General features: G+C 41.3%; 41 protein-coding genes and 1 pseudogene (1 of these 42 only partly in view). 30 read left to right on the top strand and 12 right to left on the bottom strand.

The genetic code is table 11. The features are described 5' to 3' along the window. Positions 1-2,107 (top strand): amino acid adenylation domain-containing protein (locus J8M01_RS05185; protein WP_211057242.1); only part of this gene is annotated, 2,107 nt, incomplete at its 5' end. A 61-nt stretch (positions 2,108-2,168) separates the two neighbouring features. On the opposite strand, the gene J8M01_RS05180 is transcribed toward J8M01_RS05185, so the two are convergent. Then, positions 2,169-3,476, bottom strand: coding sequence for an ATP-binding protein (locus J8M01_RS05180; RefSeq protein ID WP_211057249.1), 1,308 nt, complete (start codon positions 3,474-3,476; stop codon positions 2,169-2,171). A gap of 63 nt (positions 3,477-3,539) precedes the next feature. Continuing rightward, on the bottom strand, positions 3,540-4,943 hold the full coding sequence (locus J8M01_RS05175) for a sigma-54 dependent transcriptional regulator (RefSeq protein WP_211057241.1): 1,404 nt from the start codon (positions 4,941-4,943) through the stop codon (positions 3,540-3,542). A gap of 248 nt (positions 4,944-5,191) precedes the next feature. On the opposite strand from J8M01_RS05175, the gene J8M01_RS05170 reads away from it, so the two are divergent. The 6 genes from J8M01_RS05170 to glmS all read left to right on the top strand — a co-directional run bounded on the left by J8M01_RS05170 (position 5,192) and on the right by glmS (position 13,064). Next, entirely contained in the window at positions 5,192-6,451 is a 1,260-nt protein-coding gene (locus J8M01_RS05170) for an HlyD family efflux transporter periplasmic adaptor subunit (RefSeq protein WP_192509217.1), read from the top strand. A gap of 35 nt (positions 6,452-6,486) precedes the next feature. Then, positions 6,487-7,188 (top strand): ABC transporter ATP-binding protein, encoded by a 702-nt coding sequence (locus tag J8M01_RS05165; protein WP_211057240.1) that lies wholly within the window; start codon positions 6,487-6,489, stop codon positions 7,186-7,188. 82 nt (positions 7,189-7,270) lie between these two features. After that, positions 7,271-9,682, top strand: a complete 2,412-nt coding sequence (locus J8M01_RS05160; RefSeq protein ID WP_211057239.1) for an ABC transporter permease — start codon at positions 7,271-7,273, stop codon at positions 9,680-9,682. Between the two features lie 133 nt (positions 9,683-9,815). Further along, positions 9,816-10,112, top strand: a complete 297-nt coding sequence (locus tag J8M01_RS05155; RefSeq protein ID WP_211049377.1) for a DUF6482 family protein — start codon at positions 9,816-9,818, stop codon at positions 10,110-10,112. 288 nt (positions 10,113-10,400) lie between these two features. Then, the gene (locus J8M01_RS05150) at positions 10,401-11,168 is read left to right on the top strand and encodes a DeoR family transcriptional regulator (RefSeq protein ID WP_211057238.1); all 768 of its coding nucleotides are present in this window, start codon (positions 10,401-10,403) and stop codon (positions 11,166-11,168) included. A gap of 75 nt (positions 11,169-11,243) precedes the next feature. Further along, on the top strand, positions 11,244-13,064 hold the full coding sequence (gene glmS / locus J8M01_RS05145) for a glutamine--fructose-6-phosphate transaminase (isomerizing) (RefSeq protein ID WP_192509124.1): 1,821 nt from the start codon (positions 11,244-11,246) through the stop codon (positions 13,062-13,064). A 183-nt stretch (positions 13,065-13,247) separates the two neighbouring features. On the opposite strand, the gene J8M01_RS05140 is transcribed toward glmS, so the two are convergent. After that, positions 13,248-13,463, bottom strand: a complete 216-nt coding sequence (locus tag J8M01_RS05140; RefSeq protein ID WP_211057237.1) for a hypothetical protein — start codon at positions 13,461-13,463, stop codon at positions 13,248-13,250. A 250-nt stretch (positions 13,464-13,713) separates the two neighbouring features. Here J8M01_RS05140 and J8M01_RS05135 point away from each other — a divergent pair, with 250 nt between their 5' ends. The 15 genes from J8M01_RS05135 to J8M01_RS05065 all read left to right on the top strand — a co-directional run bounded on the left by J8M01_RS05135 (position 13,714) and on the right by J8M01_RS05065 (position 37,043). After that, a complete protein-coding gene (locus J8M01_RS05135) occupies positions 13,714-14,541 on the top strand; it encodes a TnsA endonuclease C-terminal domain-containing protein (RefSeq protein ID WP_211057236.1) in 828 nt (275 codons plus the stop codon). Further along, on the top strand, positions 14,525-16,612 hold the full coding sequence (locus J8M01_RS05130; RefSeq protein ID WP_211057235.1) for a Mu transposase C-terminal domain-containing protein: 2,088 nt from the start codon (positions 14,525-14,527) through the stop codon (positions 16,610-16,612). The genes J8M01_RS05135 and J8M01_RS05130 overlap by 17 nt, the downstream gene beginning before the upstream one ends. Then, complete coding sequence (locus tag J8M01_RS05125) at positions 16,609-18,279, top strand: AAA family ATPase (RefSeq protein ID WP_211057234.1); 1,671 nt, start codon at positions 16,609-16,611, stop codon at positions 18,277-18,279. The genes J8M01_RS05130 and J8M01_RS05125 overlap by 4 nt, the downstream gene beginning before the upstream one ends. Position 18,280: 1 nt before the next feature. Next, positions 18,281-19,798, top strand: coding sequence for a TnsD family Tn7-like transposition protein (locus tag J8M01_RS05120; protein WP_211057233.1), 1,518 nt, complete (start codon positions 18,281-18,283; stop codon positions 19,796-19,798). Next, a complete protein-coding gene (locus tag J8M01_RS05115; protein WP_211057232.1) occupies positions 19,785-21,404 on the top strand; it encodes a Tn7-like element transposition protein TnsE in 1,620 nt (539 codons plus the stop codon). Before J8M01_RS05120 ends, J8M01_RS05115 begins: the two co-directional genes overlap by 14 nt. A 224-nt stretch (positions 21,405-21,628) precedes the next feature. Next, a complete protein-coding gene (locus J8M01_RS05110; protein ID WP_211057231.1) occupies positions 21,629-22,900 on the top strand; it encodes a DNA methyltransferase in 1,272 nt (423 codons plus the stop codon). A gap of 1 nt (position 22,901) precedes the next feature. Then, the gene (locus J8M01_RS05105; RefSeq protein WP_211057230.1) at positions 22,902-25,454 is read left to right on the top strand and encodes a sensor histidine kinase; all 2,553 of its coding nucleotides are present in this window, start codon (positions 22,902-22,904) and stop codon (positions 25,452-25,454) included. Continuing rightward, complete coding sequence (locus tag J8M01_RS05100) at positions 25,454-27,241, top strand: hypothetical protein (RefSeq protein ID WP_211057229.1); 1,788 nt, start codon at positions 25,454-25,456, stop codon at positions 27,239-27,241. The genes J8M01_RS05105 and J8M01_RS05100 overlap by 1 nt, the downstream gene beginning before the upstream one ends. Before the next feature lie 296 nt (positions 27,242-27,537). Beyond that, positions 27,538-27,690 carry a hypothetical protein gene (locus tag J8M01_RS05095; protein WP_211057228.1) on the top strand — a complete coding sequence of 51 codons (153 nt, stop codon included), beginning with the start codon at positions 27,538-27,540 and terminating at the stop codon, positions 27,688-27,690. A 417-nt stretch (positions 27,691-28,107) separates the two neighbouring features. Next, positions 28,108-29,496 carry a gamma-mobile-trio recombinase GmtY gene (gene gmtY, locus J8M01_RS05090; RefSeq protein WP_211057227.1) on the top strand — a complete coding sequence of 463 codons (1,389 nt, stop codon included), beginning with the start codon at positions 28,108-28,110 and terminating at the stop codon, positions 29,494-29,496. After that, on the top strand, positions 29,489-32,065 hold the full coding sequence (locus J8M01_RS05085) for an integrase family protein (RefSeq protein WP_211057226.1): 2,577 nt from the start codon (positions 29,489-29,491) through the stop codon (positions 32,063-32,065). The genes gmtY and J8M01_RS05085 overlap by 8 nt, the downstream gene beginning before the upstream one ends. 2 nt (positions 32,066-32,067) lie before the next feature. Then, a complete protein-coding gene (gmtX, locus tag J8M01_RS05080; RefSeq protein WP_211057225.1) occupies positions 32,068-32,712 on the top strand; it encodes a gamma-mobile-trio protein GmtX in 645 nt (214 codons plus the stop codon). 113 nt (positions 32,713-32,825) lie between these two features. After that, the gene (locus tag J8M01_RS05075; protein WP_211057224.1) at positions 32,826-33,395 is read left to right on the top strand and encodes a recombinase family protein; all 570 of its coding nucleotides are present in this window, start codon (positions 32,826-32,828) and stop codon (positions 33,393-33,395) included. An 88-nt stretch (positions 33,396-33,483) separates the two neighbouring features. Beyond that, complete coding sequence (locus tag J8M01_RS05070) at positions 33,484-34,473, top strand: AAA family ATPase (RefSeq protein WP_211057223.1); 990 nt, start codon at positions 33,484-33,486, stop codon at positions 34,471-34,473. 29 nt (positions 34,474-34,502) lie between these two features. Continuing rightward, entirely contained in the window at positions 34,503-37,043 is a 2,541-nt protein-coding gene (locus J8M01_RS05065; protein ID WP_348772716.1) for a S8 family peptidase, read from the top strand. A gap of 120 nt (positions 37,044-37,163) precedes the next feature. Here J8M01_RS05065 and J8M01_RS05060 read toward each other — a convergent pair whose 3' ends face one another. The 4 genes and pseudogenes from J8M01_RS05060 to J8M01_RS05050 all read right to left on the bottom strand — a co-directional run bounded on the left by J8M01_RS05060 (position 37,164) and on the right by J8M01_RS05050 (position 39,775). Continuing rightward, positions 37,164-38,459, bottom strand: a complete 1,296-nt coding sequence (locus tag J8M01_RS05060) for a DUF5623 domain-containing protein (protein WP_211057222.1) — start codon at positions 38,457-38,459, stop codon at positions 37,164-37,166. A 534-nt stretch (positions 38,460-38,993) separates the two neighbouring features. Further along, positions 38,994-39,374, bottom strand: a pseudogene (locus tag J8M01_RS05055) (IS3 family transposase); the annotation flags it as partial. Positions 39,375-39,508: 134 nt separating this feature from the next. Next, positions 39,509-39,634 carry a hypothetical protein gene (locus J8M01_RS24165; RefSeq protein WP_282100508.1) on the bottom strand — a complete coding sequence of 42 codons (126 nt, stop codon included), beginning with the start codon at positions 39,632-39,634 and terminating at the stop codon, positions 39,509-39,511. A 6-nt stretch (positions 39,635-39,640) separates the two neighbouring features. Beyond that, on the bottom strand, positions 39,641-39,775 hold the full coding sequence (locus J8M01_RS05050; RefSeq protein ID WP_211057220.1) for a transposase: 135 nt from the start codon (positions 39,773-39,775) through the stop codon (positions 39,641-39,643). Between the two features lie 468 nt (positions 39,776-40,243). Here J8M01_RS05050 and J8M01_RS05045 point away from each other — a divergent pair, with 468 nt between their 5' ends. From J8M01_RS05045 to J8M01_RS05030, 4 genes are all read left to right on the top strand, one after another. Then, positions 40,244-41,545, top strand: coding sequence for a DEAD/DEAH box helicase (locus J8M01_RS05045; protein WP_211057219.1), 1,302 nt, complete (start codon positions 40,244-40,246; stop codon positions 41,543-41,545). Between the two features lie 507 nt (positions 41,546-42,052). Further along, positions 42,053-43,084, top strand: coding sequence for a hypothetical protein (locus tag J8M01_RS05040; RefSeq protein WP_211057218.1), 1,032 nt, complete (start codon positions 42,053-42,055; stop codon positions 43,082-43,084). A 440-nt stretch (positions 43,085-43,524) separates the two neighbouring features. After that, positions 43,525-44,367, top strand: coding sequence for a hypothetical protein (locus tag J8M01_RS05035; protein WP_211057217.1), 843 nt, complete (start codon positions 43,525-43,527; stop codon positions 44,365-44,367). 35 nt (positions 44,368-44,402) lie between these two features. Next, complete coding sequence (locus J8M01_RS05030; RefSeq protein WP_211057216.1) at positions 44,403-44,891, top strand: hypothetical protein; 489 nt, start codon at positions 44,403-44,405, stop codon at positions 44,889-44,891. A gap of 221 nt (positions 44,892-45,112) precedes the next feature. Here J8M01_RS05030 and J8M01_RS05025 read toward each other — a convergent pair whose 3' ends face one another. Beyond that, entirely contained in the window at positions 45,113-45,361 is a 249-nt protein-coding gene (locus tag J8M01_RS05025) for a DUF3297 family protein (protein WP_192509103.1), read from the bottom strand. A 522-nt stretch (positions 45,362-45,883) separates the two neighbouring features. After that, positions 45,884-46,726 carry a hypothetical protein gene (locus J8M01_RS05020; RefSeq protein WP_211057215.1) on the bottom strand — a complete coding sequence of 281 codons (843 nt, stop codon included), beginning with the start codon at positions 46,724-46,726 and terminating at the stop codon, positions 45,884-45,886. Between the two features lie 262 nt (positions 46,727-46,988). On the opposite strand from J8M01_RS05020, the gene J8M01_RS05015 reads away from it, so the two are divergent. The 3 genes from J8M01_RS05015 to J8M01_RS05005 all read left to right on the top strand — a co-directional run bounded on the left by J8M01_RS05015 (position 46,989) and on the right by J8M01_RS05005 (position 49,884). Beyond that, positions 46,989-48,680, top strand: coding sequence for a methyl-accepting chemotaxis protein (locus J8M01_RS05015; RefSeq protein ID WP_211057214.1), 1,692 nt, complete (start codon positions 46,989-46,991; stop codon positions 48,678-48,680). Between the two features lie 445 nt (positions 48,681-49,125). After that, positions 49,126-49,362, top strand: coding sequence for a hypothetical protein (locus J8M01_RS05010; RefSeq protein ID WP_211057213.1), 237 nt, complete (start codon positions 49,126-49,128; stop codon positions 49,360-49,362). A 3-nt stretch (positions 49,363-49,365) separates the two neighbouring features. Beyond that, entirely contained in the window at positions 49,366-49,884 is a 519-nt protein-coding gene (locus J8M01_RS05005) for a transporter substrate-binding domain-containing protein (protein ID WP_282100507.1), read from the top strand. A 40-nt stretch (positions 49,885-49,924) separates the two neighbouring features. Here the strand turns inward: J8M01_RS05005 and J8M01_RS05000 are convergent, their stop codons facing one another. From J8M01_RS05000 to J8M01_RS04990, 3 genes are all read right to left on the bottom strand, one after another. Next, on the bottom strand, positions 49,925-50,329 hold the full coding sequence (locus J8M01_RS05000; RefSeq protein ID WP_211057211.1) for a YbaN family protein: 405 nt from the start codon (positions 50,327-50,329) through the stop codon (positions 49,925-49,927). Positions 50,330-50,396: 67 nt separating this feature from the next. Beyond that, on the bottom strand, positions 50,397-50,936 hold the full coding sequence (locus J8M01_RS04995) for a carboxymuconolactone decarboxylase family protein (RefSeq protein WP_211057210.1): 540 nt from the start codon (positions 50,934-50,936) through the stop codon (positions 50,397-50,399). 161 nt (positions 50,937-51,097) lie between these two features. Beyond that, entirely contained in the window at positions 51,098-52,327 is a 1,230-nt protein-coding gene (locus J8M01_RS04990; protein WP_211057209.1) for a porin, read from the bottom strand. A gap of 385 nt (positions 52,328-52,712) precedes the next feature. On the opposite strand from J8M01_RS04990, the gene J8M01_RS04985 reads away from it, so the two are divergent. Beyond that, a protein-coding gene (locus tag J8M01_RS04985) for a D-hexose-6-phosphate mutarotase (protein WP_211057208.1) crosses the window boundary here: on the top strand, positions 52,713-53,085 show its beginning. The gene runs 479 nt beyond the window's last position; the window shows 373 of its 852 coding nt (coding positions 1-373); the start codon lies at positions 52,713-52,715; its stop codon lies off the right edge, out of view.

Below are 53,085 nucleotides of genomic sequence, written 5' to 3'. Positions count from 1 at the left end.
TGATAATTTAGATAAGGGAGCGTTGGGGCTATCGTCCAGTAATTTGGCGTATGTGATTTATACGTCGGGTTCAACAGGTAAGCCCAAAGGAGTGATGATCGAGCATCGTGCTTTAGCTAACTACCAAGAGCATATTCGCGAAACTTATCATGTCGATGATAATGATGCTGTGTTGCAGTTTTCAAATATTTGCTTTGATATCTTTGTTGAAGAGTTCTTTGGTACATTGTGTCAGGGAGCCCGATTAGTTATCAGTAATGACGAGTGCAGACAAGGATTACAAGAATTTATCAGTTTTTGCACGCAGAATACAGTCTCTGTAGTTAGTTTACCCACGGCATTTTGGGCGCAATTATTGGTTGATAAAGGGGTCTTTACAAACACATCTATAAGGTTAGTCATTGTTGGGGGTGAGGCATTAACACCATCCACAGTATCTCACCATTATCAAAAGCTGGGTCGTCATGTTCAACTCATGAATACATATGGCCCAACAGAGGCAACGATTACAGCGTCAACGTATTGTACGTCTGAAGCAGATGCAAAATGTAGCACGGTCTCTATCGGGCAACCAAATATTAACAATCAATTACTTATACTTGATTTGAATACTGAGCTTGTCCCTTTTGGTGCTGTTGGGGAGTTATATATTGGGGGGGATGGGTTGGCTCGAGGTTATTTAAATCGCGCAGAACTGACAACAGAGCAGTTTATTGAAAACCCCTATTTTAATGCTAATGATCCACATAGTTCACAACGAATATATCGCACGGGAGATTTGGTAAGGTATTTAGTCGACGGTACGTTAGAGTTCATTGGTCGTGCGGATGATCAAGTCAAAATTCGTGGATTTAGGGTTGAACTTGGTGAAGTCGAAGCACAATTAGTGCAGCAGCAACAAATTGAGTCAGCCCTAGTGATGACGAAAATGGTGGCCGGTGGTAAACAATTAGTCGCCTATATTCAGCCCTCGGAGCGACTTGAAACACAAGAACACATGTTATTTATGAAGCAAGTAAAGAGCGCTTTAACTGAGCAATTGCCAGAATATATGGTACCCAGTGTCTTGATGGTGGTGCATGAATGGCCGTTGACGCCAAACGGCAAGGTAGATAAACGGGCGCTGCCAACCCCCAAAGGTGCCACGCTACAAGGTGATTATGTTGCCCCACAAACACAGATCGAACTAGGGCTGGTTGAGATTTGGTCTGAATTATTAGGCATTGAAGCGGTGGGTATTAGCACCACGGCAAACTTTTTTGAAATAGGGGGTCACTCGTTATTAATGTTGCGTCTGTGCGCGCAAATGAAGCAGCGTTTTGGGGTTGAGATTTCACTTAATGATCTCTTTAGTACTGTGACCATTGAGGCTATGGCGCGATTATGTGATGGTAAATCATTGCAAGCTGACGGTGCATTAGTCCGAGCGATGTCGGACATTCAAGTGCACCGTAGATCGGTATTTTTAATACCCGGTGTTGCAAGCACTGAACATGATTTTGCTTGGTTAGCCTCGACGCTTGCATCGCATAATATTAATGTATATGGCTGTCCACATCGAGGCTTGCTCGATGGCTTACAGCCATTTAAAAGCCTCACTGAAAATGCAGAGCAGCTTGCTGAAGCGATTGCGGCAACCGTTAAGCCAAATATGGTGATTCAATTGGTAGGTCATTCATTTGGTGGAGTTCTGGCTTTAGAAGCGGCCAATATACTTCGTGGTAATGGTTTTCAAGTAGAGCTTACCTTTGTTGATGTTTATTTTGAGCAATCAATACAAATGGTTAAATCATACCATGTAACCCCAGTAGAGAATGAGTGTCATATAAAAGATGACCCTATTGATAGTGAGTTGTTAGATCGCGTTAATTTGTTGGCTCAAAGGCAAACAAATTGGTTTGATAATTATGTCCCGACTGTGGCGAGCGGTGTGGTATTAAGAGGTGCTTATGCTGGCGCATCACCTTATTGTTTACAAGCGTATAATGACTATATGGCACAACATAGTGCGAACAACATTGAATCAATCACGATAGATACTGATCACAAAGGGATATTGAAACAGGAGGAATTATCTCGCTTTATTGTAATAGGTTGTAATAAGTAACTAAATTTGCGTGCTCATTGAATCTAATGAGCACGCACGTTCTTTAATTGTGCCTTGCTCGTTAACCAAAAATACAGCGAAAGCAGGCGCCCCTTTCCCGTGTAACATAAACTAAATCCCCACCATGGTTGACCATAATCTGTCTTGATAAACTAAGGCCGATACCTGAACCTTGTTGTTTAGTTGTGAAAAATGGCACGAATATCATCTCTCTAACATGCTCGGCGACACCTAAACCAGAATCAGTAATTTCAACATATACTTGTTGAGCACTGTTTTGGTCCAAAGTGACCGTGATCAAACGCTCTTCACTTGAGGTTGATGAATTTTTTTCGGCAATTTTTATGGCCTCAATGGCATTTTTAAACAAATTGATCAGCACTTGTTCTATTTGCCCAAGGTCTAACATGATCAATTGCGACGTTTTGATACTAATTGAGCAAGTAATGTGATGTTGAGTAAGCTGACTATTGTGTAGTGAGACTATTTGCTCTAATAGCGGTTGTAGTTGTAATGGTGCAAGTGTTGGGCTGGGTAAACTACTCACATTTCTAAAGCGTTCAATAAACTCACCTAAGTGCTTGGTTCTCGATGCCAATGTATTTAGCGCCAAACTGAGATCTTGTTTATCTTCTTGGTCCGTAAATGTCAGTGAGTCTGGTATCAAGCTATGGCAGGTTTGAGCAATTGACGATAATGGGGTGATTGAGTTTGCTACTTCATGAGTTAGTACTTGCGTTAATCGCTTATAGGCTTGTTGCTCTTTTAGAAGCAACGCATCATGTATTGAGTGTAACGTAATAATCTTACGTATTTGTCCTTGTATTTCAGCAACACTTACTTGTATAGACAAGGTGTCTTGTTGCTCACCTTGTTGCCATTGTGCACTGCTACGAAGGCGTTTATTCGTTGCTAAAACAAGTTGGCCAAGATGTTGGAGTTGCGACAAATGGTTGGCCGATATACCCAATAGTTTAGCCGATGCTGGGTTAGATTCTATGATATTTCCCTGATCGTCACAGACCAAAACAGCTAAATCAACATGCACCAAAAGTGCTTGTAAAAACTGTGCTTGTTGTTCTGCACTAAAACGAGCGGATTGCATTTGTTTTTTAACTTTTTCAAAGTGTTGCCTCATAGGATCTTGCACGCCTAGCCCGAGTGTACTGTCACCATTTGCGAGTGCCTTTATTACATGACTTAAGCGTTTATTGTGCTTTTGAAATAATGAGAATATATATCCATTTAAAGATACGGCAACGAGTAAAATAAGTACCCATGTTGCAGAAAACCCATATTGTATATACAAGTAAGTTAACGCACTAGCACAGATGCATAGACCTGCAAGGTTTAGGGCTAAGATAAGCATGGAGTTGGAAGTTGTGTTGATCACGCTGAGAGTTCCTTTGGATGTGCCTTATTGAGAATGCGTTTATAAATCATACTTTTCTAAACGGCGATACATAGCACCGCGCGTTAAGCCTAATGCTTTTGCGGCATGACTGACGTTACCTTGATAGTGCTTTAATGCGGCATGAACTGCGCGTCGCTCTAAAATTTCTAAATCAAATGTATCGTATTCTGTAGTGGACTGCGATGTGTTTGCTTGAGGGCTTTCTAACGTCGGAGTTTGGCCCACGACAGTCCCTATATCTAGCGTATCCGCATCACTTAAAATTACGGCGCGCTCAATTGCATGCGCTAGTTCACGTACATTTCCCGGCCAAGGATACTGACAAAGTGCATCCATATCTGAAGCGTTAATGCTGAGTTCGCGTTTATATTTTTGCGCATAGTGTTTTAAATAATAATTTACCAGTAGAGGTATATCGTCTATGCGTTCTCTTAAAGGGGGGATCCGGATTTCTATCGTATTGATTCTATATAATAAATCTTGGCGAAATCTCTCTTCATTAACGGCATCAGTGAGATTATCATTGGTTGCACAGATCAAACGAATATCGACATCGATGGGCTTTGTACCACCGACCGGCGTCACTTGCCTATTTTGCAGGGCTGCTAAGAGTGTTGCTTGCTGCGCCAGAGGCAGGTTCCCCAGTTCATCTAAAAATAAGCTACCGCCATGGGCAAGCTCAAATCGACCAACTTTGTCTGTTTTGGCATCCGTAAATGCGCCTTTTTTATGACCAAATAATTCGCTCTCAAAAATATTGCCGGAAATAGCCCCCATATCGAGACTAATTAATGGATTTTCGTGACGTAAACTGGCTTGATGGATTGCTTGTGCTGCAAGTTCTTTTCCGGTGCCGCTCTCGCCACAAATCAATATATTTGCATCGGTTTGGGCGGCTTTTTGTATGGTAGAAAACACCTGTTGCATCGCGGCACTTTGGCCTAAAAAATCAAATGTGGCGCTTTTCTTACTTTGGCTCAGCGCTTGATTTAACCCTTGTGTTTGTCGTGTGAGTTTGTCTACTTTTTGCTTATCTTGTGCATGTGCGAATGCGGCAGCGACGGCGCCTAGCAACTGCTCGTTTTGCCAAGGCTTAGCGATAAAATCAGATGCGCCCGTTTTTATTGCGTCTACAGCAAGTTGAATATCGCTATAAGCTGTCATTAAAAGAACAACAATGCGAGGGTCTTGTGCGATGATTTTTTTTAGCCAATAAAACCCCTCTTTGCCACTGATTGCATCTTGGGTAAAGTTCATGTCTAGCAGAATAACTTCAATTGTGTGTGACTTGATAATGCCTTCAATGTCGAATGGGTTATCTGTTGTTTTTACAACTTGATAATGTTGTTTCAAAAGGAGTCGCGCTGCAATCAAAATATCCGGATTATCGTCAACAACTAAAATAGAGCCCGCTTGCTTCATGAATGATCCTGTTTTGTGTTTTTATGTGAGCTTAGCGTCATACTACTTGGTTTAAGTATGGGATGTCCATTTTTGGGCACTGGTGAATTGTCGTAGTGTTCTATTATCGGACACCTAATGAAGGATATTAAAATTTATTTCTGTAACTTATTGATATAATGCTTCTTTTATTTTGGCATGAAATTTGGATTACCTACTGCATATGCCGTTATCAGCGGTCAGTAACAAATATCAGCAGGAATTGAATGATGGATAAAAAAATAGAACGCTCAGGATTACAAAAGCATTTTAAAAAAGGGGCAATCGTTGCAGCCGTACTCAGTGTGACTGCTGTGGCTTATGGGTTTAGTCAAACGGGGTCTGAAGGGCGCAGTCAAAAAGTATCAAAGCAAAGTATTACGGTGAGTACTGTGCGCCAAGGCGCGTTTAAAGATGCATTAAGTTTAAGAGGTCAGGTGGTACCAAAAACAACTGTTTATCTTGATACGATAGCTGGAGGCCAAGTCGAGGAGCGATTGGTGGAGCAAGGTGAATTTGTGCAAAAAGGACAACCCTTGGTTCGTTTAAGCAATACGAATTTGCAATTAGATGTGATGGGTCGTGAAGCTCAGGTGACAGAGCAATTGAATTTTTTACGTAATACGCAAATGAATATGGAAACAAATCGATTGAATTTGCGTCGAGATATTCTTGAAATTGATTTGCAGATAAGTCACCTAGAGCGTCGATATAAACAGTCTAACTCCCTTGTTTCACAAGGTGTATTAGCCAAGGATGAACTCTCTGAGATCAAGGATGACCTCTCTTATTACAAGGCGCGTAAAGAACTGACGCTAGAGAGACAAAAGCAAGAAAACTCGATACGTGAAGTGCAAGTCGCACAGTTGGAGGACAGTGCTAAAATGCTGCAAAAAAACCTCCAGTTTGCGAGGAATAACCTAAACAATTTGTTGGTAAAGTCACCAGTCACAGGGTACTTAAGTGAGCTAGATGTCGAGATTGGCGAGTCAAAAAGCAGAGGCGCTCGCCTTGGTCAGGTCGATATTCCTAATGAATATAAGCTTGTGGTACGTTTAGATGAGTTTTACTTAAATCAAGTTCAACGAGATATGCCAGTGATGGTTCAGATTGACAACAAGATAGTAGAGGCTGGAGTGAGTAAAATAGACAGTCGTGTACAGCAATCACAGTTTCAAATTGAAGTAGATTTGCCAACTGGCACTGACAGTATCAAACGAGGTCAGAGCATCGAGGTTGAATTAATGTTAGGCGGCAATAAACAAGATGCCTTGTTACTTAATCGCGGTGCATTTTTTACCAGTACCGGCGGCAATTGGGCCTATGTATTTACCGAATCGGGTGATTCAGCTGTGCGACGCGACATTCGTATAGGTAAAAAAAATCAAGATTACTTTGAAGTGCTGGCCGGTTTAGAGGCAGGCGATAAGGTGATCACATCAAGCTACGGTAGTTTTGATAAAGCTGAACATCTGAACGTACAACAATAAAAATAGTGTAAGTGAACCGAATTAAGGACAGAAATATGATTACGTTAAATAATTTAAGCCGCGTTTTTAGAACGCAAGATGTTGAAACAACAGCACTCAATAGTATTAATTTAACGGTTGAAGAGGGCGACTTCTTAGCCATAATGGGGCCGTCAGGTTGCGGTAAATCAACGCTATTGTCTATTTTAGGCATGCTAGATTCTCCAACTGGAGGCCGCTTTGAGTTTGCGGGAACAGATATCGCCGGTTATAGCGAAAAACAATTAGCCGAACTACGTAAAGCGTCAATTGGATTTATCTTTCAAAGCTTTAACCTTATTGATGAATTGACCGTCTATGAGAATGTGGAGCTGCCTTTACAATATCAAAATATTTCTAAAGCGGAGAGAAAGCAAAGAGTCGAAGCTATTTTACAGCGCGTCGCGATTGACCATCGTGCAGACCATCTGCCACAACAACTTTCTGGCGGACAGCAACAACGTGTAGCGGTGGCACGTGCCTTGGTTATTAATCCTAAACTGATCCTTGCCGATGAGCCGACGGGTAACTTAGATTCGAAAAATGGCGAAGAAGTGATGACGATGCTGCGTGAATTGAACCGTGAAGGTACAACTGTGATTGTGGTGACTCACTCAGAAAAAGAAGGCACCTACGCAGACCGTTTAGTGCGTTTACTTGATGGTCAAGTGATACTCGATAAAGCGAATGAAGTTGTCACTGTATCAGGGGCTGCGTAGCAGTATATACGTTTTAGTATATATGAGTCTGTTGCCATTGCTTAGTAAGTCAAAGGCGCAGTATGAAGAAGGAAATTGAAAAATGATATTTAACTATTTTAAAACCGCGCTTCGGTCCATCAAGCAAGATACTCAACACTTTATGTTGAACTTACTGGGCTTTAGTATTGGTTTAGCGGCTGCCATTATGGTCGCATTGTTCGCGGCCTATGAATTATCATATGATAGTCAGCATCCAAATGCAGATCGCGTCTACCGCGTTCATACTGATTATCGCCCTTGGGGTCTACAGATGATAGCTGCGTCTGATTCAGATTTGGCGCTGGAAATGCTTAGTCACACGCAAGTGGAAGATGCGTTAATTTTAACAGATGCACATAGTCTCAGTTACTTTGCTGAACCAATGATCCTCGATGTAACGATTAAAGGTGAAACTGCTCGGTTGAGTAATGTGTTAGTTGCATCATCAAATTTACTGGATTTTATTAACTTAGAAGTACTTTTTGGTGATTTAAATAAAGCGCTAACGAGACCGGGTCAATTGGCGATTAGCCAAGCTGAATCGATTCGTTTATTTGGTAATGAGAACTCGGTAGGGCAAACCTTGTCATATGAACAAGGGCGATATGAAATTGCCGCTGTATTTGCTGACTTACCTGACAACACGCACTTTGTATTTGATACATTGGCTGCTATTCCAACGGTATTAAATAGCCCGATCCGTGGTTATGTATATTTACGTTTAGCTGAAGATGCCGATCCGGATTTAATCGTTGCTGATATGGTAGAAAATATGCGTGAAAAATCGACCGGCCGCCATAAACAACTTGGTTTGACTCTGAATAAACTTCAGGATCTACATTTCAATAGCAGTGGTCCATTTGAGATGAAGCAAGGTGGTTCATCATTGGTGATGCAAGTGTGTATTGCATTAACCGTTTTATTGTTGCTGATTGCCAGCGTGAACTTTATTAATTTAAATATCGCAGGTGCAGCAAAGCGCGCCAAAGAGGTTGGGGTAAGAAAAGCGCTTGGAGCGAGTAAACCACAACTTATTTCTCAATTTTTAACTGAATCCATGTTTGTCGTGATGATTGCAGCCCTTATTGCACTGGTGTTAGTTGAACTAATGATCCCGTCAGCAAATCAATTACTTGAGCGCAGCTTATCGTTAAGCTTCTCACCACTATTTTTAGTATTAGTGGCGGTTGTTGTGATATTAATTGGTCTGTTATCAGGCTTGTACCCAGCACTATTCATTTCGTCATTTAGCGCTAAGCGCGTATTGAGCGGTGACTTGCAACGAGGAAAAACAGCCATTTGGGTTCGCAAACTCACACTCGGGCTACAAGGTGGGTTATCTGTTGCCTTGATTGTCGCTGCTATCGTGGTATACAAACAAATGGCATTGATCGGTGATTTACCCGTTGGCTACAGCAAAACAGATAGAGTGATTATTAAAAACCTACCAACTGAAGCGATTTATCAAGCGAATGATAATCGTCTTATGAGCCAATTAAAAGCGTTAAATGGTGTTGAACAAGTTACACAGTCAAATACACTGTTAACACATGATATGACCTCAGAGTTATTTTTAGTTTGGCCTAATGGTGAGCGACTTAGAGGCACTCAACCATCAATTTCAACCGGGTTCCATGCAGCTGAGACTTTAGGCTTCGAACTTGTTGCCGGGCGAGATTTCTCACCACAATATGCGAGCGATTGGATGGCAACCGACGAGCAAGGCATTAGTTCATTCTCTGTTTTATTGTCTGAAAGTTTAGCTAAACAAGCGGGCTATGCTAATCCTGCAGAGCTGGTTGGACAAACACTGGCAACGCAAAGTGGCAGAGGCAAAGCAAAAGTCGTAGGTATCATCAAGGATGTGAAAATTGGCTCAGCACGACAGCAGCAGCTACCTGTTTCCGTTAATGTTGCAAGCGCTCAAGATCCATTGGCATCTATTGTGATTAAAGTAAGCCCAGGGGCTAACAAAGCGCGAATCATGGAAGAGGCGCAAAGAATTGTAATTAGAGAGTTGGCAATCACAGAGGTTGATATTAGCTTAATCGAAGATGACTACAAACGGGCACATATTAATGAACATCGGATGCAGCAGCTCGTGGTGATTTTTAGCGGCCTTGCGGTTATCTTGACTTGTATGGGTATTTTAGGGCTGGCATCTTTTGCGACGATACGTCGTCAAAAAGAAGTGGCAGTACGCAAAGTACTGGGCGCTTCTCGAATTAGCATCGTGAACTTACTGTCGAAAGAGTTTTTAGCCATTGTAGGCATTGGTGGTCTTATTGCGATTCCCTTGGTGTATTGGTTAATGGGAGACTGGTTAAATAACTTTAATGAACGGATTGACCAAGCAATTTGGATATATGGAGTTGCTACACTGAGTGTTGTTGCGATTACCTGGTTGACCGTTGCGAGCCTTGCATTCAAAGCGGCAAATACGCGTCCTTCGTTGATTTTACGATACGAATAAGCGTACTGACTTCCTACTAGAGGGCGCTTCGGCGCCTTTTTTCTTGCTTCAGGAAAATAAATTGAGCAAAAAGTGAGCGCTTTGTCACTTAGGCACGTTTTATTAACAGGTGAACAAAATAATTGGGTGATATATGCAAAGTAGGCAGTTAAAAAACCATTTTAAGCTACAGGATTTAAACGCGGTTATATTAAGCTATGCAGATTCTAATCACTATTTGGCGGGGGGACTTGATGGTAACGGCGAATATCACTTGTCGTCCGATAAAAAAGGCAACACCCTTACTTTCAATTCACTCAGAGAGGCGGAAGTACACCTTGTTGAGTTGGGGGCTACCAAGGCGACATTAGAAATGGAAACCGCGTATGATGAAATGGTGGGTACCGCAACAGCAGAGCACTGTAAAATTGAACTTGCTTTGTCACATTAAGGTGGATAACGGAATGAGTCATTGTGTTGTGTTGTCATGGTTATGGAAGAAACCGCGTATGATGAAATAGCGGGTAGTGCAACGGCAGGGTACTGTAAAATTGAACTTGCTTTGCCACATTAAGGTGGATGATGGAACGAGTCATTATGGTGTGTTGTCATGGTTATGGAAGAAAAAATGTGCTGTATGATGATGAAAAGAGCGGTAACCAAAAAGCAGGTATTGTAATTTACTAAGTTTCGTTTAAAATGCACCTAAATTTCGAACCGAAACTTAGGTGGTGTACTTATGACCAAACGAAACACCCAGCAGCGCCGCCACACCATACTGAACTTGGTAAATAGCCAAGGCGAGATCAGTGTGGAGGCACTCGCCTTGGAGTTTGAAACATCTGAGGTTACGATTCGAAAGGACTTAACTGCACTTGAAAAAAGCGGATTGTTATTACGCCGTTATGGTGGTGCAATTGCATTGCCACAAGAAATTGTTGCAAAAAGCAACGACAAACAGGATTCCCTTCGCAAATTGGCAATCGCCAAAGCTGCGGCCAATCTTATTAAAGACCATAACCGGATTATTATCGATAGCGGACGTACGACGGCGGCCATGATCCCAGAGCTAGGCAATAAGCGAGGGCTTGTGGTGATGACTAATGCAATTAATGTGGCTAAGCGTTTGCTTTCTTTAGAAAATGAACCAACCTTATTGATGACTGGTGGTACATGGGATCCGCACTCGGAATCATTTCAAGGGCAGGTGGCCGAGCAAGTATTACGTTCATATGATTTTGACCAACTCTTTATTGGTGCCGATGGCATTGATGTTGAAAGAGGTACCACAACATTCAACGAGCTAGTGGGCTTAAGCCAAGTGATGGCAGAGGCGGCACGTGAAGTGGTGGTGATGGTTGAGTCTGACAAAATCGGCCGAAGAATACCAAATTTAGAACTACCTTGGGATCAAGTCACCACTTTAATCACCGACAACAACTTGGCGGAAAAAGACTGCCAAGTGATTAAGGCGTGTGGCGTGCAACTGATCTGTGTCGAGGTGTAAATCATGCGCTGTCATACATTAACATTGGCAGTGCATTTAACATCACACTAGCGTGCAAAATTAAATGGAGAGAGTATGTGTGGCATTGTTGGGGCTGTTGCTGAACGCCCAGTAAATAGAATTTTAATTGAAGGCTTAAAGCGCCTTGAATATCGTGGTTATGACTCTGCAGGCGTAGCATTAAGCACTGCGGGCGTATTAAACACTGTAAAAGCGGTGGGTAAGGTGGTAAACCTTGAAAGTGCTTTACGAGATGCGAACGTAAAAGGTACTACGGGCATTGCACATACGCGTTGGGCTACGCATGGTGGCGTGACAGAGGCTAATGCCCACCCGCATATTTCCAATGATGAAATTGCATTGGTACACAATGGTATTATTGAAAACCATGCGCCATTGCGTGCGGCATTAAAAGGCGATGGTTACGAGTTTCTATCAGAGACGGATACCGAGGTGATGGTGCACTTAATCCATCAACTGCGCCAGCAACACGATAGTTTGTTAGATGCGGTACGTGCGGCCGTGAAACAGCTGGAAGGTGCGTATGGCACCGTAGTATTTGACAAAGCAAATGATAATGAAATGATTGTTGCGCGCTCAGGTAGTCCACTGGTGATTGGTCTTGGCCTGGGTGAAAATTTCATCGCATCTGACCAACTGGCTTTACTGCCGGTGACGCGCAGCTTTATCTTTTTAGAAGAAGGTGATGTAGCACGTATTACCCGTGATACTGTGGAAATCTTTGATAGTCTTGGCAACGTGGTTGAACGAGATGTGGTTGAATCAAACATTACCCAAGATGCGTCAGGTAAAGGTGATTACCGTCACTACATGCTGAAAGAAATTTATGAGCAGCCATTGGCAGTGCGTAACACGCTTGAAGGACGTATTGAAAATGACCGTGTGACAGTTGATGCGTTTGGCGCCAGTGCTCAACAAATCTTTAAAGATGTAAAACACGTACAAATTATTGCTTGTGGTACCTCTTATCACTCGGGGATGGTGGCGCGCTATTGGCTTGAACAATTTGCCGGTGTGAGCTGTAATGTAGAGATTGCTTCTGAGTTTCGTTACCGTCAATCGTTCGTGCACGAAAATAGCCTGTTAGTGACAATTTCACAATCAGGTGAAACCGCAGATACGTTGGCTGCGTTGCGTTTAGCCAAAGAGCAAGGTTACATGGGGTCAATGACGATTTGTAACGTACCTGGTTCCTCATTGGTGCGTGAATCTGACTTAGCCTTTATGACCAAAGCTGGCGCCGAAATTGGGGTTGCCTCTACCAAAGCATTCACCACACAACTGGTCGGCTTATTGATGTTAACTGCATCGATAGCGCAAGAGAAAGGCCGAGATCAAAGTGAAATTATCAATGCGATAAAAACCCTACCAAACAAGCTTGAAGAAGCGTTGACACTGGCAGGAGACATTGAAGCATTAGCCGAAGAGTTTGCCGATAAACACCATTCACTCTTCTTAGGTCGTGGGTCGCAATACCCGATTGCGATGGAAGGTGCATTAAAACTTAAAGAGATCTCTTATATTCATGCTGAAGCATACGCGGCAGGTGAATTAAAGCATGGTCCATTGGCTTTAATTGATGCGGATATGCCTATTATTGTGGTGGCACCCAACAACGAGTTGCTTGAAAAGCTAAAATCGAATGTTGAAGAAGTGCGTGCTCGTGGTGGTATTATCTACGTATTCGCTGATAAAGACACTGCGTTTGAATCAGACGATACCATGCGGGTTATTAATGTAAACCACGTAGAAGATGCGATTGCACCCGTTGTATATACAATCCCATTACAGCTACTATCGTACTATGTCGCGGTCATTAAAGGCACCGATGTTGACCAGCCGAGAAACTTGGCTAAATCGGTTACAGTAGAATAAGAAAAGGCGCGAAAGCGCCTTTTTTGTGACTTAGGAATAAAGTTTCATCCCAAGTATTAAAGTATCATCCTAAGTAATAAAGTTTCATACTAACCTCAATGAAAAGCTGGCTACTTTAGTCGGCTTTGAATCAATTATTTACTTTTGAATTTCTTAAAAAGAGCCTCTGATTTTAAGTTAAAACTATTTGGGATCATCAAGGTGGACTTTGTCAGCTTGTACAAAGGGCTTAAATTCATCGTGTGTAATAACAGTTTTATTCAGAGCATTCTTGGCGGTCACCTGAGTATTAGTTCTTAAGTACGCTCGGTTATCATTAGATTCAGATTTACTTACTAACCCTAAGTGATAATTCATTTCATGGTCTTGGCTAAAATTTACAAAATCCCAATCGTTCATTGGTGTATCCTTAATCTGATTTGAGTACGATATTGCACATAAAATATACTTGGGACAGTGTGCTGTCATTTCAAGATATCGATTTAGGTACATTAACGATATTTTGATCACGTTTCTCGTGTACTTACTTCTCAAGTAGCACTAGTAGCAGTTCAAAAAGCAGTTTCTTAATGGATATCTAAATCAATAAATTTGCATCACTCCTTCACTCTAGCTATGCTGAAATTTCAATCAGTTATAGCGGTATATTATGTCTAGGAAGATTGGCCACACAGAGGCGCAATATCGTAAGTGGATTAAAGAAGGGCGTGGTACTGGCGAGTATCGGGATTACAAACCGTGGTTAACGGTTTATGATGCGCCGTCCGATGGTCGTGTTCATCGAGTCTTTGGTTATAAATCAAAACGCACTCATCATTTATTATCCGATCTTGAACTATCGATGTTCTATTTGCTCGAGTGGCGGCAGGATGTGCTGCAAGTTAAAGAGCAGTTTCCGCTTGAGCGTGAGATAACACAAGAGTTAGCTGAATCCGCAGGCATCAAACACCCAAATGTTCGAGGTGTTGACCAATACCTATCAAGTGACTTTCTTATTGAAACAACCTCGCGAGATTTGCCCTCTTTTGCGCTACAAGCCAAATATGTCAGCGCTTTTGAAGAACAACGAAAAATAGAAATACTCGAGCTTGAGAAACGTTTTTGGCATGAAAAGCAGATCCCGTGGCAAATAGTCACTGAGCAAGAGATCCCAAAAGTTGTTAAAGCGAATGTTGAGTGGATTTACCCATTACAAGGTGAACATGAAGAAGCACCATACTCAGCCATTGAACAAGCCAGATTTTACGCTGATTACTTTGCAAAGCACCCCACTAAAACCCTTATAAACGCCTGCAAAGAGATAGATACCGCCTATGGACTAGACTTAGGAGAGTCGTTATTTGAGATAAGAGCTTTGCTGGCTGACAGGTACTTTACTTTTGATATTTTTACGCCAGTACAAAAGCTGCAAGTTGGTCATCTTAAACTAGGTAACGTTGAACAAATTCAGGAGGTGTTTCGTGTTTCAAATCAATGAAGTATTGCAATACGAACAAACCTTGTATCGCATTTTAATGGTATTTGATTATTACGTGCTTTGGATAAAAGTGCACGATGACAAAGCCTTTCCTGAGCTTGTTGAAATAACTGAGTTAGGACAGGGCTTTCAAGATGAAGTGCTCAAACGTGTAGCCGACCCATATAGCGATATTGCTACCGTAATACCAGAAGCTGGCTCTACCGCTCAGTTAAAACGTGATGAAAACAATGCTGCAATCAAGCCATTGGTAGAGCTTGAAAACTGCTATGAACCGAAAGCGCGTGGCAAAGTGGTTAACCAAATAATGGTTGAGACAGGTAAAACCAAACAGTCTATTTATCGTTTTGCTCGCAGATACTGGCAACGCGGCCAGATCCCCAATGCGTTATTACCCGATTATAAAAACTCAGGTGCTAAGGGCCAAAAGCGCCGAGCTACAACAACAAAGTTGGGGCGACCTCGCAAGTATATGCCAGGCACTGGTGCGCTAATTGACGACTTTACTGAAAAGCTATTTCGAATAGCCATTGAACGACACATATTAACAGACAAAGGCAAGTCATTTAGTTATGCACACAACCGTTTAAAAGATATTTATAGTCAGTACTTTCCAGAATTACCTGAAGAAGAGTTACCGACCTATTGGCAAATGGATCATTTCTACAAACGTGAATATCGCCAAGTAGACAAAATTGAAGCGCAGGCGGGTGAGATAAAACGAAAAAAAGATATTCGACCACTAACTGGTACCGCCGCCGCAGATGTTTTGGGCCCAGGTATGCGGTATGAAATTGATGCCACAATCGCAGATATTTATTTGGTGTCGGACACACAAAGAAGCAATATCGTTGGTCGCCCAATTGTTTATATGGTTATTGACGTATTTAGCCGTATGGTGGCAGGGTTTTATATTGGTTTTGAAAATCCCTCCTATGCAGCAGCAATTCAAGCATTACATATGGCGTCTACCGATAAATCACAGTATTGCCGTCAGTTTGGTTTTGACGTAACCCCTCAACAATGGCCAAGTATTGGTTTACCTTCTGCGTTGTTGGCGGACAGAGGCGAGTTGATGGGTCATCAAATTGAATGTATGGAAAAAGGATTTGGGGTTCGCGTTGAAAATACCCCTCCATTTAGGAGCGAGGCGAAAGGGATTGTTGAGCGTTCATTCCATACTTTTCAGGCTGCGTTCAAACCGTTTGCACCAGGTGTGGTCACTGGTACTAAGATCAAAAAGCAAGGTGACAGAGATTATCGCTTGGATGCCAAGCTGACTATTCAAGAATTTACTCGCATTATTTTAGCTGCAGTGCTTTACCACAACCAGTATCACGTAATTGAAAGCTATGACAAAGCGGCTGATATGCCAACCGACCTACCAAACAACCCTTTGGCACTATGGAATTGGGGTTTGCAGCATCGCACAGGCCGATTGAAAAAACCTGAGGCTGAGCTGCTTCGTGTTGCATTGATGCCGCGTACACGCGCAACTATATCTGAATTAGGCGCTTGTGTTTTTGGTGTGTATTACACCAGCTCAGAGCTGTTACAGCTTGGTTGGATGCATCGAGGTAAAGAAGTGAAGCGCCCTAAAAGCGTGGAAGTTGCCTATGACTTAGCAACGGCAGATCACATCTACATTTATCACGGGCCTAACAGCAATGACTATTTTGTATGCCAGTTGGCAACACGCTCACGGCAGTTTTCAGGCGCGAGCTTTTGGGATGTGTGGCAGCAAAATGATGAGTTAAAACAGACTCATGCTGATGCAAAATTAGTAGCCGATGAGCAAAAGCGAGCCTTGGAGCGACAAGTGATAGAGGTGGTTAAGCAGGCTGAAAAGGCCGCGCCAAAACATATTGGTTTGTCGGATGCGGAGCGTATTCGCAATATCCGTGATAATCGAGCTGATGAAAAGGCCAAAGAACGCAAAACACGAGCTTATAAGCCAGTTGAGATTGATACCAGTAAATCAGCGCAAGTGCATTATCTCTCTGAGCCTGATGAGGGTTTGGACTTTCCTGACTTTTCAGATCAGCTGTTTAAGGAGGATGACGACGCATGACTTTGCCTTCTAACATCTTCCGTGCGGTGTATCAGGAATCTGAGATCGAGCGTTACAAAGGCAACCCGTTTATTGAAGCACTGCCAAGAGTGAGTAAAATAGAAGAGCTGAAAACTAAGCTGGAGGGTAAAGTAAAATACAGCCCAGCGGCAGGTTATTTAGACGCAAGGCAGCGTGCTCACGAGTTATGTGGTTTGCTTGATGACTTTTTTCAACCGCTTTCGATGCATGTGGCGCTTGAGGAAAAAATAGCGCTGATGATCCGCGGCGGCTATGTAGCCAGAAATATTGCAACTGGCCAGCTACAGCAACACTTGCAAAACGGTTACGAGCGCTTGATGACGGGCGATATAAGCAGTTTTCGTTTTGCCGAAGCGCCCTCTACGGCACGTTGCTTGTCACTTATCGGTTGCTCTGGGTGTGGTAAAAGCTCCAGCGTGCTAAGAATATTAGCCACCTACCCACAAGCGATTTATCACGAAAAATATAATACGTACCAGCTTACCTATTTGCGTATCGAATGCCCCGTGGATGGGTCATTAAAAAGCCTATGTTTAAATTTCTTTCAAGAGGTTGATAAGCATCTAAATACTAAACTCACAGAAAGGTATTGCTATAAGCGGCATAGTCCCGAAGTGCTTTTAGCATTTATGGGACAAGTCGCCAATCAATATGCTATAGGCGTGTTAGTGATTGATGAAGTTCAAAGGTTGGCTCGAAAGCAAAAAGAAGGGCAAGAACGCATGCTCGAGTTTTTTGTCGCCTTGGTGAATATTATTGGTGTGCCGGTGATTTTAGTGGGTACTCCCAAAGCAAGGCCCATATTCGAACTAGAGTTGCAGTCTGCAAGGCGCAGTACTGGCATTGGCTCTATGGTGTGGGAGCCCCTGCCACAGCACAAAAATCGAATCGATAAAGCAACAGGTAAACCAAAGCCAACAGAGTGGCGGTTGTTGACAGACAAGCTGTGGCAATACCAGTGGCTTATTCACCGCGATGAACCGCTCACCGAAGAGATCCGCAATACTTGGTTTGAGCTGTCTCAAGGTGTGTTAGATATTGTGGTTAAGCTATTTGTGCTTGCACAATTACGTGCCATTATTACTGGCGTTGAACGGCTATCTTCAAAACTATTTATAAAGGTATATGAGTCTGAATTGCAGCCGATCCATCCCATGATTGAAGCGCTCAAGTCTGGTAAAGCAAGGAGCATCGCCAAGTATTCAGACTTACAATACAAAGAGATTGATAAGCGGTTGTTGGAGCTTAGCCAACAGATCTCCGAAGTTGCCGCTGCTAAGTCAGACACACTCCCTTTTGCGAGCGACTCAGAGGCCATGAGGCTTTATAACCTCTTGCTAGGCATGGGGTGTGAATCAGAGTTATTGGTACCATTAGTGCAAAAAGCCATTAAAGATCATCCAAACCTACAGGTAAGAGGGCTTATTCCACTCGTTCTTGAATGGTATGAGCAAGCACCAGATGAAGTGGGGGAGCCCAAAGAAAAGCCAGTACTCATCAAGCTAAAAGACTGGCATACACTGCCGAGTGACGATTTACGTTTTGGCTATTCTCAACACAAAAAGCAATCGAGTGAGCTTTACCAATACTACAAACAACAAGGAAAGGTTTTTGATATGACCGCCTGGCTTAAACAAAGCGTGTAGCATGGCCTATTTACCCGTACCTTACCCTGATGAGCTGCTGTATAGCGTCATCGCAAGGTACGGCGTACATGCAGGTATCACGTCACCCAAGCAATTGCTTGATGAGGTATTCCAAAATCGTCAAATAATCGCCTCAGTAGCCTTTCAAGGGCATTTATCGCAGATCTCCGCTCATTATCAAGGTAACGCTAATTTAACGCCATACAAGCTATTGCAGGGGCATACGCTTTTTCCGTTGTACTCTCCTTTTGTGCACCCGAACATTGCAGCTCAAGCTAAACATGAGTTGCTGACTGATTGCAGGCACTCGGCAGAAGTACAGCTAGGCAAAGCCGCATCTAAAGTTAAAAGCCCACACTACCTGCGTTACTGCCCATTGTGCGTAACAGCGCAGATAGAACAGTGTGGAGAACCTTTTTGGGCACGGCGCTGGCAACTGCCAGGTCTATCTGTTTGCGCGGAACATGGCATGCAGTTAATCAACAGCCCGGTATTGATCAGCGAGGCACATAGGCAGCAATTTATTGCGCTAAGCCCTCATGTGCTTTTGCATTCAATTCCAAATCAAACAAACCACAAAATCACACTACTAGCGGAATATGCGCAGCAGTTACTGGACTTGTCTGATTGCCATATACATCCGTTGCAATGGCGTTATTTTTATCATCACTTGGCTTATCAGCTGGGGTTTGTTAGGGGTAAACATATTGAACATGAGCTGATCGCACAATTGGTTTTAGGGTATTGGGGCAGCCATACCCTTGCAAGTTTTGGGCTCGATATAAACAAGACAGAAGACACTAACTGGTTGAAGTGTTTGTTTAGAAAGCACAGAAAATCATTTAGCTACCTTCAGCACCTATTGGTGTGGCAAGCGTGTTATGAACAGCAGTTGGATATAGCGAACATACTCAGTACTGCATCAGCATTGCCGCACACCCCATACGATGAAATGCCATCGAGCACTGAGCCCGTGGTTGTTGACCAAACTCGTCGCGCACAGTGGCAACAAGCTGTGGCTAAGTTTGGCGTTAAAGGTGCGAGGCAAAACGGTTTTGCTCACCTTTACACATGGTTATATCGGCATGATAAACAATGGTTGATGCAATTTAATCAAGGCTCAGTCAAGCCAAAAATTGCAAAAGTAGGCAGAGTTGACTGGTCAAAAAGAGATAAAAAGTATGTAAAGCAACTTATTTCATTAATTAATAAAGCAGAAACTCAGCTTGGCTCAAGCCGCCGAACGGTAACTTGGCTAGTTACTCATGCACACATCCCTTTGTCTCAGATCAAACACTTAGAAAAGTTACCGTTATGTAAATTGTTTTTTAATAAATATTGTGAAACTATAGAGGAACACCAATGCCGTCGTATCGCTGTGGCATGTATTCGTTGTATTGCAAAACATCAAATACTCAGAACTTGGCGAATTGAACGTATGGCAGGGCTAAACGAGAAAAGGACCCGACCACTCGCGTCGCAATTGCTAGGATTTGCAGTAAAGTATGAACCAAGTTGATAGATTTAAAACACTACCAGACAACGCCAGAATACAGGCGATAGGCAATCTGTTTAAATACAATAACCGCAAAACGTGGGATATTGGCCTTCGTTTTAAGCAGTCCACTCGCAAGGCCCTTAAGTTTAGCCAGCTACCCTATTTAAGCCGACAAGTCGTACTAAACCAAACAGTTGATGCCATCCCTCCAGGCTTCCCGATTAAATTTGCTTTACCCGATCGTGCATTTTGGCAAACTGCCACGGTGGGCGACAGCGGCTTAGTGACGTATAAGCTGAGCGAAGAGCAATCGCAAAAATGCTTTGTGTTTGAAAGTGCAGGCAAAACCATTTATTTACCACAGTTGGAGCTGGCCAGAGCCTTATTTTTTACAAACAACTATCTGGCAAACGCCGCATTAATTAACAGTGCACTCGACTTAGAGTTTTACGTTGACCACCACCCAAACAACGATGATAGAGAGTTTCCTTTAGATCTCGTGATCAACGCCTTACCGACAACACAGTGCCCAAAAGTACTGTTTGATAATGAAGGGTTTAGACATCAAATTGCTTGGTTATTGTTAAACAGTGACATTAAAAATGCATTTAACAGTATTTATCAGTATTTTTCGCAAGAGCGAGTTACCGCACCTAATGTCCAACGTTGGACGTTTCGATTTGACCCGCCTCAGCTCAAGGGTGTAAAAGTCGCCGCAAGAGGCTGGAAGTCACGTGATGAAAGGACTTGGTTTATCAACCGAATAGAATTATTGGATGGTTTGTTCTTCCCTGATATTTCGGATATAGGCTTTTCACATCCAAGCGCTACCGAAAACAAACCAAGCTCAGGCAAAGGAAAAGGCGGTACCTATCCACAGTTGCCTACACAGCGAGAAATTGATGACAACAGTGATGGCAGCGAAAATAATGAGTCTGCATTGATATTCTGTGATGCGACACAGCGAATATACAACAGAGTCCCACGCACTCGTAAAGTTTACGCAAAAGCCCGAAATAGCTCTTCTGGTAAAGAAGATGAAGACAAACCCAGCACCATACCTCCAAACGTAAGCACCGATGACCCGAACTCCCGTGGCGATATGCCCAGAGCAGCGGTCGATGGCCTAGATGACCAAACCGACAACGCTCACTTATATCTCAATAAATTCGATAGCTTCTTCAAAATGCTGGAGATATTAGAACAAGAACATGGTGTTAAACAAAATAAGCCCATCGTTCGTAAGCTGCCAGAAGTGGGGCGCAGTGAGAGTCACCTTATGGTAGATGGTTCGCCTAGATGTATGGCTATTGTAATGATTGAACATCAAAACGAAGGTTATTTCTTATTAGAGGTGGATACCTCAGATGGCAAAGCTTCTATTGCCACCAAAGTCATCTCAGTGCGAGCATTAGAGCCAAAAGGCAAGTTACGAGACTTTATACCTGAGATAGAAAGAAGATTGCTCAGCAACCAATTCAGTTGGCCAAAGAAATATTTTGATGCGCTGGTCGGTGAAGGCAATCACAAAAGTGTGTCGCATCAACCTTCAAAGAATGAAGGTAGATTGAGTGAGGAAGATGTGAATAGGTGGGCTGAGCGTATGCTCTCATCCACAATAAAGTGAGATATTCGATAGCATAGCCTTGCTTTAAGGTTTCATAATTCTCAATATGCCAATAAAGTTACAAGTTTTTGAAAATAAAGTGCTTTTATTGTGGGTTAATTTTAAAACAACCTGGAGTGATAGGATGAATGCTGATATAATAAACTCATATGGTATTGACAAATTGGATTTATGAAATGTTAGACAGTGATAAAGGGCTACTCAATCGGATTGAGGAGTACTCAATGGAAGATAAAGCTTACTGGTCTTTTAAAGGTCGTTCAAAAAGGCATCATTGTCATAGTCTATTGCAATATCCTGCAATGATGGTTCCTGAGATGCAAGGGGAGCTAATTGATGCTGTACTTGCTGAAGATCGAAACGTAAAGAGAGTTTTTGATCCCTTTGTGGGGTCAGGCACTACATTAGGAGAAGCTATGTGTAGAGGCCTTGATTTTCTTGGTATAGATATTAATCCGCTGGCAATTCTCGCGTGTGAGGTCAAAAGTGGACCGTTATATATAAAAAGACTGCATGAAAAGTTTGAAGGACTTCTAAACTCGATAAAAAATGATACATCTACTGAGGTTGCTGTCGAATTTGATGGTATTGATAAGTGGTTTTTAGTTGACATTCAAATAGAGCTTAGTGCTATTTATCGGGCTATAAAAGCAGAGCCATCCAAATGGGCTAGAAAGATATTTTGGCTTGCAATGGCTAGTACTGTTAGGGCTGTATGCAATTCTAGAAGTTCTACCTATAAGCTTCATATTAAATCAGATGAACAGATGGAATCTATAACATCTGCAATAGAGGTGTTTGAGAAAAAAGCAAGTAAGAACATTGAGGGGTTAGCTGAACAAAAGAAAGTATTGAGTGACAATGAAGTACTCAAAACTTCAGTCTCAGTCAGTAATGTCTTAATCAAAAATGTTGATACTGCCGGCGAATTAAAAAGTTCAACTTTGTGTGATTTATTGGTTAGTTCCCCTCCCTATGGAGATAACCAAACCACTGTTACATATGGACAGTTTTCATACCTTCCTTTGAAATGGATTGACCTCGAGGACATCGATAACTTGACCCAGAAGGGTTTACTCGCCCATCAAAGTGCTATTGATTCCATGAGCTTGGGTGGCTCGAGAAAAGACTCAAAAGACAAATTTGAGGTGATTAAAAGTCGTTCATCATCTTTGGTAGAGTGTGTTGAAAAAATCGAACGGGTTAATCCAGAGAATATAAAAAAATTAATCGCGTTTATATTTGACCTTGATAAGGCATTAATAAACTCTTTGGAATTTCTTAGGAAAGATGCCTATATGATTTGGACGCTTGGAAATCGCAGAATTTCTAATATTGAGGTACCGCTAGACAAAATAATGAGAGAACTCTTAGAGTTTCATGGATGTCATTTTGTACACGAGTTGGAACGCGAAATTCCATCTAAAAGAATGGCGAAGAGAAATAAAATTGCGTCGACTATGGGTAAAGAGTCAATTTTGATTATGAGGAAATAAAATGAGTAGGGATGGCGATGCTCTTGAAGAAAAAAAGCAACAAGACGATGAGCTGCGACTAAAAATAGATGCCCATGTTGTTCGCCAGCTAGGGGCCGAATTAATCAGCGGACCTGAAATAGCTTTGTTAGAACTTGTAAAAAACTCGTTCGATGCTGATGCAGATTATTGTCAAGTCAGTATAGAAACTGGTTACGAAGAGGTTGTGAACGGATTTACTTATAAAGGAAAAATCTCCGTTAGTGACAATGGGCATGGCATGAGTCGCTCAATTATTAATCAGAGCTGGTTAACAATAAGTCATTCAGAAAAAAGACTAGCAAAGTCTTTAGGCCAAAAAACGAATAAGCATGAGCGTAATTATACAGGAGACAAAGGGCTTGGTCGTCTTGGCTCGATGCAATTGGGGCAATTGTGCAGAATAAATACCCATAACTCGCATGGTGGGAAAGGCTTGCAGGTCTACTTTGATTGGAGTCACTTTAAGCAAGGATGTACGTTAGATTCAGTCGCGATTTATGAAGTTGAACTAGAGCCAAAGAAAAAAAGCGGAACTGAAATTGAAGTTTTGGGCCTGAGCGACATCGAATATTGGCGAGAGGAAAAGAATCTAACAAAGCTGAAATATAAACTTTCATCAATGGTTTCACCTTTCGGCCACTTAAAGAACTTTCAAGTATTTCTTAATATTGAAGGAATAGAGCATGAGTTAGAGGTGGTTGATGAAAAGGTAAACTCTTTATGTGCTAGTCAGTTTGATTTCAAAATTCAAGGTGGAAAAGTCATTACTGAAGGCGTGTTAAAATTAACTAATTTTACACCAGCGGATTCAAACGATAAGAGCTATTTCGAGAAGTTTGCCATGGCTGATTCGGGCAAAAAGCTCTTCGAATATCTAATTAAAGATAAGGCTCTTTCAGAATATAAACAAAATGAAGCCGATGGTTCGTATTTCATTAAGTTCTATAAAGAGATAGAAATTAATGATATTAGTGGAACAAGTAAACGACTAAAAAAGAATGTGGTAAATATGGGGGAGAAAAAGGATGATCTTCTCTCTAACTTTACTCACCCTGGTGACTTCGATGGAAAGATATATCAGTTTGTGTTTAAAAAGAATAACTTACAGCTGGAAGAGCTCACCTTCAATGAAACAAAGACGTTAGTTCAAGAGTTAACAGGTGGTGTTGCTGCATATAGAGATGGCTTTAGAATTGGCTCAAAAAGAAGTGACTGGCTAGGTTTAGCTGACGATATGACTAGCGGTAGTGGCTCTTACTCATTACGACCAATGAATACTGCAGGTTATATAAATTTAACGTGGGAGAATAACCCTGGCCTTCAAGAAAAATCAGATCGAGAGAGCTTTATAGAAAATGAGGCTTTCTATAGTTTTTATATCCTATGTCAGGAGATAATTGGTTCTATAAACAAGTATTTAAACTATAGCAGAAGAGCAAGTTTAAAATTTATTCGTCACTGTAATGAAAAAGAAGCGGATAAGCCTGAAAGCTATTCTGGTAAACATGCAATTATAGAATTAGATAGTTTGACTCGAGGAGCTGAAAGTGTCAGAAAGAATGTACAAAAAAGAAACAATAGCGCCCACGTTTTTTTTAACGAGTCGAAGGCATACTTAGATAAAGCAATAGTCGAAAATGAGCAGAGTTTATTTCATGATCCGGCTTTAACAGCACAAATTGAAAAGATAAAAAATAAAACTGAAGAATTGGAAGCACAATTTAACGAGTATGCACTTGGATATGAAGAGTTTACTACAAAGTTAGGACAGCATATTATCTCAGTAGAGAAGCTGAAATTCGAAATAGAAAGTTATGAAGAACAGATAAAAGCATTTTATGATCACGTAGCGATAGGGCTATCTGCACAGGCCCTGGCCCACGAGGCAAATTCTCAAGTCAATAATATCTACATTCATTTAAATGCGGCTCTATCTAGATTAAAAGAGCTAGGTATCAAAGACCAGTTATTAACTAAGAACCTTCTATCTATCAGGGGGGATACTCAGGTCCTGTCTAAGTCCATTAGCTCCCTGGATCCATTAGTTCGCGCACACAGAAGTGTATTAGAAACATTCAATGTCGGTGATGAAATAGAGCATTACTTAGATCTGAGAGTGAACTATTTTAGAGATAAAGGAATTGAGATTCTATTTAATGCAGAGGGGCCACAGCGCTCTATTAAGTTTAATAGAGGTAAATTTTTCCAGGTAGTCGATAACATAGTCCGGAATTCTGAACATTGGTTAGAAGTTTATGCTACTCATTACCCCAAAAACGAATTAGAAATTCACATTGAGCTTACCAATAATTTATTAACTATATGGGATACAGGGAAAGGAGTTCGTCCAGCTTTGGAAGGCATGTTATTTGACATGTTTGCGAGTGATAAGAAAGACGGACAAGGGCTTGGGTTGTTTATTGTAGACACCCTGCTTAGAGAAAGAGGGTGTTCTATCACTTTACTAGAAGAAAGAAATGAATTTGGTAGAAGATATAAGTTTGCAATAAATTTGATAGAGGCCATGGATTGATGACAGCCGTAGAACAATTTCAAGAAAGTGTATTCAAAGCAACCAATATAAAAAATGTCATTTGGATAGATGACTTCTTTAAGGAAGGTGGGCAGCAAAGCCAAAGCTTAGAACGATTGCAAGAACAAATTAACGTATTGCGAGAAAATAACGATACTGATCAATTGGAAAAGTTTCCTGAACTTGAACATATCGACTTCTCAGCCCCATTACCCGTTATAAAAAACCAGCTTCCAACAGATACAACTGTTATAGAGAGTATATTATCAAAACTTGATGGTACTCAAGATGACCTAAATAAGGAGTCTTTTGAGAGCTTTTGCCAGTTGTTTGAAAAGCATTTCAATTTTGAGGCGATGTCATTAACCAGCTGGAATAAGAGAAAAGATAAACTTATCGAAAGTAAAAACACTTTGTTTTTCGTTGATTTAGACTTTTCGAAAGATGGTGGAGCTCAAGATGAAGGAAAATATATAATCGAATTTTTGCTTAAGAATAAGTCAGAATCTCAGTATTGTGTTTTATTTACCCATAATTGTTTGCATGGCTCTGCCGAGGAAGAGCAAAGATTGGAGGTAATAAGTCAACTGCCGGACAATATTACACATCATACTTTCTCTGTGCTTTCGAAATCCATTTTTAATGATGAGGGCGGTGGTTCTGGAATAGGCTTTAAGGCACCTGAGCTATTAAAACGAGCATTTATAAGAAAGCTTTGCTGTGAATTAGCATCCTCCATATCAAACGAAATGAAGAAGTGTATTGATGAGATTAATAATCAACTTAATCAGCACTCAGTATATGAGCTTGATGGTTCTATATTTCACCGAACTCTAAAGGAAGGCGCGTCTGAATTTGAGGTGTTACACCGACTATTCTCCTTAAAGCAGTCTTCAGCGGTGCATGAAATTGTAAAATCTAGTCCTGACACAATTGATGCTTTGAGAAGGCTCAGAGGTATTCAAAAGATCGAATTTAAGCCGAAAAACGCTGAAGAAAGAGAACCTTATAAATATTTCAAACAAAACTATAAACCAGGTGAATTATTTCTGAAGTTAAGAGAAGGTGAAATTTGGACAGATGCTACATCATTAAATCGAATTCATTCTCCTCTCCGTTGTGGCGATACGTTTGAAGTATATAGTGAAGACAAAAACAAAAGCTACGTTCTTTTAGAACAGTCTTGCGATCTGATAGTAAGAGACAATGGTAACCGAAAATTAAATGAAGCTCTATTGGTACCATTCGATGTAGTCAATGTGGATAATAAAGACAAATTAGATTATGAAGAACACCGAAGCCTAACAGAGGTTAACTCTCTATCAAAATTTTATACGATTTCGACAAGGCGAATAGATGGATGCGTGGTAATTTTTGATTTTTCAAAAAGCTTCAATGTTAATCTAAATTTATTGGACATATGTGTTTTTAATGACCAAGGAGAGGCTATTTTTGAAGCTGAAAAAGAGGAATGCCCAAATCTTATATTTCTTCCCGGATGGATGGAAAAGTATAGTGTTCTCTTTGATAAGCTTGTTGATAAGACTAATCATAACTTCCAGATAAGGTCTTTAGATTCAATATGTAAGACCTTGATAAATGTTACTATGGATAACAGACAAGGCATAAGTATGAGGGTTGCTGAAGGCAATCAAACTCTTTCTATGAATATTCGCAGAAGAAATCGACTAAATTCCCCCTTTGTTGATGTATTGTTAAGAAAGCTCTACGCCCACAAAACTAGGTTGCCACTTGATCATGATTTTTCAGATTTTTCATGGGACTAAATAGTGTATGGAGCTTTATTGCTAATAAATGCTCCTTTAGTGGGGGGAATGCTTATGTTTAGGGTGATACGAGGCGTTAAATGTGCAGGAAGCCAAGCTTCATGGATCAAATAGACTTTCACGCTCTAGGTGATACCCAGAATTTATGTTAGAGGGTTGCTTAGGTAGAGTAACAGAGGGACATGTGTGCCAATTTCTGGAAGTATGTGCGGAAAGATTTATATCGTTGATGAAGGTGAAAATGTATCAAAAAAGATCATACTGAACTATTGGTCATAATTAAAGGAATATGAAAAATGCTAGATTTAACAAATGAAGATCTGCAAATCATTAAAGAAAGTCTTACTCATTACAAGCAGAGAATCGTTGACTATAAAGAGTACCCTGATAAAGATTTCAAAGGAAAACAGTTGCTGAGAGTAGAAAGGGTTCTGGGAAAAACTGAATAAAGGATGAAACTTTATTATTTGAAATTTGAGCTGAACAGAGAAGCTACTTAAACTGAGTATGAATCTTTATTTTCCAATCTCAAATTTCCAAACTAAATTACAAACCCTACAGCCCCGCTCAGTATGAAACTTTATTGCGGGGTCACATTTTTTTGTGGGTGAACAATAAAGATATACATACTTAATATTTATAATCAAACCTAATCTTGAGAGCTTATTCTTTCATTGAGTAAGCTCTTTTCCTTTCAATAATTCAAATAATGTACTAAGTAAAAGTATCATCAAATAATCAAACGGTCAGTCAAATGGATATCGTTCGTTTGAATGCCAAAGTTTACCGTAGTAATGCTGGTGTCTATGAAGAATTACCAGTATTACTGACTGAAGAAGGGGGTAGTTGAATCTCACCTGTCCTATTTGCTTGATCACGTTCATGTAAGAAGTCAAAGTTGGCTTGATAAGCAAGTAACGGCTTTAAAATTATTTATTCAATTCCTCGATGCAAATAATCAATTAGCACTGACTCCAAAAGAGTTTTTCAAAGTATTTGTTCAGCAGCTCTATAGCGGAACCATAGGCACAGATGGGTTAGATCCTAGCATGTTATTTTGGATGCCTCGTCGTGTGACCACCGCAAATGCCATCATAAACTCACTGGCTAACTATTCTGATTGGTTGAGTGAGAATAGAGAGCTTGAGAATTTTTTGAGTATTTCTGATACTTCAAGCTACGATGAACGGATCAATTGGGCTGCTTGGCACCACAAAAGGAATCGTGCTTTTCTAGCACATACTTGGCAGCTTCCTGATAAAGGTGAGATCAGATATAGACCTGATTATGCCAAACAATCTAAAACAGCGCGTATTGAAGCCCCAAAAATCTTTCCGGAAAAGTATTTTGCTCAATTACTTTTTGAGGGGTTTTCAAACTACGGTCATCGGTATGACAGCAATCTCGGTACCAGACTAAACTTAAGAGATATTTTGATCACCTTGCTGTTAAACGGTTCTGGTTTACGCATGAGTGAGCCTTTTCACCTATACATTCAAGATGTCACTTTAGACCCCGTAATAGCAAGAGAAACAGGCAAACAAGTTGCGTTGGTACGCATCTATCACCCAGCAGAGGGTACAGCCCCGCATGACTGGCAGGTTAAGTCGAATGGTCAAGCTAAGACCAGAGAAGGTTATTTAAAAACCAAATATGGCTTATTACCAAGAAATCGATCAGCAGACAGAACTTACCGCGCTGGTTGGAAAGTAAAAAAACTAGATAATCAGCAGGAAAAATACATTCATGTGCAGTGGTTTCCCCTCATTTTTGGAGAGTTGTTTTATGCGTTTTGGAAGCTCTACCTTCGACAACTTAGGCATATACCAGTCAATCACCCATTTGCATTTATTTCTTTGTCAGGTCCACAGGCAGGTCAGCCACTTTCAATCACTGCATATTATCAAAATCATCAAAGAGCAGTAAAAAGCATCGGTTTAACGCCGTCAAAACTGTCTGGTACAAGCCCTCATGGCCATCGGCATGCGTATGGGCAGCGGCTCAAAAACGCGGGTATAGACCCTTTAGTGAGGCGAAACGCACTCCATCATTCAAGTCTCGAGTCGCAACTTGTGTACTGTGAGCCGCAGTTCGATGAAGTATCTAGTATGTTAATGGAAGCCGATAAGCGATTAGCTTCAGCTGAAAAAACGCAACCAGTAGTGCGTAACTATTTAGCTCAAGGGTTCGACGATGTTGATCCACAAGAACTACTTTCAGGGCGAGGCTATCTTGTAGAGGGAGGTGATGATTAGTAAGCCTTATTCACCCAATAACGGGATCACCGAAGACATTACATTTCAGTGGTTAACTGACATGTATGGTGACGAGTATCGTACTTGGGCAAAGTTATCTAACCGCTGGTTAGCAAGGCAGCACAAAGGTTTGTCATCAAAGAAAAATGCCTTGAATCGGTTCTATAAATCTTTCATGGTACCACTAAATTTAGCCAGTAACCCTTTAACATTTATTGATAGGAGTACACCCGTACCAGACTTTTTTGAAGAGGCTATAAAACCAAGTAAATCGTACATAGATCCCGTTGGAAAACGCCAAGCGATAACTTATAACAACTACCTTCAGCAGTTTCTTACTTATGTCTTGGAGGACTTGGTTGGGGTGGAAGATGACTTCGGCAACCTTACTATTCCGCATAAGTATCGCAATCCATTCTCGATAAAGCGTAGAACAGGATTGGAAGTGGCTGAAACAGTCAGAACTCCACTCCCTTACAAGTATATTCAAGAACTGCGAGAGATCATCTGCCCAGAAAAAGCGGAATCGTTTAAAGATTGGGTATGGGCACAAAAAGCAGGAGATGCGATTAGCCAAGGGAAATATGGGGGTGATTGGTTTGAAGTGACACCAACCGATATTGACTATGCTGATCCAAACTGTGTGTGGCGTGAGCGTATCATTCCCAAAGGAAAAAGTTATGGTGGCATAACCCTGTACAAAGATAAAAAAGTGTATGAATTGTGGTGTCCTGCTTCAGCGGTTGCTTTATATCTAAAGCTAGAACTGCCATTGAGAACAGCACAAGTTCGCTGGTTAGACTCAGGTGAAGCTGATTTATGGCGGTATCAAAATGGTTCTTGGGTTAAAAATACAGGAAAGTTAGCACCAGCCACTAAATTGGACTTATCTCGTTATTCAATAGGTAGAGGTGTGTTTAGGCGCATTCAAAGTGCAGAAGGTGACTCAAGTGCGCTTTTTATCAATACGAATAAGACCTCAGATATTCTGAAAGATGGATTATCAAAAGGCTACACCATTCCATGGCAACATGAGCGAGTTTTGAAGTGGCTTGAGCTGCTAAGGAACTGGCAAGAAAAGTACAACCCAATTGAGAGGCCAATGCAATGGTCGGAACTAAAACGCAAGCATCTAGGGGACATAAAAAGTAAAGCGCAATTGGAAGAGATGATACCAACTTGCTTTTTATTTAGACATCGCTCTTCAATTTCAGAATTCGATTTTCAGTGCCCAATAAGTGATAAGGAGCCTGCGAAGCTGTGGTTTAAGCTTTTGTCTGAGCTAGAGCAGCGCTGCGAACAGCGCAGGGAAATGCTTACAGATAATAGGCCGATAAAGTTTGTAAAACCGAGTCATGGCACTTTTCGAAACTACATCAGCACATACTTTCCATTGCATACTTTAAGAGTGTCACTGATCACTAGCTTTGCTTTAGAAGGTGGTGTGCCAATCCCCGTCCTGTCAAAGTTAGTTGCTGGGCACAGCCGCATCATCATGACTTTGTACTACACCAAAATTGGTCAGGCATATATGAAAAAGGTGATGTCGGAAGCTGAAGATAAGTTACGTTTAGCGTCGGAGCAACAGTTCAAAGAGTTTTTGATTAACACCGAATATAATGATTTGAAGTTAGGCGCTGCATTTAATGATGATTCAGCACTGCGAGCTGTGAATGCGGGCTCACAGGTTAGCTGGCAAGTGATGGACAAAGGGATATGCCCTGTTGGTTGCCAAGAATGTGACAATGGCGGCGAACAAACAGCCAAGCTTGGTAATGCGCCGTGCAGCTTTGCTCCTACCCCAAGGGATTTTCAAGGCAACGCAAAAAACTGCGTAAGATGCCGTTGGTTTATTACTGGACCCGCATTCATGCCTGGTCTTATTGCTCATTTTAATAACCTTAGCTTTGAAGCCAGTGAGGCGGGCGAACGTCATAACGCTTTTGAAGCTAACCTAGATGCATTGAAGCAAGTGAAATTTGAAGCAATGGATGCTAAGGAGCCATTTACAAGAGAGGCTGATTTAAAAGCAGCTGAATTTGAATATGAGAGAGAAGCAACAAAGGTCGATGCGTTGATGAATGATATGCATGCTACGTATCGGTTAATTGCTCAATCAACTCAGATAATGAATAGCACTGATGAAACTAAACTACAGTTGCTCAGTGAAAGTGGCTTCTCGGATGTAACTGCTCAGCTTGAAGACAACTCCCAACTAACTCAGTTGGAAGTCGTATGCCGCAACGCAGCACTTTACCCCTATTACGATGCATCAAAAGCGGTGCTTAAGCGTGGCCAAGCGATAGACTTAATGTTGAGAGCAAATGGCCAAGATCCACTGATGTTGTATTTACCTGATGAGGATAAGCTTAAAGTAGGTAATCAAATCATGCTCCTCATTGAAAATAGAGTGGGTTCGTTCGACAAAGCCATACAGTTTGTTGAATCTCAAAATTCATTGGCTGAGATCGGTTTTCCAAATGCTATCGGGGAGTACGTAAAAACTGAAATGAGTAAATCAGCGAACTTAATTGGCTACCTAAACCCATATACGACACAAGGAGAGTGAAAATGACACCTGATAGTCTATTTGAATCGTTATCGAGTCAGTTGGGTACCAGAAAGCAAAGGTCGCTTCAGCTTATCCATCAAATATGCGCAGAGCAGCAAGAGCGCAATAGTCATGACTTTTCCATCGCTACGATAGGCAAGCTGTCCAAAGCGCGTGGAGGCCCTTCTGAACAGGCAATACGCAATAAAAATGGTGATGAATATAGGCAATTGATAGCTTCTTGGCAGTGTACACATAATCACAAAAGGCTTGGTCGCACACCTGTAGAGCAGCCTCAAGATGTTCTAAAGCTAATAAATGAGCCTTCAGTTCGCGCTGAAGTTGGCTTAATGCTAGCGGAACTCAAACAGTTAAGGGGCGAAGTTCGGTTACTTAAGTCACTCAACAAAGACACAATCATCATTGATAAATCTATTCACCTTCGAGGTAATTCCAATTCAAAGGTAGAGTTACTGCCAGCAATACCACTCTCAAGCGCCGAGCTACATGCTCTCGAGAACGCAATATCGCCAGCAACATTTGAAAATAATGGCTGGCAAGAAGACCCTAAAGATCACTCAGTCAGAAATCAGCATGGAAGAAAGGTATTTGAAGTAGGGTTTGTATCAGCTATCAAAACGGTACTCGATCATACAAAAAAGTAGTGTAAAGAAAACGGTCGTTTGATTGACATTCAAGTGACAGAAATAATATGCAAGCGATTTTAACTATAAAGTGTTAAAATACTCGTAAAATAATCAATGTAAATAAATAGTTCATGAATCAACGGATTGGTTACGCTAGAGTTTCTACTGACGACCAGAGCTTAAACTTACAACGGGATTCATTGAAAGCTGCCAAATGCGTCACGATTTACTTAGAAAAAGTTTCAAGTAGGAAGGCAGAAAGAATCGAGTTAGAAAATTGTATAAAGGCTCTTCGTCCGGGTGACACGCTTGTAGTATGGCGTTTAGACAGGTTAGGAAGAAACCTAAGCGATCTTGTAAAATTAGTAACAATGCTTGATAAAAAAGGTGTTTTTTTAGAAAGTCTTCAGGAAAAAATTGAAACCGAAAGTGCAACAGGAAAGCTAACTTTTCATGTATTTGCTGCACTTGCAGAATTTGAGCGTAATCTAATTAGCGAAAGAACTAAAGCTGGGTTAGAGTCGGCAAGAGCTCGAGGCCGGCTTGGTGGTCGGAAAGCAAAATTGAAACCTAAAGATATAAAAGAAATAAAGGCTCTGCTGAAAGATCCAAATATTCCGGTTACTGATATTGCCAAGCGCTATGGTGTATCTAGAACAACAATATATAACAATGTTGGGGCGGCTAGCTCAAGGGGCTAGAATAAATCAAGGTGCTAAAATTAAGTAGTTATATGTTCACATTTCATAGTAAAATGATAGTATCAGTCTGTCTAAGGGAGATTGAGTAATGGCCACTGCGGAACAATTAAAAGCACTTCTAAGAAGTCATGCTGAACGTGACGATCAGCGCTTTTACTCTATTGCTCTTCAAGTTGCTGCCAAAGAAGCTAGGCAGGGACACAATAAACTTGCCAGTGATATAAAAAACTTGGTCGAGAAGTCGCAAAGTTCGACACGCAATATTAGCCTTGCATCTTCGAAGCCAGTTCATTTGGCTCAACAGAATAACAGCGATTTGAAGGGGCTGCTGGAATTAACCCCACATAGTGTACGTATTAATGAGGTGGTGTTATCTGAGGACATACATGAACGAATGGGTCAGGTAATATTAGAACAACGTCAAAAAGATAAATTAAGTCGGTTTGGGCTGCAGCCTCGTAGAAAACTGTTGTTCACGGGCCCTCCAGGTACAGGGAAAACAATGTCAGCCTCTATGTTGGCCACAGAGCTGAAATTACCGCTGTACACAATAGTTTTGGATAACTTAATCACTCGCTTTATGGGAGAAACAGCGGCTAAATTACGTTTGATTTTTGATCATATTCGTCAAACAAGGGCCGTATATTTATTTGATGAATTTGATGCGATCGGGACACAACGCGGCTCTCCAAATGATGTTGGTGAAATTCGTCGAGTATTGAATTCATTTTTACTATTTGTTGAGCAGGATGCTTCAGAAAGCATAATCATTGCAGCAACAAACCACCCTGAACTGCTTGATCAGGCTCTTTATAGACGGTTTGATGACATCATTAAATTTGAAAAGCCTAAATTAGATCAAATATGTCTTTTAATACAAAACCGTTTATCACTTTTTGGTACTGATGACTTTGATTGGAAGTTAATTTCCAAGGCTGCTAATGGACTTAGTTCAGCCGAGATTACTCGCTCTTGTGAAGATGCGGCGAAAGAAGCAGTATTAAACTTTGATGCAAAAGTGACTAGTGATATGTTGCTTAAAGCATTTTCTAGAAGGCATTCCGGAAATAATAAATAAACAAAACAGGTGTTATAGGGAGTATAGTAGTGACGAAAAGGAAACATTTGGATGTAGCTCGTTTCTTCGTCGAGGAGCCTTTTAGATCCAAGAGAACGGGTAGGAATTCAGGTATACCAGGCCAGAGTCGCGGCCAACATGGGGCTAAACTTGGTAGGCAGTACCAAGCTGTATTGGAACGGTATAGTGCACAATCTGAACAGAGAGAAGCTCCGATAACACCGGATATGGGGATATATGTCGAAGTTATCGGGGTACCTGGGATCAAACTGCCATTAGATAGCCTAGATAATAGGGACTTTAAACTGTGTACTTGCAAGCACAGTGGTGTTCAAGAAGTTGCATTAATCTTTATTCCAGAAGAAAGGCGAGGCACGTTCCATAAAAAACTTGAGCAATATTTAGATCCTAGCAAAGATGGAAAGCATAATGATGAAGGGGTTTCCTTTCCTAGAAACCATACGCTTATAGATAGTATTGAGGAAATAAGGCTAGCAAACCTAGAATCTTTCTGGACAGATCCTGCAGAATTGTTCCCGACAAACCGTGAAGTCCAAGTGTGGTGGGAGTTATGGCTAAAAAAAACCGTTGATGGTGACGCGAATGAAATTGCTCAAACTCTCGCAAATAGAATCAATGGGCGTATAGGTAATACATCAATTACCTTTTTCAATTCTACAGTTGTGCTATTAAAAGCTTCTGTAAATGAATTAGAAAAAGCCCCTGAACTAATCTCTAATTTAGAAGAACTCAGAAAAGCAAAGGATACACCTGTACCAATTATCGATTCATCTCCAACTGAACAGCAAGAGTGGTTGAAAAGTATAGCTGATAGAGTTCAATTTACAGAAGGAATTAAAACAAGTGTATCTATATTGGATACTGGGGTGAACTTCAATCATAGTCTTTTACAAAAAGTTTGCAGAGATGAATTCTCAGTAACTTGGGAACCTAGCTGGCCAAAGTATGATGAATACGTGCCTGCAGCTCCTTTCAATGATCATGGCTCATTACAAGCTGGTTTAGCTGCATTTGGCGATTTGATGAATGTAGCTTTAAACAATCAGCCTATTACTTTATCACACGTTATAGAGTCAGCCAGAATATTACCCCCTCTAGGTGGGAATGATCCTATGCTGTATGGTGCAATAACTGTTGGGACCGCATATAAGCTGGAAATTGATAGACCTGATATGAATCGTATATACAGTCTTGCAGTTACATCAGATTACGAAAGGGAAAGCGGGAGGCCTTCTTCATGGTCTGCGGAAATAGACCAGTTTTGTTCTGGGATGGAGGACGGGAAACGACGCTTGTTCGTTATATCAGCGGGTAATAATCTTAATATCAGTACAGCTCTGGACTATTGGGAGCAAGTTGGTCTCGCTCAAATAGAAGACCCTGCACAAGCCTGGAATGCGATAACAGTTGGAGCCTACACGGATATGACTACAAATGATGACCCCATTTTCCAAGGGTGGTCTCCGTTTGCGCTTGCCGGTGATGTGGCTCCATCGAGTCGTTCTTCGGTCAATTGGTCATGGAGACGGCATGCTCCAATCAAACCTGATGTAGTAGCGGAGGGTGGGAACAGACTTTTATCACCGGACCGAACTGAAGTGAGCAATGAAGATGTTGTTGCATTACTAACGACATCTGGAAAAACAGTAGGACAAACGTTTGAGAGAGGGAGTGATACGAGTGCTGCATGCGCTTTAATATCTAGAGTCGCGGCGCAACTCACTGCAGAGTACCCCGAACTTTGGCCTGAAACAGTCCGAGGGTTAATCGTGCATTCTGCTGAGTGGACACCAAGAATGCTAGAACGGTTTGGTTTATTGAGTGGTCAGCATAGCCCAAAGATTGCTAAAGAGACACTGCTTCGTACAGTTGGTTATGGTGTACCAAATATTGATAAAGCTCGATTCAGTGCTAATCATGCTCTTACTTTGATTGCAGAAGGGGAACTCCAGCCTTTTATTAAGCCTCAAGGGGCGAGTTCTTCAACAGATCCTAAGCTCAATCAGATGAAGCTTTACCAACTTCCTTGGCCATTGGCCGAACTTCAAAACCTGCCTCCCGAGCTTGAAGTCAAACTGAGAGTTACCCTATCTTATTTCATTGAGCCTAACCCAGGTAGAAGAGGTTACCGGACAAGGTACAGTTATCAATCACACGGCTTGAGATTTGAAACTATTAGACCTGGTCAATCACTCGATAACTTCAGGGCATATATTAACGGGCTTGCAAAGAATGAGGAATATGAAGGTCCTGAAGGAGACACTGAAGGATGGTTTTTGGGCGCACAATTAAGAACTCGAGGATCTGTACATTCGGATATTTGGTCTGGTAGTGCCCAAGATTTGGCCGATATACATACGATAGCGGTATTCCCTGTAGGGGGGTGGTGGAAGTATAAAACGGCAGAAGAACGCTGGCAGAATAGAGTAAGATTTAGTGTTTTAGTTAGTATTGAAGTGCCAGATCAGAACATAGATATTTACTCCGTTATCGATAATAAGATTAAGATAGCCATAGAAAACCAAACTCAAATAGAAATAGGTACATGATTTTATGTTGTTAAATCTAGAGTGAGTTATTTCATTATTTGTACAAACTTATCGGGTAAAAAAGCCTACCCATATATTTTATATGGACGTAGGCTTCGGTTGGAAAACCTCAAGTAATATTTATAGAAGTTTTGAGGTAAATTTAATTGAAGTGTCGAGTTTTTCAATCATCTTTCTCAAGGGCTCACAATCTACATAAGCTTCTAGCAACATATCTTTTAATTCCTGTAGTAGGCTGACAACGCCTTCTGATGAATTGGCCTGTAGTAAAAAAGGGTCAGATTTGTCTATGTTACCATAATAGAAAAGCTCGAATTTATCAGTAATGCTCCGATCATATTCAGAAAAAAACCAATCCTCCAACTTGCTTTTAACTAAAGATAGCCGTTTACTAACACCGCTAGCCCTTGCTGATGAGTGTTGAATAGCTTTTATTAGCCTCGCCGCTCGTTGATGTGACTCAATCGACATAATAGCATTTGGGCGACGTTCATTGTAAGCTGACCCCCAGCTTCTCATTGGCTGTGTCTTATTACTTGGCTCTCTAAATATAGTGCTTTTCGCCACCGCCCTTTTTTTATCTTGGTGTGTAACTGATAACGGGCTGTAAAAAGTATCATGTCCTTTAGAAGATATGCCAGCCCAACTTTCTATGGTTATCGGGGGAGGAATGTTGTCAATTTTTGTCATCAAACTAAGAAAGTCGTATTCCGTGGAAGCGTCCGTAGCGACGAACATGCTTGAATATCCCGGGTAATACATTCCCGCCCACTTTGAAGCTTGCAAATACCAATTGTGCTTTTTAGCCCAAGCAGCTCTTTTACCTTCTATAGTAGGGCTACAGTAAGGCTCATCAATTAAGATAAACTGTCCTGTATCAGGATCATACCAGCAGCTTGAGTGATCGGCGTTAGGCAATATGTTGTTATAATCTCCATCTGGATAAGCGCTTTCTTCATCATCGCTAGGTTTTAATCCCGTAGCTTCCATAAATCTTAAGACCCTTACTGCTTTGCAGATTTTGTTTATGGCTTCTTCTTGTGAATGGCTAAAGTGATCGTCAACGAAGAGATCTGGCGAAGCGAGTCTAAACTGCCCTAGAGCGTATGAGTGGCTAAGTTCTCGTTTGGTAGCGATTTCTAATAAAGGCCTTGAAAGCTCAATTTCAAGCACTTCACGTCCAGAGTTAAGGCGTTTTCCATCATACCAATAAACAGTGAAAAACAAGCTGTGAGATGAATTTTTAGTATTTGTATTTTTTAGTAGTTTGCGTGCATGTGAGAAGTTTTCAAAAGAGGCTTCTCGAGCGGCAAGATTCAAAGCTTCATGATGAGGTACTTTAAGCGATTTTTTGAGTTGCTTAGCTTGACGTTTGATACCACCAATTGTCGATGGGTAAGTATTTTTGTCCAACATATTTAATCTCCTGGCTTGTCTTAAAGCGTCGCTCGTCAACCACTCAACAAGCCCGAATAAAAAATATTGGGCAAGTAAAATAACAGAAAGTAGTACTTCAAAAGCTTTGCAACGACGAGCGGCAGGCTCCTACCAAGAGCTTTATCTTTATAAGGCAAAAACAAAAAGAATGCAACTTATGTGAATGATCTACAAAATAAGTACGATACGTACAGATACTTGTAAGAGATTCAGAAAAGAAAGCTCATCAATTGACGCTGTTAGATTTTGTATGTAATCAATTTTAGTTATTGAAAATTATGTAAAAAATCAAGTTTATTATAATTTCAATATGCACTTATAAAGTGCGGGGCGACATTTTTGTGACTTCGGAATAAAGTATTGGTGCAATAAGCTACTCTCAACCAGCTTAATTCTAAAGTCTCTTTCAGTGGCGCAAGTCAAGCAATGATCTAGGTAGCTTGAAGTCGACTGTTAGGTGACCACTTTTATAACCTTTATGAAAAGTGACGAGAAGGTTTTTAGAGGGCGATATCAATCATCTAAAAACCATTTAAACCAACACTTTATCACTCTCTCAGCCGTTAAACTGGTATCAACCTCAATCGCTAATGCTTGTCGATTGAAGTCATCGAGTACATTCAATGTTCTAAAGCGATGTCCGTAGCTTAGTGCATCACTCATAAAGTCCATTGACCAAGATTCATTATGTTGCAGTGGGGCACTTAATGGTTCTGGCGTTCTCGTTGGTACACGGCGTTTTCCTTTACGTCTCAAATTGAGTTTTAGCATGTTGTAAACACGTTCAACACGCTTCTTATTCCAAGGTTTACCCTTGTTGCGAAGCCTTTTAAATAGTTTGGGCAGCCCCCATCTTTGGTGACGTTCGACCAATGCTAGCAATGCGTCGATAACCTCATCATCTGATGGCCGTTTATGTTTTTAATAAAAAACTGAGCGGCTTAGCCCTACCACTTCACAAGCAAATGCGACACTGACGTTAAATTGGGATCTTAAATGTTCTACCCAAGCTCTGCGCCTACTTGTTTTTACAGCTTTTTTGCGATGATATCCTCAAGCGTCGAGTGCTTTAGGCTAAGCGTTGCAAACATATCTTTTAGCTTACGATTTTCTTCTTCAAGTTCTTTGAGGCGTTTAACATCAGACGCTTCCATGCCACCCTACTTTGAGCGCCATTTGTAAAATGTGCTTTGGCCGATGCCATGTTTACGGCAAATCTCAGGCACTGGAATACCTGATTCAGTTTCTTTGGTCATGCTGACAATTTGAGTTTCGGTAAACTTGCTTTTGCTCATCGTAAATTTTCCTATTTTAGTTAATGGAAAATTCTACTTATGGACTGTTTCATTTTTTGGGGGAGTTACACTTTTATGCAGTAATAGCGTGCTATTACAAATGAAAGCAACGCCGAGAGTGAGAAAAATAGCTTTATTGTGCACATTTGCTTATCTAGAACTGAGGTTAAGTACCAATGCGTACTGTGACATATGATGTGAGTGATGCACCAAAGATCTGCCGATTATGCAACGCAGAGGTGTGTCGCGTGCAAGGTTGCCCCGTTGAGCAATCGGCGGTGAGCCATACTTAAAGCGTTAAACGTACCGTGCTGATAGGTTAGGTGATGAGCGAATATGGCTGGGTTGTGAAACAGAATGCTAGTCTTACCTACAAGAATTGCCTCATTTCACAGATAACACTAACCAAACTGTTCAAAAATACGCTAAAATCGCCGGCTACTTTTTTAGCATTGAGCTGACCCCTTTATGACCTTAGCGACACCGCCTAGTAACTTTACAGACCTTGGCCTGATCCCCCCTTTATTGGCGCGATTAGCTGAATTGGAATACACCACCCCAACGCCAATTCAAGCACAGGCGATTGGCAGTGTGTTAGCTGGACGTGATTTAATTGCTGGAGCGAATACCGGGTCGGGTAAAACGGCTGCATTTGCATTGCCATTGTTGCAACAGCTATCAAAACAACTGCAAGCAAGTACGTCTACAAAGCACGAAAAAGGCAATTTTGTTTCAGGGTTAGTGTTAGTGCCAACTCGCGAGTTGGCGACGCAAGTGGCGGATAGCATTAAATCTTATGCTGCACATTTTAATGGTGCAATTAAAACCACGGTTGTTTTTGGTGGGGTGTCGGTTAATAAGCAAATGCAAAACCTACGCGGAGGCAGTGACATTGTGGTGGCAACGCCAGGTCGATTACTTGACTTAATTGCCAGTAATGCCATAAAACTCGATAAAGTGTGTACCTTGGTACTAGATGAAGCCGACCGCATGCTGGGACTCGGTTTTGCTGATGAGTTATCTAAGTTGCTGGCCTTAATGCCAAGTGAAAAGCAAACCATGTTATTTTCTGCCACTTTTCCTGAGCAAGTAACAGCACTGACAGATAAACTGTTAATTGATCCTGTTGAAATTCAAGTTCAAAGTCGCGATGCAAGTACAGTGATACAGCGGGTATTTACAGTTAACAAAGGGCAAAAAACGGCCCTGCTAACGCACTTAATTCAGCAGCATAAGTGGCGACAAGCGCTTATATTTGTCAATGCGAAAAATCACTGTGAGCATTTGGCACAAAAATTAGAAAAGCAGGGCATTAATGCCAAAGTGTTTCATGGTGACAAAGGGCAGGCGGCGCGCACGCGTACGTTGGAAGCATTCAAGTCAGGTGAAATTGAGGTACTTATTGCCACTGATATTGCGGCGCGAGGGCTAGATATTGCTAAGCTCCCTGTTGTGATTAATTTTAACTTGCCAAGAAGTCCTGCAGATTATATGCATCGTATTGGTCGAAGTGGTCGTGCCGGTGAAATTGGGCTGGCGTTATCTTTGATTGATCATGATGATTATCATCACTTTAAAATCATTGAAAAGAAAAACAAAATTCGACTTGAACGAGAGCAAATTTCTGGGTTTGAGGCTGATGATGTTAACCCTGAACTTGCAGCAGATAAACCGATGGCTAAGCCCGAAGGGACTGGTAAGAAAAAACGTAAGCAGCAAGCTGATCCGGATGATGAAGTATGGACGGGTTGGAAAAAGCTATCTAAATAACCTCAGCTCTAGATAAGCGAATTTGCCCAATAAAGCTATTTTTGTCACTCTCGGCGTTGCTTTCATTTGTAATAGCCCGCTATTACTGCATAAAAGCGCCTTGATATTGAAAGAAATATCATCATTGGATTGTACGTAAGTTTGTTTATAAAACACCTTCTATTCCAAAACCCTTATCCAAACCTGAGGTTAAGTAACGATACCAATGCTGGGGAAAGCTCCTCAGCTCTATACTCACACCGGTGTTAAATTATGATTGTTGGCACTCACTCACTTCTTGATTATCTTAAACAAAGGTTAGACGATTTCCCCTCCTAAAATCTCTTTCAATAATTTCCCTTCTCACTGAGTTGACTTATGTGATGAGGTATAAATGAAGCCTATTGTAATTTGTTGTAATAACGCTTTTGTAACACCTACTATAAACTTGCCTACATAATGCGCTGAACCAGTTTAAAGACAAGGGTTATTTCAAGACAGACTGTTTAACAATCAAGGACCAATAACATGACGATTAAAAACAACCAACAACCGGCACCAGGATGGGTAGGTGGATTCGAAGAGTCCAATGCATTATTTTCGTATCCAGATCCTAATTTATCATCGTTACATATGCTAGATAACATGGCGAATATTGATAAATTGCAACGCCAGCAAGAAGTTTTATGGCCAGAATTTAGCTGGGAAACGCGTAAAGACGAAGAAAATACACGCAGGTGCTATCAAATGTTTGCACCCGATATTTCCCGTATAGGCTATACCAATGAAGGCCGCGTTTATTCCATTATTTGTCCTCAACAGGGGGCTTATTCACCCTCATTTGGTGCGCTAAACGTTGAAGTCACCGTCACTGGCCAGCGAGGTTGGGTGAATGAAACGAATAAAACAATGGCAGCGGATATGTCTGTAGTAGGTAAAATTTGGTTTAGCCCAAGTGCAAAAACCACTAAGGCTTTCAAACTATTAGAAAGTTTATTTCAGGCTATGAACTTACCATTCCCGTTATCAAAAACGACCGCAATCGTAGTGAAAACTTCTTTGCCGGGTGATCCAAACCAAGTGATATTCCCGCTCAGAAAGGGGCAAAGCCACGACTTTGATATTCCCGCGTTCGCTAAGCATATAGGTGAGGCGTGGGATGTTGCGCATTTAAATGTAGAAATTGGCGATGTTGAAAAAGTAGGTCACGATATCGTTGATGATTTTAACCAGTTATTTATGGATTTTTTCAATTTGGCGTCGGGCAATATGCTGCAAAATGGTAACGTGTTAAGTTGGAATGTATGGTTTAGTGCGCCACAAATCGTGGATCAGACAGAGTGGAGTGAACATGCTAAAAAATGGCGAGACTCCATAGATACCGGTCATGGTAGTCCGGATGGCGAAGGTACTGTCGCGCGTTATTATGATGGCACCGAGTTTAAGCCTGCTGAAAATTTACTGGATATCGAAAAAGAGCGCCTTGCTGATTTTCTTACCAAGCACTTTTCGGTCATTGGCAAAGAAAAAGTAGACGCGTATCTCAAAGCGCAGCTTTAAGTAACTAGCTTACTATCGCTTTTATTAACCTCTGTTGGTGGCTACCTGACCAACCAACAAAGGTTAATAATGTCAATAATTCACACTTTGCGCGCATATTCCATTCGATATTTTTGCTACTTAGAGTTGTAAAGCAATGAGCCAAAGCCCCACTTTTATCCTAATCTGGTGATGTTAAATCTGGCTTACATACCCTGTACTCACTCACTTCCTTCCTTTATTTAAATAAAAACAAACAACTTAAACCATTGATTTTAATAAACATTATAATTCATTAGCAAATATTACTAAATGTTATCTGGCATTTACAGTTGTTGAGAAATAACCAATGATGACATCCATTGACTGCATCGGTGGTTCATTGTGATATGCGATATTGATATTGACGCCGGAGCGTATGAAAAGTGTTTGAGCCTTAGTGTGGGGTTGAGGGAGATAAAATGATTAGGTACTTAATTGTGGCTTTTTTATGTGGTGGGGTGGCTAGCGTGTCACTATTGAAAGCCGCATCAAAAGAGCCGACCGTAAATGAAGTCACCGCGCTGAGTGAGGATGTTCCTGCTAGCACGTGTAATTCATATGAGGTGAAGCAAGAAAATGCCATGTTGAGGGAGCGTATTAAGCACCTTGAGCCGCCTTTATCTTCAGTTGTGCTAGAGCGTCACACAACAGACACTGCATTACCTAAACAAAAGCAGAATGACGGCGAGCTTGATGCTGCGTCTATCGCAACCATCAAGAGCCAACTGGCAGTGTATTCGGTTAAACCGGTGATGCTACAGCTCACTCGACAGCTCGCTTTGGATGAAAATCGACAGCAGGCTGTGGAAAAACTACTTGATGAGAAAGCCGCGCAAGATTTTGTATCTTGGCAGCGTTTTAGTCAGTTAGCCAATGATGGGCCTGACGACACAGATCTTTATCAACAAGAGTATCTGGATACCTTGTCTACGAATGCGATGGCATATCGCTCCAGTTTAGCAAGTGTGTTGAATGAAGCGCAATTGGCAGACTACCAGGCATTTGAATCGGAACAAGCTAATTTACAAGTTTATCAAAAGCAACAATCACTGTTGCATGCGGTTAAATCTCTAAACTTAGATGAGTATCAAAAATCTGAAGTTACTCGTCTATCAAAATATGTGTATTCCAAAGTACCTGACAACACGTTAGGTACGTCAGGCAGTCCATATGCTTTCCCAGCTGTGGTTGTGGACTCGGAAAAGTTGGCTGAAATTAAAGCCATATTTACTAAAGAGCAGCGTCAACATTTTAATTTATAAAGCTGCCAAAATTTAATTAATGTATAAGGATAGGTATGAAAACAGTAATTTTAACTGCAATTGCCGCGGTAGTAACACTCACGAGTGTGACTGCAGAAGCGAGAAGAAATTGCCCAGGTGGGCAAGGGTATTGGGATGTAGAAGTACGTAATGTGCGTGTGTGTGATACAGAAACGCAAACATACACAGAAACCAAACGCCATTGTGGCTACCAAGGTACGATTTGGTTAGGGCATTTATGGAACCAACCTGATTTTCCTCTACCAATGACGCGTTATGTAACCGGCAGCAGCGTTTTAGATGAAAGTAAAGCTTGTCCTGGTTCACAATATAAGCATGAAACGGGGACCTATTGGTACACTAAACCAGATGGTTTCAAAACGATTGATTGGTATAACTACAGTGGCTCAATTGGTTTAACGAGTAATCAGCTTAAAACCAGTACGCATACGCGCACCGTAGAAACGAATTGTAGAACTGAGCAAAAAGTAACGCGTGTATTTCGCTGTGGTCATCAGCCATAGGTAGTATCCCTTAGGCGTGATATAGCGCTGAAAGTAAGACCCCCTAACTTGTTATGAATAAAAGCTGTATATGTTAGTAATGCTGACATGTATGGCTTTTTTTGTCGGTGCGCTTTACTTGATAGGCTGATTGAAATATCTAAATGGTGAGTCGTACGCAATTTGATTGTTACTTATCGTTGCGGTGCATTTGACAAGCAACAATCGTGGCAGAGGCAGTTTTAGCGATAAAATGCTTCCACAGTGCCTTTGACAGTCAGCAGTAAAGGTTGGCCTCTACGATCAAGTGCCTTAGGAGACGCCACTTTAATCCACCCTTCACTAATGCAGTACTCTTCAACATCAAAGCGCTCTTTACCATTGATTTTAATACCAATATCATGCTCAAACACCGCCGCAACGTGATAGCGGCTGCGTGGGTTGATAGAAAGGCGATCTGGGAGTGTTGGTTGTGATGTGGTGTCGTTCATAGCATGACTTCTTATGAGTAAAATATGCGCCATTGTAGGCAATACAGCACCTATGCTCAAGTACCACTAAAAAGAAATATGCTGGCATATGGCTGGCCGTGTTATAGCTGCCCCCTTAAGTACGAGGGTGATTCTCCCTGCAAACACATCACTGACTTTGCCTGTTATGTGTCGAGTATAACCCTTATAACATCGCCTATTTTTTGGTGTAAATAACCTCAGCTCTGGATAAGCGAATTTGCCCAATAAAGCTATTTTTCTCACTCTCGGCGCTGCTTTCATTTGTAATAGCCCGCTATTACTGCATAAAAGCGCCTTGATATTGAGCTAAATATCATCATTGAATTGGACGTGAGTTTGTTTTCAAAACATTTTCTATTCCAAAACCCTTATCCAAGCCTGAGGTTAAACAGAGATTTCTATATTGAGCGTGGTGGATAGCACAAAAAGCCCATGAGAGAACGCCGGCTTTTTGTGGCTTATAGTCCATTCACTGAGTAACTTAGAGTGAGCGGTGAGCAGTTAAGGGTTAGCGCGAAAATAGATTGGGGGGTTATGTGGGTTGAGTGTTTCATCCATGATTAGTTCGCCATTCGGTATACTTTGATTGGCATGTTCTAACGAGTCGTATTGTTGATTATTGAAAATACTCGACACGACGAGTTCGAGGCCTTGATCATTAATATTTTTGCATTTTCTTACTTTGAATGTTGCGTTAACGGTTTCCCACTGACACTGTTGCAAAGATACGGTGACACCATTAATGATTTGTTGTTCAGGATGTTTCTGAAAATAAACTGGACCAACTTGGCAGTTGCTCGCTGCGGTGGTGCTTATCACGCCAGATTCTAGCGTGTGATTTACTGAGGGGTTATCGAATATTTGACAATGCGTCCCGACTGCAACCTTAGATGCAATAAAAGGAACGGGTGTGTTGTCAGGCGTGCTTTGACAGGTATATTGCGCGTAAGCACCCTGTAAAGCTTGCCATTGACAGTCAAGCAGTGTTTGTGTGAAACCATTTACAATTCGGGTTGGTGGTGCAGGCGTAAAGTAAACGGCATCGTTATAACAGCTGGTATCGTCATCAACGGTTATTGTTCCCTGCAACTTGGGCAGGTAACCCGTTTTTTTCGTTGCGACACAAAAGTCAGAGGCGCGAATATACATACGGCTGGCCACTTCAAATTCGTCGGTAAAGCGGTCGGTGATGTTGGTGCAATGCTGAGTTTCAGCGAGTGCCATGTCGGTGTTATATGCTTCTTTCCAATAGCAATTAAGCGGTGAGGAGGATGCGGCATACGTACTGATAGAAAAAAGCATAGTGAGTATGAGTAGTAGTGTTTTAACGCATGTATTGATCATTTTAATTTCCTTATAAATTGATGTCCTTTTTATTGTTAGCAAAGGTTTCCTGAATATAAAATGACTCGCGTACCTATTAATACAAAAACTGTGGCTATTATAATTGTATAAAAATATGCATTGAGCATTGGTGGATAGTTGACGGGTAGCAAAATGATTACTTTTCTCGGGGAATTATGGGTCGTTTTCGAAGAAAAATCGCAAGATTTAATTTGAGTAACTACACTGTTAACCATAAGTGTAAATATAGGTCGCGTAGTGTATGAAAAGATTGAATATTGGCACCCGAATATATGCAATGGGTATTGCGCAATTGGGGTTATTGTTAATTGTAAGCGTATTGTCGCTTGTGCAGATGGCCAAAATAGGCAATGAGTTGGTAGATATTGCTGAAAAAGATATTCCACTTACCCGATTTTTAACACAATTAACAGAACTCCAATTAGAGCAAGCAATTTTGTTTGAACGGGTACTTTTGTATAAAGCACTGATAGATCAAGGCGAGAGCAGCTTTACACAACCGCTAAACCAGCTGACAGGAAGTCTTTCTAAGTTAAATACTAAAATAGAGAAAGAACTTAATCATGTTATTGATTTTTCTAGAGAAGCATCTAGCACGGCAAAGTTGGAGGTTGCAAAAGTCAAACTTCGTAAGGTTAATCAACAATTGTTGGATGTTAAGTCACAATACACTGCTGTTAATGATAGCATGATGCAGGTTTTGGCTGATTTACAGACAACACCTGTTGTGAGGTTAATGGGTACAGTGTTGGAGATAGAACATAAAAGTGATGATATCCTCTTGCAGCTTGTTACACAATTAAATGATATTCAACAGTTTACACAAGACGCCTCTTTACAAGCTGAGCACGACGAACAAGCAGCTATTTTGTGGATTGGCATAACATCAATCGTTGCGGCGATATTTGCATTGGGTATTTCATTTACTGTAGGTCGTTCTATAACGCGGCCGATTGATGCGCTTATTGAACGATTAAAATCAGTGGCTAGTGGCAATGGCGATTTAACGGTGCAATTGGATGAGTCGGCTGGAGATGAAACTGGCGTTATGGCCAAAGAATTCAATAAGTTTATTGGTAATTTACGTAGTATTATAGCGAGTACCAATAATATTGTGAGAAGTTTGGGTGAGTCGTCTGAATTAGCCACACAAGTTGTTGGCCAGACGAAGCAAAATGTATTAGATCAAAAAAGCCAAACTGAAATGGTGGCCGCTGCTGTGTATCAAATGAGTACCACCACACAAGACGTGTCGAAAAGTACAGCAAATGCTGCGGAAGCGACACAAAATGTACGTAATAAGGTGGCGTCGAGTAAAGTCATTGCAACAGAAACCAATGATATTATTGAAAACTTGGTGGGTGAAATGAACGAAGCATCGGCAGATATTACCTCTTTAGTTGAGGAGACTAATAATATCAGCACGGTGCTCGAGTCAATACAAAGCATTTCTGAACAAACGAACTTACTTGCCCTTAACGCAGCCATTGAAGCGGCAAGGGCGGGTGAAACAGGGCGTGGTTTTGCGGTGGTTGCTGATGAAGTACGTACTTTGGCAAGCCGCACACAAGGCTCAACGGCTGATATTCAAGATTTGCTGTCACGGTTGAAAACAGAAGCCAATAAAGTGGTTGTGAGTATGGCTAAAGGAACAGAAAGCGCCAGTGCTTGTTTAGGTAAAAGCCGAGAGACACGCAGTACACTGGATGAAGCGGCGCAATCGATTGATTTAATTAATGATTTGAATACCCAAATAGCCACCGCAGCCGAACAGCAGTCTGTGGTAGCAGGAGATATTGATAAAAGCGTAAATAACATTAATGACTTAGCAACTGAAACGGCGCAAGGCGCCAGTGAAACATCTGAAGCCAATCAAAACATAGCTAAAAGAGTGGTGGACTTACATGCTAATTTTGATCAATTTGTAACCTAGCCTGCGGCACGCGCTAAGACGCTATTGAGTCTCCTCAATAGCGTCTATACCTTTCCTTTACTTTAAAATCTATATCGCGAAAACTTCACCATAACCGATCTTTAGTGAGGCTTTTATGGTTTGAGGTATTCAGCATTAATAGACCATATTGCGCAAATATAATTAACCTCAGCTCTGGATAAGCGAATTTGCCCAATAAAGCTATTTTTCTCGCTCTCGGTGTTGCTTTCATTTGTAATAGCCCGCTATTACTGCATAAAAGCACCTTGATATTGACCAAAATATCATCATTGGATTGTACATAAGTTTGTTTACAAAATATTTCCTATTCCAAAACCCTTATCCAAACCTGATGTTAATTAGTTTACTTATTGTGTACAAGCGATGCTATAGTGTTGATATAAAATAATAATAACGTAAATAGATGAAGGGCATGCCAAGGGTTATGAATCACCAAGCTTTTAAACTCGTTATATTTTTAGTACTGCTTGGTTGGCATTACGCTGCGTTTGCTTGTCAACACAAGGTGCGTATTGGTATTAATGAAGGTTGGCCACCTTATGTGATTAAACAGCCTGATAAATTTATTGGGGTGGATGTTGATATTATTAAAAACATATTGAATGCAGCCAATTATTGCGTGTCATTTGTCGAACTTCCTTCTTCAAGTCGCGCATTTTAGCAGTTGAGAAAAGGCACTATCGATATGCTTTTTGCTGCCAGCTATACCAAGCAACGTGCTGACTTTGCAACATTTACAGAGGCGTATCGTGAAGAGGTGATGCGGTTGTATGCACATCGAAATAGTGACGTGGTAAAGGCAACGATAGAGCATATTTTGATAAATAAAGGGACCATAGGGATAAATCTTGGCAGTTTTTATGGCGCGTCATTCTCCCAGCTGGTGGCGCGTTTTCCAGCGCAAATCGCAGAATTACCACTGGCAAAGCAACGTTTTGATTTATTAAATAAACAGCGGTTAGACTATGTGGTTGAAGATGAGCTGTCTGGGCGTTATTTTTTAAAGCAAAGGCATTATGTGCACTTGTTTGAAACCGCTCAGGTCGTGCATCGCAACCCAGTGTATTTTATGTTTCGACAAGGCTATGTTAGTTCACAGCAGTTGCAGGTAATTAATCAAGCAATAAACGCGAACAAAGAAATTACGCAGGACTTATTGTCTCAGTATCAGCAGTATTTATAAACTCAGCTTGGCTGTGATTGACCGTATGTTACGGTGATGGCTAAGCTGGCCCCGATAAAGGTGGGTATGATGGCTTACGCAAGATGTAGGCTAACACCGCAAGCTCAGTGACCGCAACAATGACTAAAACCCACACGGGTGGTTGATTTAATAATAAGATCAAGAACCCAAGACTCATACCAATTCCCGCCCCCCACTTCCCTTTGGGTGGTACAACCCGATACTTTTGCCATTGTTGCAAGCTATAGCCAAATTTAGGGTGATTAAGCAACCAGTTTGCAAAACGGGGTGAAGAGCGGGTAAAACACGCAAGGGCAAGAATAAAGAAAATGGTGGTGGGCATGACTGGGAGCACAATGCCAATAAACCCAAGTGCAACAAACACAATACCTGTTAAATGCAGCCAAAAGCACCTATTGAAAATACCATTTATCTTTTTCTGCATGCCTATGACCCTGTAAATCATCTCCTTTAAGCTTATCACAGGGTCAATGAAATGCGAGGTATTGCGCTTAGATAAAGGCTTCAAATGGTTTATCTACAGGAGTTTTAGCTAAATGGTTGACATAATTACTCATGATTTTTTGCGCAAGGCCTAAAAGAATATCGAGCAAATGTTGCTGTGTATAACCAGCGTCGAAAAATTGCTGTTGTTCATTGTCAGATAAAATACCCCGATTTCTGACCAGCTGTAATACCGTGGTACGAAGTGTTTCAAGCCGTTCGTTAGGCAGTGCAGTGTGATCTCTGAGTGCTTGGTTGAGTGTGTCATCTACACCCATTGATTTGGCGATGGCTGAATGCGCTGGTACGCAATAATGACAATTATGTTCAACATTAATGGTTTGCCATACAACCGTTTTTTCATCACTGGTAAACGCGGATTGTAGAAATAGTGTGTGTAATGTTTGATAGGCTTGTAAGTGAGGCGCTGATTCAGCCATGACACCGTGTAAATTTGGGATCATCCCAAATGTATTTATAGAGTCTTGTAGCAGTGATTTACTGTCTTGTGGTGCGCTGTCTAACGTATGAATATCGAATTGAACCATGGGGGTATCCCTTTTTATTGAGTAAGATTTAAGGTTAAACTTATTTGAATGATCGCTCAAATAAGGTTTGGCTATAAAGTGTGTATAAATTGTCTAGTTAATTATGAAAGTTTTCTACGCGGAATAGGGTCGCACCACTAAGCAGATAGACCCGTACAGAATTAGAAATAGTAGCCAATATTGATGTTAAAGCGACGCTCCGTGTCATTGCTATCACCTGCAATGGAGCCGCCTACAAAGGGTTGATTTTTGGCATGCACTAAATCAAAGTAAGTAAATAGCCCACCAGCAGCAACCGATACGCCGGTGACATTCATCCAGGTGTCAGCACTGGCATCCGATTTGTCATAAATAATGCCGAAGTCATTGTAAAATTGTAATCCGGTGACCGCACCCCACTTGACGGGCATGCTATATGCGAGGTTGGCACTGGATGTGGTGGCTTGCGCTGCAATGCTATCGTAAAACGCATACGCGCCCACAGCCATTCGATCAAACCCTTCAATATCGTGGTCATATTCGCCATGTTGTAGCTGAATGTTCCATGGCCCTATATTGCTATTCACATGCAATGCCCAAGCCAAACTATCACCAACTCGATCATTGCCATCGTGTAACCCACCAAATTGGCTTGAAAACCCGATTTCGGTCGTCCCACCGGAGTGCTGAATATGGTATCCATAGCGTGCGGCAAAGGTATTATATTCGCCAATCGGGTGCGTAGGATTGTCGTAAATACCATCACTACTTTGACGATAACCGACGACATCATAAGAGTAACGATCAGCGCGATCACTCACATATCCATCAATACCACCGAGTTCATCATTTTTGAAAAAACCTAAATCTAACTGCCAGTTGTCACTGAGTTTACGCTTAAATAACACGCCTAAGTCATGATCGTCTTCTAAGCCGATATAGTAATTTGTACTGAAGAAGTAGTTGTGCGAATTGTAGGGCCAATTACCAAACGGTACTTTGGTAATACCGGTTTGAACTTGCCAATGTTCGGCGAAGTCGTAGCCAACGTAGGCGTATTTTACCGCAGTCATATAATCGAAAAAGCGGATCTCAGCATTGAGTGAAACGTCGCCAATATCACCAGAGAAATTGATACGGAATAAATCGAAATCAAAATCTCCGCCGCGATTTTTATTACCATCGCTATACGAAGTATGGCTGTAATTCGTTCGCACAGCACCGCCTACTTTGATACCAGATGACTCTGATGGCGCCGCTTTTTTCGCTTTTTTTGCGTCGTCTTCAATTTTTTGTATTTGCTGTTGTAACTTGGCAAGCTGCTGTTTAAGTTGTGCTAACTCATCTGTGCTGGCAGATACTGGATATGACAATACGCTGATTGCCAATGCAAGAGCGGTAAATTTTAACATGAATAGGCTTCATATGATGTTGTCAAAAAGAGTAGTAATAGGGTAGACCATATCGTGTTCTAATCCCAATTAACTGATAAAAATATCTGATAATTAAGTATATTATTAATATCTTAGCCTTATTTTATTAACGTTATAAATATTGCAATAAAACGCACGCGTGGAGACGGTACAGCAGTGTGTGACGCACAATCTAATATGATTTGGAGTGTCATTTGTAATGGTAGAAAATGATGATAAGCCCAGCAGAGAAATGATTTTGATACGCAATGAATTGGTTGTGGTGTGTATGAAGATGCTTCATATTGACGGTTATTTATTTACTCAGGATAGGTAAATTGGGTAACCTAGATAATGTTTTTTAAACACGATAATAAGGTGAAGTATGGATCTTTCTGCATCAGTGTCTATTCAGCGTACAGATAGCGGGCTTGAGTATATACAGGTTGATAGTGCGTTATGTCGAGGGAAGGTATTTTTACAAGGCGCACAGTTAACAGAGTTTACCCCGAAAGGCCAAGGCAATTTGATTTGGGTTTCAGCTGACGAAGATTACATTGAAGGTAAAGCCGTACGTGGGGGGATCCCGATTTGTTGGCCATGGTTTGGCGTGCACAGTGATCCACAATGGCCTATTCATGGGGTGGCACGTAAACTCATATGGCGCGCTGAGGAAGTCATTGAGCATGATACCCATGTGGAAGTTCGTTTATCTTTGCCTATGACATTGGTCGATGACACTTACTGGCCGCATCAGT

The sequence above is a fragment of the Pseudoalteromonas sp. MMG005 genome, assembly GCF_018101015.1.
In the GTDB taxonomy this organism is placed as follows: domain Bacteria; phylum Pseudomonadota; class Gammaproteobacteria; order Enterobacterales; family Alteromonadaceae; genus Pseudoalteromonas; species Pseudoalteromonas aurantia.
This window is presented reverse-complemented; position numbering and strand designations above follow the sequence as displayed.

Excerpts from the sequence above, each read along its gene's own strand:
- J8M01_RS05180 (WP_211057249.1), bottom strand. The coding sequence starts at position 3,476 with ATGCTTATCTTAGCCCTAAACCTTGCAGGTCTATGCATCTGTGCTAGT.
- J8M01_RS05150 (WP_211057238.1), top strand. The coding sequence starts at position 10,401 with ATGACCAAACGAAACACCCAGCAGCGCCGCCACACCATACTGAACTTG.
- J8M01_RS05110 (WP_211057231.1), top strand. The coding sequence starts at position 21,629 with ATGGAAGATAAAGCTTACTGGTCTTTTAAAGGTCGTTCAAAAAGGCAT.
- J8M01_RS05175 (WP_211057241.1), bottom strand. The coding sequence starts at position 4,943 with ATGAAGCAAGCGGGCTCTATTTTAGTTGTTGACGATAATCCGGATATT.
- glmS (WP_192509124.1), top strand. The coding sequence starts at position 11,244 with ATGTGTGGCATTGTTGGGGCTGTTGCTGAACGCCCAGTAAATAGAATT.
- J8M01_RS24165 (WP_282100508.1), bottom strand. The coding sequence starts at position 39,634 with ATGGAAGCGTCTGATGTTAAACGCCTCAAAGAACTTGAAGAAGAAAAT.
- J8M01_RS05105 (WP_211057230.1), top strand. The coding sequence starts at position 22,902 with ATGAGTAGGGATGGCGATGCTCTTGAAGAAAAAAAGCAACAAGACGAT.
- J8M01_RS05125 (WP_211057234.1), top strand. The coding sequence starts at position 16,609 with ATGACTTTGCCTTCTAACATCTTCCGTGCGGTGTATCAGGAATCTGAG.
- J8M01_RS05095 (WP_211057228.1), top strand. The coding sequence starts at position 27,538 with ATGCTAGATTTAACAAATGAAGATCTGCAAATCATTAAAGAAAGTCTT.
- J8M01_RS05100 (WP_211057229.1), top strand. The coding sequence starts at position 25,454 with ATGACAGCCGTAGAACAATTTCAAGAAAGTGTATTCAAAGCAACCAAT.
- gmtX (WP_211057225.1), top strand. The coding sequence starts at position 32,068 with ATGACACCTGATAGTCTATTTGAATCGTTATCGAGTCAGTTGGGTACC.
- J8M01_RS05160 (WP_211057239.1), top strand. The coding sequence starts at position 7,271 with ATGATATTTAACTATTTTAAAACCGCGCTTCGGTCCATCAAGCAAGAT.
- J8M01_RS05050 (WP_211057220.1), bottom strand. The coding sequence starts at position 39,775 with ATGAGCAAAAGCAAGTTTACCGAAACTCAAATTGTCAGCATGACCAAA.
- J8M01_RS05075 (WP_211057224.1), top strand. The coding sequence starts at position 32,826 with ATGAATCAACGGATTGGTTACGCTAGAGTTTCTACTGACGACCAGAGC.
- J8M01_RS04990 (WP_211057209.1), bottom strand. The coding sequence starts at position 52,327 with ATGTTAAAATTTACCGCTCTTGCATTGGCAATCAGCGTATTGTCATAT.
- J8M01_RS05000 (WP_211057211.1), bottom strand. The coding sequence starts at position 50,329 with ATGCAGAAAAAGATAAATGGTATTTTCAATAGGTGCTTTTGGCTGCAT.
- J8M01_RS05165 (WP_211057240.1), top strand. The coding sequence starts at position 6,487 with ATGATTACGTTAAATAATTTAAGCCGCGTTTTTAGAACGCAAGATGTT.
- J8M01_RS05025 (WP_192509103.1), bottom strand. The coding sequence starts at position 45,361 with ATGAACGACACCACATCACAACCAACACTCCCAGATCGCCTTTCTATC.
- J8M01_RS05010 (WP_211057213.1), top strand. The coding sequence starts at position 49,126 with ATGAATCACCAAGCTTTTAAACTCGTTATATTTTTAGTACTGCTTGGT.
- J8M01_RS05155 (WP_211049377.1), top strand. The coding sequence starts at position 9,816 with ATGCAAAGTAGGCAGTTAAAAAACCATTTTAAGCTACAGGATTTAAAC.
- J8M01_RS05060 (WP_211057222.1), bottom strand. The coding sequence starts at position 38,459 with ATGTTGGACAAAAATACTTACCCATCGACAATTGGTGGTATCAAACGT.
- J8M01_RS05040 (WP_211057218.1), top strand. The coding sequence starts at position 42,053 with ATGACGATTAAAAACAACCAACAACCGGCACCAGGATGGGTAGGTGGA.
- J8M01_RS05070 (WP_211057223.1), top strand. The coding sequence starts at position 33,484 with ATGGCCACTGCGGAACAATTAAAAGCACTTCTAAGAAGTCATGCTGAA.
- J8M01_RS05035 (WP_211057217.1), top strand. The coding sequence starts at position 43,525 with ATGATTAGGTACTTAATTGTGGCTTTTTTATGTGGTGGGGTGGCTAGC.
- J8M01_RS05085 (WP_211057226.1), top strand. The coding sequence starts at position 29,489 with ATGATTAGTAAGCCTTATTCACCCAATAACGGGATCACCGAAGACATT.
- J8M01_RS04995 (WP_211057210.1), bottom strand. The coding sequence starts at position 50,936 with ATGGTTCAATTCGATATTCATACGTTAGACAGCGCACCACAAGACAGT.
- J8M01_RS05115 (WP_211057232.1), top strand. The coding sequence starts at position 19,785 with ATGAACCAAGTTGATAGATTTAAAACACTACCAGACAACGCCAGAATA.
- J8M01_RS05135 (WP_211057236.1), top strand. The coding sequence starts at position 13,714 with ATGTCTAGGAAGATTGGCCACACAGAGGCGCAATATCGTAAGTGGATT.
- J8M01_RS05170 (WP_192509217.1), top strand. The coding sequence starts at position 5,192 with ATGGATAAAAAAATAGAACGCTCAGGATTACAAAAGCATTTTAAAAAA.
- J8M01_RS05045 (WP_211057219.1), top strand. The coding sequence starts at position 40,244 with ATGACCTTAGCGACACCGCCTAGTAACTTTACAGACCTTGGCCTGATC.
- J8M01_RS05015 (WP_211057214.1), top strand. The coding sequence starts at position 46,989 with ATGAAAAGATTGAATATTGGCACCCGAATATATGCAATGGGTATTGCG.
- J8M01_RS05020 (WP_211057215.1), bottom strand. The coding sequence starts at position 46,726 with ATGATCAATACATGCGTTAAAACACTACTACTCATACTCACTATGCTT.
- J8M01_RS05120 (WP_211057233.1), top strand. The coding sequence starts at position 18,281 with ATGGCCTATTTACCCGTACCTTACCCTGATGAGCTGCTGTATAGCGTC.
- J8M01_RS05030 (WP_211057216.1), top strand. The coding sequence starts at position 44,403 with ATGAAAACAGTAATTTTAACTGCAATTGCCGCGGTAGTAACACTCACG.
- J8M01_RS05140 (WP_211057237.1), bottom strand. The coding sequence starts at position 13,463 with ATGAACGATTGGGATTTTGTAAATTTTAGCCAAGACCATGAAATGAAT.